The sequence below is a fragment of the uncultured Campylobacter sp. genome (assembly GCF_944323605.1).
Lineage (GTDB): Bacteria > Campylobacterota > Campylobacteria > Campylobacterales > Campylobacteraceae > Campylobacter_D.
This window is the reverse complement of record NZ_CALUTC010000001.1, coordinates 172,472-230,142: the sequence shown is the minus strand read 5'-3', so window position 1 is coordinate 230,142 and position 57,671 is coordinate 172,472. Positions and strand designations below refer to the sequence as shown.

The following is a 57,671-nucleotide window of genomic DNA, read 5'->3' as shown; positions in this document are numbered from 1 at the left end:
TATTAAGGCAGAAGATATAAAAAATGGTTCTGATTTAGATGAATATCTTATGTTTAAATATATAGGGGAATTGGGTCATGAAAGAGGTACTGGTGTGTGGTTTTTAAGTATGGTATCAGCTATTCAAGTGGCTATTGATAAATATGGATCAGGTGATAATGATGTGTGGCCTTCTATAGAAAAAAGTAGGGAAAATTATAAAAGCACTGATGACTTAAAACAAGATATTATCAATAGAATTTCAATCATTCAAAGTGATCGTTATGATTATACTCCGCCCAATAAAAGCAAGGCAGAACATGAAATGCAAAAGCAAGATACTATAAACGCCCTAACACAAATATACAAAGAACTTTTCAACGAAGAACCTACAGTGCCTAAATTTAGCGAATTTAACACAAAAGAAAGTAGTATTGATATAAGTGCGGCTATAAAAGAATTCTTAAGTAAGCCTTATGAAAAAGAAGAAGATGTTCTTAAATTTATCAAAGATCTTGATAAACAAAATCAAGAAGAGCCAAGTGTAGAAATTTTAGGTATTAAAGAAAGAATTTATAAGCAAAATGAAAAGCTTAAAAGTGAAAATTTAAATCTTTTGCTTCAAAATATCTAAAGCAAGGTTCAACCTTGCTTTTAGTCCCAACACTCTGCATTTTTAATGCCGAGTTTTTTAGCACAAAATTTTGGATCAAGCCCATCTTTTCTTTGTTTTTCAAAGTCCTCTAAAACCTTTGAAACTATCTTACCTAGTAAAAGCAAGGATATAATGTTTGTAGTAGCCATAAAAGCCATAGTTAAATCCGCCAAATTCCAAGCTAATTTAAGATCTATCAAAGAGCCTATAAGCACGGCTAAAACAGCACTTATCCTAAAAAGATTAAAAGCTAGTTTTGAGTTTGTTAAGTATTTTACATTTGCCTGTGCGTAGTAGTAGTTACCTATCAAAGAAGTTATCGCAAAAAGCACAATGGCAATGCTTATAAAATGAATTCCAAATTCTCCATAATACTCCCTCATAGCTTCTTGAACCAAAGGCATAGCTGTTAGCAGTGGTTTGCCATCGCTTCCTAAGTCTAAATAAGCCATAGAAAAAAGCACTAGAAAAGCTGAACTAGTGCAGATGATTAAGTCAAGCAAAACAGCAAAGCTTTGTATGATGCCTTGTTTTGCTGGGTGGCTAGTGATAGCTGAAGCAGCAGCATTTGGGGCAGAACCCATACCAGCTTCATTTGAGAAAAGTCCTCTTTTTATACCTATAACCAAAACAGAACCTGCAAATCCTGAAAATATAGCCTTAAAATCAAAAGCGCTTTCAAAGACCATTTTTAAAACAGAGGGAATTTTTTCATAATTTATCAAAACAGCATAAACAGCTAAAATTACATAAGCTAAAGCCATATAAGGCACAATCAAAGAGCTAAATTTACCTATCTTTGTATGATGAGAAAAAACATATATAAAGAAAAGATAGCTAAAATAAGTCCTATATAAAGCGGATAATTGCTTTGTGAAAAGCTAAGTTCGCTTGTATTATACATATCATAATAAACATTAAAAGCAGAAGTCATAGTATAGCTTTGAAGTCCATTAAAGCCGTAAGCATAGGTTATGATAAGAATGAAGGCAAAAAAAGCACCAAGCCATTCAAGTCATAAAGCTTTTTTAATATAATAAGCTGGACCTCCTCTAAAACCTTTACCATCTTTTGATTTATAAACCTGTGCTAGAGTGCTTTCAGCAAAGGCTGAAGCCCCGCCAAAAAAAGCCATAAGCCACATCCAAAATAAAGCTCCCGCACCGCCGCTTGCTAGAGCAAAAGAAATCCCTGCTATATTTCCTATACCAACCCTTGAAGCAGTGCTTATCATAAGTGCTTGAAAGGGCGATATGTGTTCTTTTTTGTCTATTTCATTTTTTTCTTTTAAGATAGAAAAAACAGAACCAAGTAATCTAAACTGCACAAAACGAGTTAAAAAGGTATAATAAAAACCGCAAATGATGAGCAAAACGACCATTATGGCATCAGTATATGGGACTATATTATTGGAAATAAAATTAGATAAAAAATATAAAATGCATTATCTTGCATAGCCCTATCCTTTTATAAATAAAACTTTCTATGAATTAAAACAAATTTAAATTATTTATATAAATCAGTTTTCATACTAAGACCGTGTTGCCAAAATTCTCTTTCCAAGCGAACTACTGTGTGAAAAATTTCACTTAATTTTTTAAATTTATTATCATCTACCTCATAAGAATTTAAAAAGTCCTCAAATTCTCTTATCTCTGCTTGAAAAATATCTCCTGCATAAGTTAAAATCCAATCCTTATAAGGATGATTGTCTAGTTTATCTTTATCTATCCTTTTATAAATTTCAGCACCTATATAACCGTATCCTATAGCACAAGCACTAAGAGCTACAAGCATATCTAAAAAATCTCCACTTTGACCTACGCTTAACATATATCTTGTATAAGCTATATTTACTATACTTTCATCTTTTACGCAAAGCTTATCAGCATCAATGCCTAGCTTTAAAATACTCTTATGAAGCTCAAGCTCTCCTTCAACAATATAATTTTGAAATTTCATCGCAAAACGAAGTTCTTTAGCATTATCAGCGTTAAGTGCCAAAAGTGCATAACATTTTGCATAATTTATAAGATAAATATAATCTTGCTTTAAGTAAAACAAGAAATTTTCTTCTTTCAAAGTGCCTTCTTCCAAAGCATTTACAAAGTCGTGATGCAGATATTCGTCCCAAATTTTTTCATTATCTTTTAATAATCTTTCAAAAAGTTTCATTTTATCTCCTTAAATTCTACCTATATCATAAAGCTGTATGATACCTACTATTTTACCTTTGCTTGAAACTGGAATTTCTTTTATATTGTGTTTTAACATAAGCTCTTCAGCATCAACAGCCATAGCTTCAGCTTCTATTACTTTTGGATTTTTACTCATTATTTCACTTGCTAAAAAATCAAATCTTATCTTACTTGTATTTTGTAAGGCTCTCCTTAAATCACCATCTGTGATAATGCCTTTTAAATTATCTTTGTCAAAAACAAGACAAAGACCTAATTTACCGCTTGTCATTGTATTTATAACATCATTAAATTTGGTATCTAAATTAACAGATGGCACCCTTTTTATCATAAGATCTTGCACCTTAGTAAGAAGTTTTTTGCCAAGAGAACCGCCCGGATGAAAAAGAGCAAAATCATCTGGCTTAAAATGTCTAAGCTTCATTAAAGCAGCAGCTATAGCATCACCCATAGCAAGAGTGGCAGTGGTTGATGACATAGGAGCAAGTTGCAAAGGACAAGCTTCTTTTTTGACAGCTATATTTAAAAAAGCGTCTGCTTGTTTTACTAAGGTTGATTTTGCATTTGATGAAAGTGCTATTATAGGTATGCCTCTCTTTTTTATGGCTGGAACAATTTTTAAAATTTCATCACTTTCTCCAGAGTTTGATATAGCTACAAGCACATCTAAAGAAGTTAGCATACCTAAATCCCCGTGCAAAGCCTCAGCTGGATGCATAAAAAAACTTGGTGTGCCTGTGCTTGCCAATGTAGCAGCTATTTTAGCCCCTATATGACCTGATTTTCCCATACCGCTTATAACGCATCTTCCCTTGCTATTAAACATAAGTTCTATGGCTTTTGTGAAATTATCATCAAGATTTAATGCTAAGTCTCTAACGCTATTTGCCTCTATTTCAAACACTTCTTTTGCTATATTCAAAACATTTATCTTCATAACAAAACCCTATCTATTTATATTTAAAACAACATTTGTAGCTATTGCCACTTGATATAAGATATTTACTATCATACTTGTTATTTGTAAGCCTTGAGAATCAACCTTTGGCAATACTAGTATATTATCCCCTGCTTTTACTTCAGGCGATATGGAGAAAAATCCTTGATTATACTTTGTAGCTTTTCCATTTGAGTTTATAACAAGAACTTTTGATGTATCAGCCCTATCACTATAATCCCCAGCTAAGTCTATATAATAATCAAGCTTTTTAGATGGCATATACACAAAAGATCCCGGAAGAGATACTTCGCCTTGGACTATTATCAAGTTATTTTTGCTAGGCACCACTATAGTATCACCCTCTTCTAAAATAACGGTTCTATAAACACTTGGATTGTCTATAATGATTTGTCCCTTTGGTTCTACTTGCTTTGCTATTTGTATAAAATCAAGTATGGTTTTAGCTTGATTTACCCTTATAGCAGCACCTTCTGAATTTACTGATGGTGCAGTAAGTGCTAATGTTTCAAGTTCTTTTAACTGTGCATCTATAAGTCTTTTTTGAGTTTGTGCCACACTTTTTCTAAATACCTGCACCGATTTTATATCAGACTGCGAATTTGTAACTATCCTGCGAACAACATCATCTAAATTTGTGCCTTTTTTTACAACCATAAAATGCTGACCGCTATGCTCTCCTTCTATACGGATATTTATATTGTTAGCATTATAATCGGGGCGGAATTCAACCTCATCTGCACTTTTTAACATAACATTTGCAAAATCTTTCTTTGCATAGGACTTAATATCCTCTATGTGATTGTTTGAGTAGGATTTTACTATCGCATTTGTAACTATAGGTTTTGCACCAGCTAAGATAGCTAAATCCTGTAAAGATAAATTTTCATCTTTCAACTCGAATCTGTAAGGCTTTTGCACATCTCCACTTGCACTAACATAACTCTTAAGAGATGAAACAAGTATAACATCTCCAGTCCTAAAAGCTAATAATTTTAACTGACCTTTTAATAAAAAATCATACAAATCTATATTTTGCAAAATCTTATTATCTCTTAAAATCTGTATATACCTAAAAGATCCGTAATCAAGATTTATACCTCCTGCTTTGTCTATGTATTGCACAACAGAATCAGAGCTTAAACCCTTATAAAGACCCGGAGAATTTACGCTTCCAGTTACAAAAACTGAAACATTTTGATAAGCATTCATATCGGCATAAACATAAACATTATCTTTGTAAATTTTAGATACATTTGCTTGTATGACCGATAAGAGTTCTGAATTTTTAACCCCTAAAACTCTTATAGCACCGACTTGTGGAACAAAAATATTACCTTGAGAATCCACTACCAAATTGCTTTCATAATTAACAGCACCCCAAATTTTAAGGCTTATCACATCTGCAACAGCTATCTTGTAATCTGGATTATATATATGTTGAGTGCTTTGTGTGAAATTTCCACTAAAAAGATGAGAGCCAAATACTTGTATTTTTGAACTTAAATTTGAATCGCTTTGTGTAACGGTTTGCCCTGTTTGATTTGAGTAGTTTGATGAATTATCATCTTCTAACAAAACAGTGCTGCTAGTGCCTCCTGCTATATTGGAAACATCTACTCCAAAGACAAAAAATGGAAATAAAAAGGGCAAGATAATCTTTTTTATCATTAGTATTTATGCTCCTCTATTATAGTTTTTATAAGTTTTAATACACCAAAAGCTAAGCTTAGTATAACAAATATAGTGATTATATTATAAGTCTTTCTAGGATAAGTAGCACTTTGTGGATAAGTTGGACTTTGCAACACTACAAGATTTTTTATCTTTCTAATAGCATCTACACGAGTAGTTTCAAAAGACGTTAAAGCCGTAGTATATGCTTTTTCTGCAAAAGAAGCTTCTATGCTAAGTTTTTGAAAATCAGATGCTAGATTATTTAATTTTCCAATCGTAGAACTAGAAACAACCTTTTGCTTTTCCTTTTCTAACTGCTCTTTTAAAGCTACTATCTCTGCTCTTAAGGTAACAAGCTGTGGAGCGTCATCATTTATATAGCTTCTCATAGCTAAAAGCTGTGCTTCTTTTTTAGCTATATCAGCCTCCATTTGAGAAGTAAAACTAGCTCTTCGTTCAGCTTCTTGAAGCGGGTCAAATACTCCGTGTTCGTTTTGAAATTTAATAAGCTTGTCTCTTGAGTTTTGATAATCATCTCTGTATTTTATGAGCTCTGTCTCGGCAAATTTAAGCTGTTCTCTAGCACTTTTATGAGAAACCTCATTTACAAATTTTTCGCTTTCATCTAAGATAGCAGTAGATATTTTATAGGCTTGTTCTGGACTAAAACCTTCAACTTCAAGCTTTAACATGCCCGTTTCTTCTATAACCTTAACCCTATCTTGATAAAATTTTAAAAAATTCTCTTGACTATCATCTTCGTATAATCTAAAAAACAAATCAAGCTTTTGTTCTTCATATAATTTTCTTATGCCTATCCTCTCATCTAAAATTTTAAGCATATCTAAAGATGTTATGTAGGTTTTTAAATAAAGCAAATCCTCATTAGAATTTACAGTTCCAGGGCTTATCAAAGCACCAAGACCTCCTAAAGAGGAGCTTGAATCTTGACTGGATGATGAACGGACACTTATATAGCTTTCACTTACATATCTATCAGCGGCAATGAAAGCATAGTAAAAAAGCACAAAAAACATTAATAAAATTACAGATTTGTATGTATTAAGAGCTAATATATCTCTTAAGCTTTGCCAAAAATTTTTCTTGTTTATAGTTTTAAATGTCCTAGTATCTTTAAGAGATTTAAATTTAGCTATGATTTTTTCTTTGTCTATCTTTTTTAGGACATTTTTGCCATTCATTTAGCAACCCCTATACTGTTGGCATTTTTTAATTCTAGCTTACCTTGATAAGCCGCTATTCCTTCATCTACATCATCATAAACATCAACTGTGCCATCATGAAGAAGGACTATTTTATCGCACCATTTTCTTATTTCAGAGACTATATGAGATACCATTATAACATTTGAATTTGCAAGTCTTTGCTCGTAAAGCTTTCTTGATTTTTTTATAAATGAAGGATCCCCAACTGCACCAGCCTCATCTATAAGATAATAATCAAAGTCAAAAGCCATAGAGAGTCCAAAACCTATACGAGAACGCATACCAGCAGAGTAATTTCCCATAGGCTCATCAAAAAATTTGCCTATCTCTGCAAAATCCTCTACAAATTTTATCTTTTCTTTTAATGCCCTACCCTTGTATCCATAAACTCTAGCCACAAAAGCTACATTATCCCTTGCTGTTAGGGAATTTTGAAAACCTCCAGCAAGTCCAAGAGGCCAAGAAATCCTTTTATTTGTAATAATTCTGCCTTTATTTGGGACTTCAGCACCACTTAAAAGACGCATAAGGGTTGATTTGCCAGCACCGTTTTTTCCCATAAGACCTATACTACAATTTTCAGGAAATTCAAAAGTAAAATCCTTAAATATATAATGCCTCTTGCCAGAGCTTAATGTATAGAATTTAGTTATATTATCAAGCTTTATCATAACGGATCCGCCGCCAAAGCTTGTCTTTTGTAGTAATAAAACCAAAGCCCTACAAACAAAAGCATAAGGTTAAATAATATAGGATAAGAAATGTCTATCCCCTCTGTTACAGGATAGTTTTCAAAATAATTAATTTTTAAGGTTTCTGTTATATGTATCATAGGATTATAAAGTAAGATATTAAGCAAATTATCAGGCACTATCCATATAGGATATACAATAGCAGAAGCCAAATAAAGCAAAATTCCAGTGTATGGTAAAATTTTTCTACTAGGCTCAACCAAATGATTTAATATCGTAAGACAAAGACCTATACTAAAACCACTCACTGCCAATAAAACAAAACACAAATACACTTCTAAGAAATTATTTGGTATAGCATATATGCCAAATAGCCACTGTGCCAAAAATAAGACTATAAGAATAATGAAAAAGAATATAAAAGATTCAAGTAGAGTTCTTGTTATAAAAACATGTATAGGTTTTACAGGCTTATATGCAAAAAGACCTAAATTTGCTTGTATTCCACCCATAAGCTGCGAAAGGATATTTCTAAACATAAAAAAAGGAATTATGCCTACAGCTAAAAACATAAAAATAGAAACGTCTTGCGGCATTATCATATGATGAGAATATTCTCTAATAGCCGTTATAATACTTGTTATCACAACAACTTGTATCATAGGTTCAGCTATGACCAAAGCATAGCCAATACGTCTATTTTTACCAAATCTAGTCTTTAACTCCCTAAAAAAAAGAGCATAAATGACATTTACCATAATTTCCTCTTAAAAATATTTAATCTAAAATATTAACCTAAAAAGCTTAATTAAAGGCAAAGTATAGTTTAAATTTAAATTAAAATGTTAATTCTATTTTTTTGTTTAGAGCATTATCGCTAAATTTTAGGTATTTTATTTTAAGAGAGAATATATTTGCATCTGAAAACCTAGCAAAAGCAAATCTTTTATAATATATATTTTCTTGTTCTTTTGTAGCTACAGCGAACAAAGCCTTTATTTGAAGTCCTTTTAAAAATGCTATTTTGTCAAGTTTTGCTATATTTAAAGCTATGTTTGGATTTGCAAAGGCTAATTTTATATGCTTTGTATATGTATGAGAAGCTATAATAAAGCTCAAAGAACTCTCATCAAAAGCATAAAAAGCATTTGCTATATAAACGCCTTCCTCATCTTGCATAGCCCAAGATAAAAGTTTATTTTTTTTGATATACTTTAAGATACGTTCATCTAGCATATCACTCCAAAATTCTTGGTATATTAGAATTTAATTTTACTAAAATCTCGTATTCTATCGTGTTAAAAAATTTAGCCCAAGGGCTAACATCATCAAATACGCAAATTTCATCTCCCATATCCTCGCAAGAAAAACTATCCATAGACATTTTTCCTAATATAGGCTTTTTATTTGCTAAGGCTAAAACTCCTTTGCCATCGTATCTAAATAAACCATCAGCATAACCTACATCATAAGTAGCTATACTAATATCATCATTTGCAGCAAAACTTAAACCATATCCTAAAGCTTCGTTTTTTCTTAGAATTCTATGACTAAGTTTGTTTGCATAAAGACTTAAAACTTTTTGTAAAGATTTTTCAAACTCACAGTATCCAAACTGCACAATGCCTACTCTACAAAGCTCATCATCATCAAGCTTAAAACATCTAAATAATGCAGAAGAATTGTGCGAATGAAAGCATAATTTATTTTGACTTAATTTCTTTGCAAGATCTTTAGCTTTTTTAAAATTTTGTCTTTGAACAAAAAAAGAAGGATCGTATTCATCAGAGCAGGCAAAATGCGTGAAAATTCCAAGTATGTTAAGCCCTCTTTTTTTTGCCTCATCAAATACAAAGATCATATCATCTAATGAAATTCCATTCCTATGCATACCTGTATCTATGGCAATATGAAGCTTTGTTCCCTTTTTATATCTATGTAAATGCTCTTTTGAATTTAAAGCATATATGAAATCATTTTTTTCATCGCCATTTGGTATATGCGATAAGATAAGTATATTATCAAATAAATTTTTAAAATTTTGAGCCTCTTTTTCATTTTTAAAAGCTACAAAATTTACTCCCAATTCCTTAGCAATCGGTGCTAAAATTTTATCTCCGTGTCCGTAAGCATTGTCCTTAAAAACACAGATTATTTTATCAAAACCTCCAGCTTTTGAGGCTATTAGTTTTAAATTATGCTCGTAAGCTTTCTTTTTAAGCTTAATTATAGCCATTATCTTTCTGCAATTATTTTCATTTTTCCATTTTCATCAAGCTTTACATAAAGAAGCTTATTTCCTCTAAAGCGGTGATTTGTGGCTTGATAATCTTGATAAAAAGTTATTCTAAACATTTTTTGATTAGCTAAATTTGGATAAGGACTTATATTTATATTAGAAAATTTTATTGTCTTATCTTCATTTCTTGAAAAAATAATCCTCTTCATATTGGCAAATTCTTTAAAACCGCTCTTATCAAATCTTTTAAAATCTTTCTCATCATAAAAACTTAAATACCTATCTATATCGCTAACAGTCCAGCTGTCTTTCCAAGCAAATAAAGAAGCCATAATGCTTGCTATATCTTCCTTATTTGTCCTAAAAGCTTCTTTGTTCTCTGTCATAGCATACACGTTTTTTTCTTTATCTATAATCTTTGAAAAATCTACCAAAATATGATTATGCAAAGCTATACAGCCTCTAGTTTTGTATTCATCTAATCTAGTCCCATCCATTGGATATCCGTGTATCCAAATTCCACCACCTGTTTTGTCATTTACCCTATCTAGTAGATTAGGATAATCTGTAGCGAATGCAAAAGGACCATAATATGTATTTTTAGGATCAAATTTAGCCCCTAAATCATAAAAACCCACAGGAGTTATCAAATCGCCCTCTTTTTGCTTATCCCCCATAAGACCTGTTAAAACATTACTTTGCTCGAAAACTTGATTCAAACTGCCATTGTTATACAAGAATACCTTAAGTGTTTTATCAGTCTTGTTTGTAAGCACGATAGCAGTTCTTTCACTGTAATATCCCAAGGAAAGATCCTTGCCTTCTAGCTCTGTAAGCCAAAAGTTCTTGTTAGCAAGCTCTTTTTCAAGCTCTCTTCCAACAGCCTCTAAACCCTCGTTAAGATAAATTCTAGCAAGATCAGAAGCAAAAATCGAAGTGCCAAAACTTAACAAAAATAAAAAAAATATTTTTTTAAACATAAAAAATTTACCTCTACATTAACGCAAAAAAGCTAAAATAAAAACTGCTATTATACCAAAGATTTTTTAATAAAATTTAAAAATAAAAGGAATTTATTATGATAAAAAAAACTGTGTTTATACTTGGGCTTTTATCCTCTTTTCTTCTTGCAAATGATATAAGAATTAGCGATGCTTTTGCCTTTGAAAGCCCTACAAATTCAAAACATGGAGCTGTTTTTCTAAAAATAGAAAATGTGGGGGATAAAGATATAAATTTGATAAAAGCCAGTAGCAACATAAGTGACAATGTAGAATTGCATACACACAGCGATGAAAACGGTGTGATACGTATGGTAAAAGTAGATAAAATGACTATAAAAGCAAAATCAAGCCTTGAATTAAAGCCAAAGCACGAGCATATAATGCTATTAAATTTAAAAAGACCCATTACAAAAAGCACTAAGATACAGCTACAATTAGCTTTTGATAATAAAAGTATAGTTACGGTAAGAAACATAGCCATAAAAAGCAGATAAATTGCTTTCTAAAAAAATTTATCTTTTAATCTTGCTTATACTGATAGGCTTTGGATTGTTTTTTTATAATAAGCAAAGCAGTATCAAAGAAGAAGCCTTAGCGTTTTATTGCGACTTAAGTAATAAAGACTGTGAATTTTTGCTAAACGGTGAAAAAATATTTATAAAAAGCTCTGAAAAGCCTATAATACCAATGGATGAATTTGAACTCTTTATAGAAAATTTGGGAGAATACAAAAATTTAAGAGCTAAAATTTTTGGATTAAATATGTATATGGGAGATATTTTTGTTGATTTTGATAAAATAGACAAAAATTCATACAAAGCAAACATACTCTTAAGTTCGTGTCCCTTAGATGTTATGATATACAGGATTTTACTATTTAATGGAGATAAAAAACTAGATATAGCATTTGATTTTGAGGTGAAAAAATGAAAAAAGTATTATTTTTTTTGCTTTTAGTAATATTGGTGCTTTTTTTATATTTAACAAAGACAGATAAATATGATTTTACATTGCTTGGAGAAGATAATAAAACTTACAGTCTTAAAGACTTTGAAAATGAAAAAATAATTATATATTTTGGTTACACAAGTTGCCCCGATGTGTGTCCGGCGACTCTTTCTATGCTTAGCAAAGAGCTTAAAAAGATACAAAAACAAGCAAAAATAGTCTTTATTTCTCTTGACTTAGAAAATGACAATGATATAAATTTATCCACACAATGGTTGAAATATTTTTATGAAAATTCAATATTCTTATTAGCAAAAAATGAAGAATATTTGAAAAATTTAAGCAAAAGATATGGTGTAATATATGAAAAAATACCCCAAAAAGATAGTGCATTAAAATACACAGTAGCACACAGCTCTTATTTATTTTTATTTGACAATGCAAAATTTATAGAAAGAATAGATAATTTTTCACAAAAAAATCTAAGCCAAAGGCTTAGAGAATTTTTAGAGTAAATCTGCAAAAAGATCGGTTGATATGTATCTTTCAGCCGTATCATTTAACATAGTAAGCACTATCTTATCCGGATTTTGCTTGGCTATTTCACTTGCGATAAAAACATTTGCTCCGCTTGAAATACCTACCATAACTCCACTTTTAGCAAGCTTTTTTGCGGTGTTTATCGCATCTTCATTGCTAACTGTTCTTATTTCGTCTATTACATCTTTATTTAAGATAGCAGGTAAAAAATTTGCACCAATGCCTTGAATTTTATGTGGTCCAGCCTTATTTTGAGAAAGCAATGGAGAGGCTTGAGGCTCTACTGCTACTATCTTTACAGATTTTAGCTTTTCCTTTAAAACTTCAGAAACGCCACTTATAGTGCCTCCTGTTCCAAAACCAGCTACAAAAATATCTAATTTATTGTCTAAATCCCTTAAAATTTCAATAGCCGTGCCACTTCTGTGTGCATTTTTATTTGCTATGTTTTCAAATTGCGATGGTATAAAAGAATTTGCTGTGTTCTCTTTAAGCTCTAAAGCTCTGTTATAAGCTCCTTTCATACCTTCACTAGCTGGTGTAAGTTCTAAGCTAGCACCAAACAAAGCTATCATTTTTCTTCTTTCTATACTCATAGATTCTGGCATTACAGCTATGAATTTTAAACCAAAACAAGCACAAATCATAGCTAAAGAAATTCCTGTATTTCCACTAGTGCTTTCTATTATAACGCTATTTTCATTGATGATTTTTTCATCAAGTGCTTTTTTTATCATAGCATAAGCAGCCCTATCTTTTATAGAATGACTAGGATTTAAAAATTCGCATTTTGCATATAAATTAGTAGCAAATGAACTTAAAGACAGTATAGGTGTATTGCCTATCATATCATTTATATTTGAATAAACATTCATATAAAATCCTTTAAAAAAAAAATAAAAACTTTGGCTGGAGCAAGAAAAGATATAGAAGAGCCGAATAATCGGCTCAATAAAACGAAAAAATTATTTCTTCTTTTTAACCTTGCCACCTGCAACGGCTTCTTTAAGGTTTTTGCCAACTTTAAATTTAGCAACTTTAGTAGCTGGAACTTGTATAGTTTTGCCAGTGCTTGGAACTCTAGCAGTTCTAGCTGCTCTTTTTGTTGTAGAGAAAGTTCCAAAACCTATAAAACTAATGCTATCACCTTTAGCTAAAACTTCAGTTATAGTAGCTATAGCAGCATCAACTGCCGAAGTGGCATCTTTTTTTGTAAGCCCTGAAGTTTGGGCAACTTTTGAAATAAAATCTGCTTTAGTCATAAAAGCTCCTCTATAGAATTTTAAAATGTGCCTAATTCTACCATATATTTTAGGCTTTTGCAAGATTTTTATACAATTTTTTGCAAAAATATAGCTTTTTGCTAGTTTTTTTGTATAAAAAAGAGCTATATTTAGATAATTAATGCTATTTTAAACTTAAGACAATATAATTAAATCCACAATTTATTAAGAGGAATTATTTATGAAAAATCTTAAATTGCTTACTTTTTTACTTTCTTTGTTTTTATTATCAAAACTATCCGCTATAAGTATGGATGTAGAATATGAAAATCTTAATTCGCATTTAAAAAATGAGTCAAATACAGTAATAGAAGTTTTTTCTTTTACTTGTATTCACTGCTACAACCATCATAAATTAAATACTTTAGCTAAGGTAAAAGAAAAAATTCCTAATTTAGAATACAAAATATACCCAGTAACACAATTTACCTTTGGAGACGAATTCGCACAACTCTACGCATACGCACAAGCTAAAGATGAAAAAATGAAAATAAATTTCACAGATGAAAAATCCCTTACTCATAAGCTTGCTTCACTTTATTTTACGGCTTACTTTGAAAGAAATCAAAGATGGAATACCTCTTCTGAATTTTTAAAGCTTGGCTTATCTTTTTTAAAAATCGATAAAAAAACATTAGATAATTTTCTAAATAGTGCTGAAGGAAAACGAATCTACAGCTCTTACAATGAAGCCAGTAGCATAGTCAAACAATACGGCGGCACACCAGCTTTTGCTGTAAATGGAAAATACCTAATAAAAATGCAAAATATCAAGTCTTTAGAACATTTAATAGACACAATAAAAGCTTTAAGCTCTAAATGAGAGTTTGCAATCATCTATCTTGGATTATAGCTATTATACTGTCTATAATACTACTTTTATTCGTGCATTATTTTTTGCAAGAATACCTCTTTATGAAGCCTTGTGCGAATTGTATTTATATAAGATTTGCACTTTGTTTATTCATACTTGCAGCCTTTATTATGATGTTTGATATTAAAATCGCAAAAAGTATAGCGTTTGCAATTTTAATATTAAGCCTTTATATAGGATTTAAATACTCTTATATATTAAATGAAAATTACAAAGCTATAAAAGAATCTAATCCCTTTGGCATAGGGTTTTGTCCTAGCGGTGTTGTTTTTTTTAATATACCTTTAGAGAAAATTTTTCCTACTTTCTTTTATCCAAGCGGCACTTGCGGACTAGATAAACCTATAGTAGATAAAAATATTAGTGACAATGTCTTTAGAGAATTTTTTATAGGCAAAAAAGAGGATAATTTCACAAGTGGCTTATACAGCAAAGGCTGGTTTTTACTGCCTAAATACGAGTTTATAAATATGGCACAAGGTGCATTTTTAGTTTTTTTAACTATATTTATACTTAGCTTAAAAGAATTTATAGGCTTTATAAAAAATAAAATTTATGCTTTTTTAAGCCTTATATTAGGATTTGTTCTGATACACCTTTCTACCTTGTAGCAAACCTCAACACATCATTATATGTTGCAAAAATCATCAAACAAACCAATAATACCAAGCCAAGATAGCTTAAATTCTCAAAAACCTTAATAGGCACTTGTCTTTTAAATATCATCTCGTATAGATTAAAAACTATATGCCCTCCGTCTAACATAGGTATTGGCAAAAGATTAAAGACGCCTAAATTTATAGATATTAAAGCAGAGATTAAAAGAACTACGGCAAGACCTGAATTTGCAGCCTTTGAAGTTATGTCCGCCATAGTTATAACTCCACCTATATTTCGCGGGTCTATTCCCCCTGTTATAAGCTCTACTATAGCTTGCATAACTAATTTTGTTGAATTTACACTTTCTTCAAAAGCAAACACAAAAGAATCAAAACCGCTTCTAAAAACTGTTACCAACTCCTTGCTAGATTGTATGCCAAGAACAGGTTTTTGAACTTCTTGCAAAAATTCATTATAAGCTTTTGATAAATTTGCATCTATTTTTAAATTTAAAATTTCTTCATTTCTTTGAATTTTAAAATTCATAGTTTCTAATCTTAAGTGCTTTGAAATTTCATCAAAGCTTCTTATATTTTTTTCATCTATGCTTAATATCAAATCGCCTTTTTGTAAGCCATAAAACTCAGCAGCTGAACCTTTAAGGACATCGCCTACAACGGCTGCTTGTTTAATAAGACCCAAATTTCCTATGGCTATGTAAAGCAAAAAAGCAAGAAATATATTAAAAAAAGGACCAGCAAACAATATATAAATTCTTTTTAAAGGAGTTAATGTATTATAGCTATCAGCTTCGTAATTTCTCTTTGAAGGATCAAAGTCATCTTGACCTTTTAATTTTACATATCCTCCAAGCGGTAAGGCACAAATTTTATATATAGTTCCTTTAAATTCTGCTTCAAACAAAGATTTTCCAAAACCTATGGAAAAAACTTCCACACAAACCCCCATATGCTTCGCGGCTAAGAAGTGCCCAAGCTCGTGAAAAAATATCAAAAAAGATATACAAAGTATAGTAACTATAAAATTTAAAGAGAAAAAATAAAAACCTGCTAACAATATAAGCAACAAAAATAAAATAGATTTCAAGCTTTTACCTTTAATCTATAATATTTAAATATATACTCAAAACCAGAATAAAGCGTCAAAAACAATGCTAAATAAAGTAAAATTTCGTCAAAATGCCATTGCATAAGCAAAAATACAATAGCTATAACCTGTGATAATGTTTTTATTTTACCAGCAAAAGAAGCTGATATATCTAGATTTTCACTAAGCATAACTATCCTAAAACCAGTTATAAAAAATTCTCTAATTAATATCAAATAAATAACCCAAGCATTAGCCCTATCAAGCAATAAAAGACCTAAAAAAGCTGCTAAAATAAGCATTTTATCAGCCAAAGGATCTAAAATTTCCCCAAGAGTTGTAACTTGTTTCCAACTTCTTGCTATATAACCATCGAAAAAATCACTCATAGCGGCTATAGCAAAAACAACAGTAGCAAAATAATTTACCCAACTTTGATGAACATCTTCAAAATCGTAAGTAAGTATAAAAAATAAAAGCGGTGCTAAGAAAATTCTTAATAAAGCCAAAGCATTTGGCAAATTCATAAAAACCTCAAAACATTTATATTTAGCTAAAAGCACCGATTAAATCGGTGCAAAAAATTTATTTTGTAGAGCAAGCACAAGAACAACCGCAAGAAGAACTCATAAACGATTTTAAAGCTTCTTCATTTGGCATTTCTGTTATTTCTTTTACTATTTCTTTGTAAGCTACTTTTCCATCTTTTAAAACGAAAACTGATCTAGCTAATAGACCTTTTAAAGCACCATCAGCTATCAAAACGCCATATTTTTTACCTAATTCTTTAGAAACAAAATCACTAGCAACTTTTAAATTTTCTATGCCTTCAGTAGAGCAAAATCTACCCATAGCAAAAGGTAAATCTTGGCTAACAACTATAACTTCAGCACCAGCACCGGCTGCTTTTTTGTTAAATTCTCTTGCTTCAGTAGCACAAACAGGAGTATCAAGGCTTGGCACAGTCAAAATAACTTGAACTTTATTCTTATCGCCTATAACAATATCGCTTAAATCTTGTGCCTTAAGCGTAACAACAGGTGCATCACTACCAACATCTAAACTATTCCCATCAAGTTTTACAGGATTTCCCTTAAAAGTAACTGAACTCATACTTTTCCTTTCATTTTTTTGGAAATTATAATGCTTTATTGTTAATAAAGATAACGATTTTTTAAAAAATCATAATTGTTATATCTTTGAAATCTAAATTTATTTCTTTTTAACTGTTTTCTTAAGCTCTGATTATAAAATATATTAAAGTTAAACAATATGCTAGTGCTAGACTGTAGTGCTTCTGCGGCATTTGTATATCTTTGCCTAACCAAACTTATATTAAAGATTGGGTATGGGTTATAGTTTAAAGACTGTGTTATTTTTGTATTATCTTTAATCAGGTCTATGTTTAAATAAGAATAAAAAGGAATAGTAAAATTTAAACCAAATTCTAAATCATCTTGCAAAAATTCATCTTTAAAATTATAATAATTTGTAAAAAATTTAAAATAATTTCCATAAGCAAATTCGCTACCTAAAGTATATAAATTATTTTCTTGATAATTATTTACAAAGCCATTAAAGCCCAATGTAAAGTCCTTATAAGAAAATCTATTAATCAAGCCATTATAGTAATTTACAAAATTAGTATCTGCAAAAAATTCTCTTTGAAAAAGCAAGGTTGAATATTCATTTGAATAAAGTAAATTTATATTTTTTATATTAATGCTTTGATTGTTAAAATCTATAAAATTAACAGTATTATCAGCTCCCGTCCCTCTTTCTAGTATGCTTGATAAAAAAATATTAGTATTATTACTAATATCAAAGGTATTTGCTTCATTGCTTTTAACAGGGGAAAAAATGCTCGTATTTAAATCATACGTGTGATATTCAGTAGCATAAGATAAAAACACACTTATAAACATTATATACAACAAACGCATATTAGGCATTATAGCAATAGTATGTAAATAAGATAACTAATTGTTATTATTTGCAATGTTTAATTTATTTTTTTTAAATTAAAACAAAATATCACATAAATTACTTAATAATAGCCTATCTTAAGTAATCTTGCATTATAATTTCAAAAAATAATTAAAGTGAGAATATCTATGAATCAAGTCCAAATTTTAGTCCTAGATTTTGGGAGTCAATACACACAGCTTATCGCTAGGCGACTGCGTGAATTTGGCGTTTATACCGAAATCGTGCCGTATTTTGAAAAAATAGAATCAATAAAAGCAAAAAATCCTAAGGGCATAATATTAAGCGGAGGTCCTGCTTCTGTGTATGAAAAGGATTCTTATAAGCCAGATTCTAAGATCTTTGATTTAAAAGTGCCAGTGCTTGGAATCTGCTACGGTATGCAATACATCGCTTATCACTTCGGCGGTAAGGTAATAAGGGCAAAGGAGCAGGAATTTGGCAAGGCAAGGTTAGAAATTTTAGCTAAAGATTCAACGCCCTTATTTGCCAATGTCAAGCAAGATTCTATCGTATGGATGAGCCACGCTGATAAAGTCGAGCAAATCCCGTCTGGCTTTAACGAGCTGGCAAAGTCTGGCAACACGCATTATTGCGTTATGGCTGATTTTAATCGCCAAATTTATGCTCTACAGTTTCACCCAGAAGTCGTGCATAGCGAGTGTGGAGGAGAAATACTCAAAAATTTCGCAGTAAAAATTTGTAAAAGCGATACTAACTGGAATATGAAAAATTTTATTCACTATGAGATAGAAAAAATTCGCAAAATTACGGGATTTACAAGTGAAAAATAGCATAAGGCAACAAAATTTTGTTGCAATATTTACTCTTACAAAAATTTCTTATACAAGAGTAAATATGCATACAAAAACTAGAATTCACTTAAACATCTTGTGATAGCCAGCCTTATACCGTCTACCTCTGTATCACCAACGCCTTCAGCAGAACAGGTAAATAAAGTATTTTTGGTCTTTGCATCTATCATTTGTATAGAAACTTCCAATGTGTAACCGTACCAAGTATCCCTTCTACCACTTTCGCCGTATCTTACTATAAAAGTTTCTAAGTCATTTGATACAGAGTTTACTAAAACAAATCCCTTTTTCATCAAAATCCCAGCAATGGCATCAGATGGATTTAGGCTTTTTTGCATAGAAACCGAATTAGCATAAAAATTCCCACCAAAATTAGAACCCCCACTTCCAACACCAACACCTAATCCACCAGAAAGAGTTTGAGTTTGCTCAACAAAAGCATATTTATACTTGCTCATATCGCTTAATTTATTCGTTTGAACAGGCAGCAAAGAATAAGAACAAGCACCAAAAAATAAAACTACAAAAATATACAAATATTTCATATTTATCCTTTCTATTTTAATTTGTTTTGTGATTATAATTCAAAAAAAAAAAAACAAGTCAAAAACACTGTATTTTTATATTTTTTATCTTTAAAAAAGTCAGATAAATAATTATTATGTTATTTAAGTATGGATTTAAAATTTTTCAAATGTCTAAGCAAAATAGATATTTTCAAGCATAATAAAACTTCGCTATAATACCTCATTAAAATTAAGGATTATTATGGCATACAAAGTCATAGAAGCAAAAGAGCTAGAGGAGACATCGCGTTGTGATTGGATATACCAAGGCTACAATACTTCTGATAAAGCTACGCAAAAGCTCTATCAAGACTACCACGATTTTGAATGGGGAGTGCCGCAGCACGATGAAAAGCGACTTTTTGAGCAGCTTGTGCTAGAGGGTATGCAAGCGGGGCTTTCGTGGATTACGATACTAAAAAAGCGAGAAGCTTTTAGGGAGGCATTTGATGATTTTGACCCTGCTATAGTGGCAAAATACGGTGAGATAAAGATAGAATCTCTTATGACAAATGCTAAGGTTATCCGCAACCGTGCCAAGATAGAATCCGCGATTAACAATGCCAAGCGGTTTTTGGAAGTGCAAGAGGAGTTTGGGAGCTTTGATAGGTTTATTTGGAGTTATGTGGGAGGTGAGCCTATCGTGAATGCCTTTAAGAATCTAGCTCAGATTCCCACCCGCACGCCTCTTTCAGACAGAGTAGCAAAGGATTTAAAAAAGCTTGGCTTTAGCTTTGTGGGAAGTGTGGGAATGTATGCGTATATGCAATCTATCGGGCTAGTGTGTGATCACTTGGTAACTTGTGCGTTTCATAGTAATAATGCCCAACGCAATACTTCCAAAAAAGATGAGCGAATCACGCAAAATAGTGCAAAAACTCCCTATATCTTGGAGACTAACCGCTTGAAGTTGCGAGAATACACGCTAGAGGATTTGCCTGCCTTGCATACGATTCTAAGCGATAAAGAGACAATGTATGCTTGGGGGCATGGCTTTAGCATTGATGAAAGCAAAGAATGGCTAGAGAAGCAATTAAAGAGCTACAAAGAAAATGGCTTTGGGATTTGGGCTATCATTGATAAGGCTAGTGGGACAATCATTGGCAATGCAGGGCTAGATAGAGCGAGCATTAATCTCACAAATCAAAAGAGCATAGCAAAACAAGAAGTTGTCGAGATAGGCTATATCGTGGCAAAAAGATTTTGGGGACAAGGGCTAGGCACAGAGGCAGCAAGGGCTGTGCAAGAGTATGCCTTTAAGGTTTTGGACTTAGAGCGAGTGTATTGCCTCATAAAGGAGGATAATTTTGCTTCTATGCGTGTGGCTAGAAAGCTTGGCGGACGTATAATTGGCGAAAATATCAAAAACTATAAGGGCAAAGATTTAATGCATTATATCTTTGAATGCAAAGCCACAGAGTTTGTTGAGAATAGAGAATCTACAAACAATGCGTACTTAATGTATAAACCTTATAAAATCCCACAAACAAGACAAGATAGAAGTAGGTAACTCAAGATAAAGAAGCGATGATACAAAGATTCACAAGTTATTAAAGGAGCAGTTATGAAAGCATATAAAACTATGCAAACAATCAGTAAAACGGTACAATATCAAATTTCATTTAAGGACCAATAATGCAAGAAATACTATCAAATTCAAAAAAGACAACACCCTCTAAAGTGCTTTGTGCCGTGAGTGGTGGGGTGGATTCTAGTGTAGTGGCGACCTTGCTTTACCGAGCTATCGGGGAGAATCTTATCCCGATTTTCGTGGATACGGGGCTTTTGCGTAAGGGCGAGAGAGAGGCGGTGGAGAAGATGTTTAGAGACAATCTCAAAGTGCCTTTGATAACAATAGATGCAAGTGAGGAGTTTTTGGGGCTACTCAAAGGCGTAAAAGACCCAGAGCAAAAACGCAAAATCATCGGCGAGACCTTTATCAAGGTTTTTGAAAGGGAAGCAAAAAAGCACAACACAAATGGCGAGATAAAATTCCTAGCACAAGGCACACTCTATCCTGATGTGATAGAATCTGTAAGCGTCAAAGGTCCCAGCAAGACGATAAAATCTCATCACAATGTAGGCGGACTACCAGAATGGATGAAGTTTGAGCTTATCGAGCCGCTAAGAGAGCTTTTCAAAGATGAAGTGAGGGCATTGGGGCGAGAACTAGGAATGCCAGAATCTATGCTTATGCGACACCCATTTCCTGGACCCGGACTTGCCATACGCATAATGGGCGAGGTTACAAGAGAGGATTTAAACCTTTTACGCGAGGCAGATTCTATCTTTATAGAGGAATTACACAAGCACGGGCTATACGATAAAGTGTGGCAGGCATTTTGTGTGCTGCTTAATGTCAAAAGCGTAGGCGTAATGGGCGATAACCGCACCTATGATAATACGATTTGTGTGCGAGCGGTGGAAGCACTAGATGGTATGACAGCGACTTTTTCGCATTTGCCCCACGAGTTTTTAGAATCTGTGAGTAATCGCATTATCAATGAAGTTGAGGGCATAAACCGCGTAGTTTATGACATCACCTCAAAGCCGCCCGGAACGATTGAGTGGGAGTGAAAAATATGAATAAAATCTTACATAGCAACCATAATGCTATAGAAAATCAACCCTTTCTTACTCCCAAAGAAGTAGCCTTGTGGGCGAGTAGCTATCTAGGCAAAAAGGTTACAAGCTCAAATATTGCTTATCTTATCAATTATGGCAAAATAGCCAATCACGCCAAAAATACGAAAGAAAGCCTTGTGTGCAAAGAGGAATTACAAAATTACTATGATGTGCTTTTGCAAGATAAAGAGCTATCTCACCCCCTTTCTTTTTCACAATTTAAAGAAGCACAAACCACAAAGCACATACACAGACTCCACCCCTACAAAGGCAAGTTTATACCGCAGCTTGTGGAGTATTTTTTAGATTCTCATACTGATAGCTTAAAGCAAGAGATTTTTTTCCAAAAAGGCGATATAGTGCTTGATATATTTTGTGGTTCTGGCACGAGTTTATGCGTAGCAAATGAGCTAGGAATGCACGCCTCAAGCTTTAATACAATGCTTTCAAATGCCAAAATAAAAGATTATGATTTGCAAATTTTAGAGCTAGAGTTACAAAGATTAAGCAAACTTTTAGAATCTAATCCCACTACAAAACACATAAAAAATTTTGAAAATGCTTTAAATGAAGCTTTAAGCACCTTTAATGCCAAGCATTTTCCAAGAGATTTTAAAAGAAAAGTTGCCTTAAAAGAAATCGATGAGAAAGCTTATGGTAAGGAAAAGGAAAAAGAATTTTTAACAAGATATAAAAATATCTTGCAAGAATTTCACATCGACACACGGCTCAACACACAAAAGGGCTTTATTGAAAAATGGTATATGCCCTCTATAAAAGAGGAGATTATGTTAATAAAAAATGAGATTAAAAAAGCACCAAAACACCTACAAGACATACTACAAATCATACTAAGTCGCACAGCTAGAAGTTGTAGAGCGACTACGCATAGTGATTTAGCCACCTTGCAAGAGCCTATCACTCAAAGCTATTATTGCAAGAAGCATGGCAGAATCTGTAAGCCCCTCTTTAGTATAGAAAAATGGTTTAATAGCTATGCAAAAGATACCCTAAAAAGATTGAGTGAATTTGCCACTCTTAAAACAAACACGAAACAAATATGCCTTAATGCTGATTCTAAAAATGCTGATATTGTGGCATTATTGCAAAAGCAAGATAGTGATTTTGCTACTTTGATAAAAACTCAAAAAATTAGAGGGATTTTTAGCTCACCGCCTTATGTGGGGCTGATTGATTATCACGAGCAACACGCCTATGCTTATGAGATATTTGATTTAAAAAGGCAAGATTTCAGCGAAATAGGAAGTCTTGCAAGAGGACAAAGCAAAGCCGCACAAGAGCACTATGTAAAGGATATAGCACGGGCTTTGCTTAATGCAAAGCGATTTTTACAAAAAGATTATGTAATCTTTTTGGTAGCAAATGATAAATTTAATCTCTATCCTAAGATAGCAGAATTAGCACAAATGCAAATTGTAAAAAGATATGAACGACCAGTGCTTAATCGCAGCGAAAAGGATTCAAAAAGCTATGGCGAGAGTATCTTTTGCCTAAAAGAAGGATAAGATATGATAAAAGAAAAAGGCTCTGTGCGTAAATTGTATTGTTCTTTTAAGCTTTATTTTACTAAAATATTCACATTATAAATAGTAGCAAAGGTGGTAAAATAGCATCAAATACAGAGCCTGAAATAGTCAAACAACTTTTTAGTGCTTTAAGCGATGATGATAAAAAAATCCTTGTATCTAAATAATTATTTTGTTTATTATAACTTTGTTAATTTTGCAAAAGAAAGTAGAGAAGATAGAAAGCGAATTTTATTAAACCATATATAAAATACTGATTGTATAAGCAAGATTGAGAATCTAAGAGATAGAGCAAGTGTGCCATTGTTTGTAGCATAAAATGAAAAAAAGGACACATATGAATAAGATAGAAAAAATTCAAGATTATATTACAGGAATAGAAATAAAAGATACGCCAGAGGAGCGTGAAGCAGTTCAACCGTTTTTAAAAATACTTCATCAAGACTATGAGTATCCAAAAGAAATGCTTCAATCACACCCGCAGTATCGTGTAAAATCACACCCATCAGATAAGAAAGGCTTTCCTATTGATATTGCCGTTTTTGAAAATATTAAAGGTAAAAAACAACTAAAAATTGTTGTTGAGTGCAAGAAAAAGGACAGAAAAGACGGACTAGAGCAACTAAAAACATATCTTAAATTTTGCGAAGCCAAAATAGGAATTTGGTTTAATGGAGATGAACTTGTTTGTATTAAGAAAAACGAGCAGTCAGGAAACATAACTTTTGATGAAATACCAAGTTTTCCAAAATATAATGAAAAATTAGAAGAAATAGGTCTTTATAAACGTAAAGATTTAAGACCAACACATAACCTAAAAGATATTTTTAGACAAGTTAGAGGTTATATAGTTGCAAATAGCTCAGGCGTAAATAGAGATGAGATGATTGCAAAAGAGATGATACACTTAATTCTTTGTAAAATTTACGATGAGCGTTTTACTGCTGAAAACGATATGGTAACATTTAGAGCCTCTATTATTGACGAAAAAGATGAAGTCAAGGTAAGAATAACAACGCTATTTAATGAAGTTAAAGAAAAATATAAAGATGTATTAACAAGTTCTGACGAAATAGAGTTTGATGGCAATACACTAAAATATATAATTGGACTAATGCAAAATATATGTATTATTGATACAGATAGAGATACTATTGCGGACGCATTTGAAGTATTTATTGGCTATTCGTTAAAAGGAAGTCAAGGACAATTCTTTACACCAAAAAATATTGTAAAACTTATGGTTGAGATAGTTAATCCACAAAGAAATCAAATTGTTATTGACCCATCGTGTGGTAGTTGTGGTTTTTTAGTAGAAAGCCTAAAACATATTTGGAGGCAAATTGAATTAACTATTAAAAACCCAAAATCACAATGGGAGGAGCAAAAAGAAGTCGGTATTAAAAATATAAGGGGCATTGAAAAAGATAGTTTTTTAACAAAAGTTGGTAAGTCATATATGGCTATTTTAGGAGATGGCAAAGGTGGTATTTTTTGCGAGGATAGCCTAGAAATTCCGACAGAATGGAACATAGTAACTCAACAGCATATACATTTAGAGAGTTTTGATATATCATTTTCTAATCCGCCATTTGGAAAAGATATTAAAATTATTGGCAAAGCCAAATTATCACAATATGAACTAAATGATAATAAAAGTGAAGGTAATGTTTCAACATTATTTTTGGAAAGAAATTTACAGCTCCTAAAAGACGGAGGAATTTTAGCAATAATTCTACCTGAAACATATTTTCACGCACCAAGTATGAAAAATGTGAGAAATTTCATTTATAGACACAACATAAAATGGATTATAGATATACCACACAACACTTTTAGACCTCACAATAATGCAAAATGTATCATTATTATCCTGCAAAAGAACAAACCTCAAAATGAAAAAATCAATATGGCTGTCGCTCAATATATAGGACACGACCATAATGGCAAAGCTATCTATGATGAAAATGGTCTTATAAATGACGATACTTTAAAAATTCTTGACGAAATATCCAATCAAATAAAAAATGGGGGGGGGGAATATACATTTGAAGTTAATGCTAATGAAGTAATCCAAAGAGATATACTAATACCAAGATACTATTGGAAAGTGAAAGAAAAAAACCTAATGACAGAAGCCAAAAAAGAGGGTATAGAGTTTATTAAACTAACAACCTTAATAGATGAGGAGATACTAAAATTCTTTGACGGAAATGGTTCGCCAAAAGCAGAATTTAAAGGTATTGGCGATATTCCGTATATTAGAGTTAAAGATATTGTTAATTGGCAAATTTATAAAGACCCAACAGCATTGATACCACAATACGAATATGATAGACTTTATAAGGCTGATAAGCAACTACAAGTAAATGATATATTGTTTGTTCGCAGGGGAAGTTACCGTATAGGTAGTGTGGCTATGGTTTCGCCTTATGATTTAGAATGCATATTGACAAGGGAGATACTTGTTTTAAGAATTAGTGATGAAAATAAATACGGATTAACACCATACTATTTACTATATGCCTTATCACACAAATATACATACGAACAGGAATTAAATAAAATATTTATTGACACTACATTGCCAAATATTGCAAACAGGTGGAAAGAAATCAGTATTCCTATTTATCAAGATAAAAATAAACAAAATGAAATTTCAAATAGAGTTAAAACACTTATAAAAAGCCAATGGAGGTCTTTGGAAGAGATATATAAATTAAAAGAGCAAGACGGAGTTTATTATACCTAAAATAAAAGTGCTAATCTAGGCACTTTTATTTTTTCTTTATCTAGCAATACAATTAGCACACAGCCAAGAAAAAATCAAAGAAAAACTAAGAAATGCTTTGAGGCAAAAATTTGCAAACTATAAACCTGAAAGTTCTTTTATGCCATTTCATACAAGGCTTTTAGGTAAGGATAGAATGGCACTTTATAGCTTTATTCAAAGTCTTAATACAAATTTTGGCACGAGCATTTTTGAGCCTGTGGCATAGATTTTAGCACTGCAACATTTTGATGTGGTAAAAAGGCAGGTTGAAGCAGGAAACATCATCACAAAAGAGGCTCAAAGGGTGATACAAGACATTATGGATTCTTTAGAAAGAGCAGATTCTAAGCCTTGCAAAGATTTAGAAATACAAAGGATTTTACAAGTAGCAAGAAATGGTGAAATAAGCAAGATTAAGCCCACAAAAATAGATTTATTTTTACAAAAGGACGATGAGGTCTATCTCATAGACATAAAAACTGCCAAGCCAAACAAAGGCGGCTTTAAAGAATTCAAACGCACACTTTTAACTTGGGTGGCAAGCCTTGCTTACAATGAGCCAAAGCTTAATATTCATAGCCTTATAGCTATCCCCTACAATCCTTACGAGCCAAAACCATATGAGAGATGGACTATGGCAGGGATGCTGGATTTAGATTCTGAACTCAAAGTAGCAAGTGAATTCTGGAATTTTTTAGGTGGAAATTCCAGCTATGAAGTCTTGCTTGAAGCCTTTGAAGAAGTAGGCTGTGAAATGAGGGGCGAGATTGATGAGTATTTTAAGAAGTTTAGATTGTCTTATTAAAAATTAAGAATAAAAATTTGAGTAAAATAAATGAAAAATATTTTGATTATGCTTGCTATAGTATCTCTAAACTTTCTAATGGATATGGTGAGTTTTTTATTATAATCATAAACGAGGTAGAGGGGATAAATCGCGTAGTTTATGACATTACCTCAAAACCACCGGGCACGATAGAATGGGAGTGAAAATTTAAGATATAATTCAATAAAAAAAATAATAAGGCAAAATAATGCAAGAAACACATCAAAACCTCATCAGTCAAAATGATTTTAGCACCGTAGTAGCCCACTATGAAGCCAAAAGAAGCAAAGATAGAGGCTATCAAAGTGAAGAGGCTTTAGAAAAAGCTTTTATACAAGACTTGCAACTTCAAGGCTATGAATACGCCTCACACATCAAAGACTATCCAAGCCTTAAAGAAAATCTAAAAACCCAGTTAGAAAGGCTTAACAATGTAACTTTTAGCAATAAAGAATGGGAAAGATTTTATAAAACTTCTTTAGCAAATACACAAAAAGACTTTAAACAAAAAACAAAAATGATACAAGAAAAAGGACATACCGAGCTTTTAGAGCGAGATGATGGCAGCGAGAAAAATATCAAATTGCTTGATACGCACAATCTTCATAATAATCACTTACAAATAATAAACCAATTTCACAACGACGAAGGAAGCTATAAAAATCGCTATGATGTAAGCATACTTGTAAATGGTCTGCCTTTAGTGCATATTGAATTAAAAAAGCGAGGCGTGCAACTCAAAGAAGCATTTAATCAAATCAAACGATACGCAAGAGAGAGCTTTAGCAAAGGTGATGCCTTGTTTGAATATGTGCAAATTTTTGTTATCAGTAATGGCACTCAAACAAAATATTATAGCAATTCCACACAATACAGCCAAGATAAATCCAAAAGTAAGCAAAATGCAAGTTTTAGCTTTACTATGTTTTGGTCTGATAGTAAAAACAACATCATTTTAGATTTAGAGGATTTTACCAAAACATTTTTTAGCAAACGCACGCTTTTAGCTATTTTGACGCGTTTTTGCGTGTTTAATACTGATGATATTTTGCTTATTATGCGACCTTATCAAATCGCAGCAAGTGAGAGAATTTTAGAAAAAATCACTATAGCACATAATCACAAGCTTTATGGCAGTAAAGAATCTGGTGGCTACATCTGGCATTCCACAGGAAGCGGCAAAACACTTACAAGCTTTAAAACCGCACAACTTGCTTGTGAATTACCATTTATCAAAAAAGTGCTTTTTGTCGTAGATAGAAAAGACCTAGATTATCAAACGATGAAAGAATACGACAAATTTCAAAAAGGTGCAGCAAATAGCACAAAAAATACAAACGAACTTCAAAAAGCACTAGAAAATTCACAAAGTAAAATCATCATAACCACCATTCAAAAACTTTCAATCTTTGTAAATAAATACAAAAAGCACAGTATTTTTGATGAGGAAGTAGTGATTATCTTTGATGAATGCCATAGAAGTCAGTTTGGAGATATGCACCGCCTTATCACAAAGGCTTTTAAAAAATACTATCTTTTTGGCTTTAGTGGCACACCCATAATGAAAGAAAATGCCCCAAGTGGCAAATACAGCACCATAAAAGATAAAGATACATTAGGCAATGAAACACAAAAAGCTTTAGTCCAAACGACCGAAACAACTTTTGGAATCTGTTTGCACACTTATACCATAGTCAATGCAATCAAAGATGAAAATGTCCTACCTTTTAGAGTGGAATACATAAACACCATAAAAGAAAAAGAAATCCAAGAACTAGAATCAAAAGAGCAAGTAAATAGCATAGATACAAAATCCGCCCTAAATAATCCAGAGCGTATAGCTACCATCGTAGAATACATACTTACGCATTTTGATTCTAAAACCTTGCGTAATAAACACTATTCTTTAGAAGAAAAAAGATTAAAAGGATTTAATTCTATCTTTGCCACACAAGAAGTAGAAGCAGCAAAAGCCTATTATGCAGAATTTAAAAAGCAACAAGAGCATAAACCTAAACAAGAAAGGCTAAAAATAGGCATTATTTACAGCTATATAGCTAATGAAAATTTAGATGAGTTAGATTCTGGTGCAGATACAAAAAGCTCTAAAGAATTTTTAGAATCTGCCATAAAAGATTATAATGCTATCTTTGGCACGAGCTTTGATACATCAGTATTTGAAAACTACTATAAAGATATTTCAAAAAGACTTAAGGATAAAGAGTTAGATATTTTAATAGTTGTAAATATGTTTCTCACAGGCTTTGATGCTAAAACCTTAAATACTCTATGGGTAGATAAAAATCTCAAATACCACTCCCTTATGCAAGCTTTTTCACGGACAAATAGAATCTACAATGAAGTCAAAAATTTTGGCAATGTCGTATGCTTTAGAAACCTAGAACAAGCCACTAATGACAGCCTAAAACTCTATGGCGATAAAAAAACTCAAAGCATAGCTTTGCTTAGAAGTTTTAAAGACTATTTAGAGGGCTACACTGATGAAAATCAAACCTACCACAAAGGTTATAAAGAGCTTACAAAAGAGCTTAAAGAAAATTTTTCCCTTTCAAGTTTTCCACTTAGCACAGATACAGAGGAAAAAGACTTTATAAAGCTTTTTAACCGTATCTTAAAGTTAGAAAATATTTTGCGCGTATTTGATGAATTTAGCCAAATTTCCACACTTACCCACGCAGACAAGCAAGACTATCAAAGCCATTATGTAGATATTTGGGAGAGGATTCGCCCTGCTAAAGCAACCCCCACACGAATTGATGATGACATAGTTTTTGAAATAGAGCTTATAAAGCAAGTAGAAGTCAATGTCGAGTATATAATGTTTCTCTTGCAAACATACAGCAACAAACAAGACAGTAAGATAAAGCAAGAGATTCTAAAAAGCCTTGAATCAAGTCCTAGTTTGAGAAACAAAAAAGAATTATTACGGGAGTTTTTAGAGCTTTTATCAGGTAGCAAGAGTGAGGATTTTGATTCACTCTTTAAAAGCTTTATAAAAGACAAATACAAAGAACACTTACAAAAACTTATAGAATCTGAAAACTTACAAAAAGAAAAAGCTAAAGACTTTTTATACAACGCTATCAAAATAGGCGAATTTCAAGAGCTTGGCGTAGAGATTAGCGAGGTTTTGCCTAAGATGTCGATTTTTGCAGGAGGTAAGCAAAAAGAAGAAAATGAAGCTAAACGCAAAAATGTTATCGCACAAATGCGAGAATTTTTTGATAGATTCAAAGAATTTGCCTATATTTTAGTGGAGGAAACTAAATGAATAGCATAGAAGAATTACTAAAAACGCATTGTCCTAATGGGGTGGAGTATAAAGCATTGGGGGAAGTTGCAAACTTTAGGCGTGGTTCTTTTCCACAACCCTACACCAAAACTGAATGGTATGGCGGTGAAGATTCTGCCCCATTCGTGCAAGTGGCTGATGTGGGCGATAATATGAAACTTACCGAAACTACAAAACAAACTATTTCAAAAATAGCACAATTAAAAAGCGTTTTTGTTCCTAAAAATACGGTTATTGTTACATTACAAGGCTCAATCGGTCGTGTTGCAATTACGCAATATGATTCTTATGTAGATAGAACTTTGGCTATTTTTCAAAGTTATAAAATACCAATAAATATTAAATTTTTTGCTTATGTGCTTTTTATGAAATTTGATGAAGAAAAGAAAAAGGCAAGAGGCGGAATCATTAAAACAATTACAGTAGAAGAATTTAAAAAATTCCAAATCCCAATTCCGCCTCTAATAGTGCAAGAGAAAATAGTAACTATTCTCGATACCTTTACAGAGCTAGAAGCAGAGCTAGAAGCTAGAAAGAAGCAATACGCCTATTATAGAGAAAAATTACTAAGCTTTGATTACCTAGATTCTATCACGGGGGGGGGGCATTAGTTATATGGCTTTGGGAGATCTTTTTATTATTAGGAACGGATACACACCAAGCAAGGCTAAAAAAGAATATTGGGAAAATGGCACTATCCCTTGGTTTAGAATGGACGACATTCGGACAAATGGCAGAATTTTAGCAGATTCTATCCAGCATATCACACCAGAGGCGGTAAAAGGCGGCAAATTATTCCCTGCAAATTCTATTATCATTTCTACGACTGCTACTATTGGCGAACACGCACTGATAATCGTTGATTCGCTTGCGAATCAACGATTCACTTGCTTGAGTCCGCAGGTGAATTGTTGTGAGATTCTCAATATGAAATACTTTTATTACTATTGCTTTATTTTAGGGGAGTGGTGTAGGAATAATGTCAATGTATCAGGCTTTGCTTCTGTGGATATGAAAAAGTTTAAACAATTTAAAATCCCCCTCCCGCCCCTAGAAATACAAGAAAAAATCGTAAGTATTTTAGATAAATTTGAATCTTTAGCTAATGACTTAAGCCAGGGACTCCCTGCTGAGATAAAGGCGAGGAAAAAGCAATATGAGTATTACAGAGAAAAGCTTTTAAGCTTTTAGAATTTTAAAAAGGATAAAAAATGATAAACACAAAACAAAGAGCAGAACTACACAAAGGCATTTGGAAAATCGCTAATGAATTACGAGGTAGCGTAGATGGCTGGGATTTTAAGAGTTATGTTTTGGGATTTTTGTTTTACCGCTTTTTATGCGAAAATCTCAAAAACTATGTGAAGAGTATGGGAGAGGATAATTATGAAAGCTTAGATGATGAGATAGCGAAAAATGCCAAGGCTATAATCACCAAAGCAAAAGGCTTTTTTATCCTGCCAAGTGAGCTTTTTGAAAATGTTTTAAAATCTGCTGAAAAAAATGAATATCTGGAAAATCTTAACGAGCACTTAAATTCCGTTTTTGCTAATATCCAAAAATCAAGCGAGGATTTACCTACAGACAAAGCACAGCAAAATTTTAAAGGGCTTTTTGATGATATGGATTTGAAATCCGATAAGCTTGGAAAAAGCACGGTAGAAAGAAACAAAAAACTAGCAAGAATAATGCAAGCCATTAGCGAGATAAATTTTGATTATGCAGATAGTAAAATCGATGCCTTTGGTGATGCTTATGAGTATTTGATGGGTATGTATGCAAGTAGTGCAGGCAAAAGCGGGGGAGAATTTTTTACTCCGCAAGAAGTGAGTGAGATTTTAGCACGTCTTACTTTGCACACGGTAAAAGAACCAAACAAAGTTTATGACCCTGCTTGTGGCTCTGGCTCTTTGCTTTTACAATATAAAAAGATTTTAGATAAAGAACCTGCACTTGGTTATTTTGGACAAGAGATAAATATCACAAGCTACAACCTAGCACGTATGAATATGCTTTTGCATAATGTGAATTTTACAAAATTTAGCATAGCGCACGATGATACACTTATAAAGCCTTATCATTATGATGATGAGCCATTTGACGTAATAGTAAGCAATCCCCCATATAGCACCAAATGGGAGGGCGATTCTAATACTGTGCTTATCAATGACCCTCGCTACTCTCCTGCTGGTGTGCTAGCTCCTAAGTCTAAGTCTGATTTTGCCTTTATTATGCACTCCTTAGCGTGGCTATCAAACAAAGGAGCGGCGGCTATTGTCATCTTTCCGGGAATTTTATATAGAGAGGGTGCGGAGAAAAAAATCCGCGAATACTTAATCAAGCAAAATTTTATAGATTCTATCATCGCTCTTCCTGATAATCTTTTCTTTGGCACGGGCATTGCCACTTGCATAATGGTGCTTAAGAAAAACAAGCAAGATTCTAAGGTGTTTTTTATCGATGCAAGTAAAGAATACAAAAAAGTTACAAAGAAAAATGTCCTTACAGAACAAAACCGTGATACTATCCTAAAAATCTATACAGAACGAAAAGACATAGAGCATATCGCAAGGTCTGTAAGTATGGAGGAAATAGAGGCAAATGGGTATAATTTAAGCGTATCAAGCTATATAGAGCCAGAGGATACAAGGGAAAAGATAGATATAAAAGCTTTAAATGCAGAAATCACGCAAATCGTGGCAAGACAAAGTAAGCTACGTTTGCAAATAGATGCTATCATCGCAGAGCTTGAAGGAGTGTAAAGAAAAAATGCTATTTTTAGTGATTGCAAAAATTCTCAAGTGGAATTAGGTTTTTCTGTGTAAAAGCAAAATCATCAAAAGGCACTCTTGTTTTTAGAGTAGCCAATCTCTCATACAAAACCACCCATTTTCAAATGTAAAACGCAGAATATGAGAGACATATTCGCTTTTTTGTTAGCCCGTAAGCTTTTTTTTAAACGAGCAAATACCTCATCAAATTTCTCATTCTCTTTAGCAATACGCACCGCATAGCTCTTATAAATTTAAATAATATTATGGTGTCCCCGGCAGGATTCGAACCTGCGACCTCAAAATTAGGAATTTTGCGCTCTATCCTGCTGAGCTACGAGGACAAATAATAAAAAGCGGGGAAGGAAGGGGTGGAAAATTCCACCCAAATTTAACCGTTTCTTTTTTTAATTATCTCTTCAGAAACATTTTTTGGAACCTCATCATAATGATCAAATTCCATAGTATAAGTAGCTCTACCTTGTGTTTGACTTCTAAGATCAGTTGAATAGCCAAACATTTCAGCCATAGGACAAAAAGCGGTGATAACCTTATTTCCGCCTCTTTCGTCCATAGAATTTACTTGTCCTCTTCTTTTATTTAAGTCGCCTATAACATCGCCCATATATTCTTCTGGGGTTTCAACCTCAACTTTCATCATAGGCTCAAGTATAACGGCACCAGCTTTTTTAGCACCCTCTTTAAAACCCATAGAAGCAGCTAGTTTGAAAGCCATTTCAGAGGAATCCACTTCGTGGTAGCTTCCATCATAAACAGTAACCTTTACATCCTCAACAGGATAACCGGCTAAAACACCATTTTGCAAAGCTTCTTGTATGCCTTTATCTACAGCTGGGATATATTCTTTAGGTATAACACCGCCTTTTATATCATTTACAAATTCATAGCCACTTCCAGCTTCCATAGGCTCGATACGTAAAAATACATGACCGTATTGACCTCTACCTCCTGATTGCTTGGCGTATTTGTATTCTTGTTCAACTGTTTTTCTTATTGTTTCTCTGTAAGCAACCTGAGGTTGTCCGACTTCAGCTTCAACCTTAAATTCTCTAAGCATTCTATCTACTATTATTTCAAGATGAAGCTCTCCCATGCCAGCGATGATAGTTTGTCCGCTTTCTTCATCAGTGCTAACCCTAAAGCTAGGATCTTCTTGTGCTAGTTTATTAAGAGCTATAGACATTTTTTCTTGATCAGCTTTAGTTTTAGGTTCAACTGCAACAGATATAACAGGATCTGGAAAATCCATCCTTTCAAGTATAACCTTATCTTTTTCACTTGCTAAAGTATCGCCTGTTAAAGTATCTTTTAATCCTACGACAGCCCCTATTTCTCCAGCATAAAGAATTTTAATTTCTTCTCTTTTATTAGAGTGCATTTTTAAAAGACGTCCAATTCTTTCTTTCTTATCTTTAGTGGAGTTATAAGCATAAGAACCACTTTCTAAACTACCTCTATAAACCCTTATAAAAGTAAGCTGTCCCACAAATGGATCGGTCATTATCTTGAAAGCAAGTGCTGCAAATTCGCCGTCATCAGTTGATTTTACAGATGTTTCTGTGCCGTCTTCATATTCTCCTTTTATATTTGCAACCTCATCAGGAGCTGGCAAATAGGCTATTACAGCATCTAGCAAGGGTTGAACTCCTTTATTTTTAAAGGCAGTTCCACAAAGCATAGGAACCATACTTAAATTTAAACAACCTGCCTTAAGTCCAGCTCTTATCTCATCTATGCTTAGCTCTTCTCCTCCAAGATATTTTTCCATAAGCTCATCAGAAGTTTCGGATACCGCTTCTATCATCTTTGTGCGGTATTCCTCAGCCTTTTCTTTAAGCTCTGCTGGAATTTCTTTTTCTACATAATCTGTAGGCTTTGTATCATCTTCCCAAACCAAGGCTTTCATAGTAACCAAGTCTATAACGCCCTTAAAATCATCTTCTGAACCAATAGGAATTTGTATAGGCACAGGATTTGCTTTAAGTCTAGTTTTTATTTGCTCTTCTACGTTATAGAAATTTGCACCTATTCTGTCCATTTTATTAACGAAAATTATTCTAGGAACGCCGTATTTGTTAGCTTGTCTCCAAACAGTTTCGCTTTGAGGCTGAACTCCTCCAACAGAACAAAACACAGCTACAGCACCGTCTAAAACACGCATAGATCTTTCAACTTCTATGGTGAAATCAACGTGTCCTGGGGTGTCTATAAGATTTATTTGAAAATCTTTCCAAAAACAAGTAGTAGCAGCAGAGGTTATAGTTATACCTCTTTCTTTTTCTTGTTCCATCCAGTCCATTGTAGCAGCACCGTCATGAACTTCGCCTATCTTATGGCTCATACCTGTAAAAAATAAAATTCTTTCGCTAGTGGTAGTTTTTCCAGCATCTATATGAGCTGCTATACCTATATTTCTAACCCTTTTTAATGGAGTGCTTCTTGACATACAAATCCTTTCTTACCATCGATAGTGAGCAAAGGCTTTATTAGCTTCTGCCATTTTATAAGTATCTTCTTTTTTCTTAAATGAAGCACCTTTGCTATTTGCAGCATCTAAAAGTTCTGCGGACAATCTTTCTATCATAGTTCTTTCGCTTCTTTTTCTAGCAAAAGATATTATCCAACGAATAGCCAAAGCTTGTTGTCTAGCAGGACGCACCTCAACAGGCACTTGATAAGTTGCCCCACCAACGCGACGAGATTTAACTTCTAATATAGGTTTTATATTTTCAATAGCCTCATTAAAAACATCTATACCTTTTTTTTCTCCACCTTTTTTATCTATGTTTTCTAAGGCACCGTATAAGATCGAAGTAGCAACACTCTTTTTGCCATCATACATAAGAGCATTTATAAATTTTGTAATTACTTTGCTTGCATAAATCGGATCGGGCAATACTTCCCTAACGGGAGCTTTTCTTCTTCTCATTTATCTTCCTTCAAATTTAAAAATTTTACTCAAACAAAATCAAATCAAGGATTTGTCTGTAATTTTATATTATTTAGCCGCACCTGCTTTAGGTTTTTTGGCACCATACTTAGAACGAGATACAGTTCTTTTTGCAACACCAGCAGTATCAAGCGCACCACGCACTATGTGATATTTAACACCCGGTAAGTCCTTTACCCTACCCCCACGTACTAAAACTATACTATGTTCTTGTAGGTTATGACCTTCACCACCGATGTAGCTAATAACTTCAAAGCCTGAAGTAAGTCTTACTTTGGCAACTTTTCTAAGAGCTGAGTTTGGTTTTTTAGGTGTTGTTGTATAAACCCTAGTGCAAACTCCTCTTCTTTGCGGACAATTCTTAAGCGCTGGAGATTTAGATTTTACTAAAACTTTCTTACGCTCTTTTCTAACCAATTGATTTATGGTTGGCACAGTAATTCCTTTCTTACAAAATTAAAAGCTAGATACTAGCTAAATTTAGCTTAATTTTACTTAAATATTTACGAACATTTGGATATAATGAGATTTTTATAACATAAAAAAGGCTTCATTGTGTTTAATTTAAAAAAAGCTATTATAAAAAAAGAGCTTGAAACTCTGTATTTAAAAGAGTTTATAAGCAAAGATAATTTTGAGAAGATAGTAAAGTATTATGATTTAAAACAAAATAACCACTCCATATATTTAGCCGTAATTGTAGGATTTTTATTTTTAGGCTTATCACTACTTTGCTTAGTAGCTTACAACTGGGAAGATTTATCAAGAGTCTTTCAAACTATATTTTTACTATGCCTTTTGCTTGGAGCTCAAATTTTAAGCTTTGTTTTTAAAAATGAAAATTTAAAGATAGCCTTTGCCTTTTTTAGCTCCTTTGCATTATTGGCAAATATGGCACTACTTTCTCAAATTTATCATCTAGGAGACAATAGCCCTTTAGCTCTTTTACTAACAGCTTTTTGTGCCCTACTTTTAGCCTCACATTTTAACTCTTTTTGGCTTTTTATACAAAGCTACTGTTTTGCTTGTTTATCTTTTACCTTAGCAATTGATAGCCAAGACAGTTTTGTGGCGAATTTTTTTGTTATATTTTTAATCTTGGGCTTTTTAATACAGTTTTTAATGGCTTCAAAAATTCTAGTTTTTATTAATTTTATATTCTTATTTATGTATGCAAATTTTTTATTTTTTGGAGTAAGGCTTTATGATTATGATTTTATGCTAGGTTTTCTTACTTGGTATATTCCATTATTTTTAATAGCCATAAGAGCTAAAAATTATTACAATATATCATATATTACACTAATATTCACCTTGCTTTTTTATAGTTTTAATGTAAAAGATACATTTCTTATTACGCCTTTATTTTCTTTAAATGTGGTTAATATATTGCTAATCTTGCTTTTTTTATTAAATATATATTTTAAAAGATTTTTTATAGCTTTTTTTATATTTGCTATCTTTATTGCAAACTATGTAACATCTGCTCTTTACACATCATACGAGCTTGATATAGTGTATTTTTATTTTTCAGTTTTAGTTCTAAGTCTTGGACTTTATCTGATAAAAATAGATAAAATTTACCTAGGACTCTTTGCTGTGTTTGCTGTGGCTTGTATGAATTTTGTAATTGCAGAAGATTTGTTTAGATCTTTTGTATATCTTGCTATATTTGGCATTTTAACGTTTGTAGTAGCATTTTTTGCAACTTTGTTAAGGAAAAAGAATGAAAAATAAAGGCTTGATTTTACCGTTTGCTTTGCAATTTTTTTTAATAGCTCTTATGTTTATATTGGCTTTTTTACCTGTTTATTTTGGAAAAGAAGTAAAACTTTTAGCAAGTGGATATGATCCTAGAGATTTGTTATCAGGACACTATGTAAGACTTAACTATAATTTAAATTTAAAAGCAGATAGGTATATGGATGGTAAAGAAAAATTTTATGTTAGCTTAAAGCAAGGTGAGAATGGAATTTATACTTTTGACAAACTTTATGAAAACGAAAAACCAAAAGAAGGACTTTTCATAGAAGCAAAAAGGACTTATGGCTTAAATTTAGAATTAAAATACATAAATAAATACTTTGCCACAAAAGAAAGGGCCTTAGAGCTTGAAAGAAAACTTACAGGCACAGAAGTAGTGGTTACTGCAAAAGTATTAGATGGAAAGGCAAGGATAATTAATATAGAATCGCAAATCGGTAATGATAAAGAAGGAGGATTTTCATTAGAATCTAATTAATAAGCCGATCAAATCATATAGCTTTCTACCAATTTTTGCACAAGTAAATTCCACCCATCTACCAAAACAAAAATCAAAAGCTTAAATGGTAAAGAAATCATAACCGGGGGCAGCATCATCATACCCATAGACATTAGCACAGATGATATAACCATATCTATAACCAAAAAAGGTAGGTATATAAGAAAACCTATCTCAAAAGCGGTTTTTAACTCTGAAATTATAAAAGCTGGAACTATTATAGTAAGTGGCACTTCCTCTACCGTTTTTGGATTTGGCAAGTCTCTTATGCGATAAAAAAGAGCTAAATCTTTTTCTCTAGTGTTTTTAAGCATAAAATCCTTAAAAGGACGTGATGCTAAATTAAAAGCCTCCTCATAGCCTATTTGCTCTGCTAAATAAGGCTTTACACCTTCATTGTAAGCTTTTGTGGCAGTTGGCTCCATTATAAAAAAGGTTAATATCAAAGCAAAAGTTACTATTATAGTATTTGGTGGCATAGTAGTTGTGCCAAGAGCTTGTCTTAAAAAAGAAAAAACTATGACTAATCTTAAAAATGATGTCGCAACAAATACTATAGTAGGAGCTAAAGCTAATATAGTCAAAACTATAACTACATTTAAAACTGTAACTAACTGTTGCGGAGTATCTGGAGCACTAAGACTTAAATTTACAGTTGGCACTGTAACTTCTGGTGCGGCAAATAAAAAAGATGATAAAAATAATAATAAAAATAAAATTCTCAAAATAAGTCCATTCTAGCGTTGTTAGGATATGGATTTTAGCAAATTTACACTGAATTTTTGTTAAAACAAAGCAAGTGCTTTTTCATAATCCTCTTTCGTATCTATGCCAATACTTTTTGTTTCTATTTTTAGCATTTTTATTTTTTTACCATTCTCTAAAGCTCTTAACTGCTCCAATTTTTCAGCCTGCTCTAAGGCAGAAGGTAAAAAAGAGCAAAATTCTCTAAGAGATTTAACAGTATAAGCATATATACCCAAATGCCCCTTGAATTTATCCTTAAATTCATCTCTTTCAAATGGAATTTTTGATCTTGAAAAATACAAGGCAAAGGAAGAAGTATCGGTAACTAATTTTACTAAATTAAAATCATCGCACTGCTTACTGGAAATTTCTTTGTAACAAGATGCCATAAAAGCTTCATTAGCAAGGCACTGTTTTGCAAAGTCCTTAAATTTAGCTATATTTTCCTTTTCTATAAAAGGTTCGTCAGCTTGGACATTTATTATTATTTCATCATCATTTAAGCCCAAAATTTCACAAGCTTCGTTTATCCTATCTGTGCCACTTTCGTGTTTTTTAGAGGTCATAACAGCTTTTAATCCGTGTTTTTTAGCTATATTTAAAACTTCTTCATCATCTAAAGCTATGCAAACATCATCTACTTCTTGCATATTTTTAGCAGTTAGCACAAACATAGGAAGACCCTTTAATTCGCACAAAATTTTATTTTCAAATCTTGTAGATTGTAACCTTGCTGGTATTATTATCATTTTTTAATCCATTCTAAAATATTATCTTTCAAGTCTTTGCTTTCATAAATTTTTAATTCATTTTTCTTTTTATCAAAAAGATCCAAAATATCTACTTTTATGCCAATCTCATATCTTTCTGCTATATCTATCATAGCTTCCATTTCACTATGACAAGACGTTCCAAACAATGCCTCATACATACTAGGAGTAAATTTAGTCCATTCAGCAGTAGAACATATAACTTGTGTTTTGTTCTTATCTATAAGTTTAAAACAAGTAGCAGTATGAGGATCTATTATGCTGGTTATAGAAAATTTTTTAATATACTCTTTACACTCTATATCGCTACAAAAGTCTGCTTCAAAATCTTCCTTTAAAGCTTGAAGTTCATCTTCTTTTAGTTGAAAAAAAGAATACTCTTTTAAAGAATCAAAAAGTTCTTTACATCTTTTGTCTCCAAATTTATCAAATATAAGTCTTTCTATATTTGATGATATAAGTATATCCATAGCCGGAGAAATAGTCTTTATAAGCATTCTGCCTCTTAAATCATATTCGCCTTTTGTAAAAAAATCACTTAATATATTATTAGAATTTGAGGCTATTTTTATCTTGTCTATATTAGCTCCCATTTTTTTAGCATAATACGCTGCTAAAGCATTTCCAAAATTACCGCTTGGAACGATAATATCTATAGTTTTATTAAGCTTTAAACTTACATAATAATGATAAATTGTTTGAAATAAAATTCTAGCAAAATTAACAGAATTTGCCACTGATAAACAGTAACCCAATTTAGACAAGCTATCAGAAAAATTTTTATCATTTAAAAGAGTTTTCAAAATATTTTGTGCAGTATCAAAATCTCCACTTATAGGCATAACCTTTAAATTTTTTGCTTGCATAGTATTCATTTGCAATGCCTGAATCTCGCTAGTTCCAAGATGCGGATAGATACAAACAACCTTTATATTATCTTTGTTTTCAAAGGCTTTTAATGTAGCTGGTCCAGTATCGCCGCTAGTTGCACAAAGTATCAAAAATTTTTTGTCTTTACTAAGCTCATCTAACAACACCCCAAAAGGCTGCAAAGCCATATCTTTAAATGCTCTAGTTGGTCCGTGGTAAAGTTCATTTATATAAAGATTCTCACTCGCCTTAAATATATATATAGGACAGTCTTTATCATCAAAATTTTCATAAGAATCCAAAGCTTTTTTAAATACCTCATAATCTACATCAAATTCAAAACTTTGTATAAGCTTTAATGCAAACTGTTTGTAGGATAAATTTTTAAGATCTTTAAGGTTAAATTTAGGCAATGTTTTTGGTGCATATAAAGAATTATCATCTGTGCTAGGGTTTAAAACCGCTTCTTTAAAATCAACCTCTATTTCAGAATTTCTAGTTCTTACAAGCTTCATCAAAATCCTTTAAATATCTTTTTATTTCTTGCTTAAAAGAATCTTTAAGCTCTATGTTAAGCTCTATAATTTGGGTTTTAAAGCCCATATCTTTTACTTTTACAAAATCCTTAACTGTTAGCATAAGTGTATCGCATTTGTGTTTCTCAAGCAAGTTTTTAAGCTCTTCTTTTTTAAATTCATAATGATCTTTAAAAAAATAACAAGCTTTAGCCTTTGCAAAATGTTCGTATAATCTAAATGGTTTAGCAATAGCTGTGATCAAAATGGCTTTTCTATTTTCTTTCGTATAAGAATAAACTATAAAATCTTCATTTTCTTTAGCTATAAAATCAGCTCTTTTCCTAAAAGCTTTAGGGAGTCTGTAAGCTCCACTAGGAAGAACAAAATTAAAATAAGGTTTTATATTATTCTCAAGCAAAATATCAAATTTTTTTATGTAAAATTTAGAAAATGCATCATCAAGCAAGATACAATCTGCCCCTAAATTTTGGGCTTTTAAAATAGCTTTTACTCTATCTTCGCTTACTATCACGGAATTTATATCATCATAAAAAGCATATTCCATAGCCTCATCTGCACTTTCCTTAACAGTGCATTTTATATCATTTTGAATTTTTACTAAAAGTAAGCCTTTGCTTTTTCTTTTGTATCCTCTTAAAATTATAAATACATTTTTAAAACCGCATTCTTTTTTTAAAAAACTAGCTAAGGCTTTGCAAGTAGGTGTTTTTCCGGAACCTCCAACAGTTAAATTTCCAATGCTAATTATGGGAAGTTTAAAATTTTGTTTCTTTATAAAAAATGTATTTAATAAGGCTACACAAAGATACAAAAAAGACAAAGGCAATAAAAGAAAAGATAGAATTTTTTGAAACAAACTAGGATTATAAAAATAGCTATCAAGCCAAGTAGTTTTAAATCTCATTTATATCCGCTATCCTAGGCATTTTTAGCTTAAAAGCATTTTTTTTCATACGAGCTTTAACCATATCAACTAAATTTTTATCAAAATAGCTTAATTCCTTGTTGTTTTCTATAGCCATTAAAACCTCGTCTATCTCTTCATATGAAAAACCTAAATCAAGCTCATCACTCTGCCCATCGTATAAATCCGCACTAGGTGCTTTTTTTATAAAAATATCTGGCACACCCACAAAAGAAGCAAAGGAAAAAATTTCACTTTTATAAAGCTGTGCTATCGGATTAAAAGCGTGAGCTAAATCCCCATATATAGTCCCATATCCTAGTTGTAATTCGCTTTTATTGCTAGTGCCAATTACAAGATAAGACAATAAAGCAGAATAATCATAAAGTAAGCACATTCTAATCCTAGCAGCTAAATTTCCCATACGAATTCTATCTACATCATCGCAAGAAAGAATAAAGCTATCTAAAATACTTTGTATATTTATAAGCTTATGCTTTAAATTTAAGTCTTTACACAGAGATAAAGCATCTTTTAAATTTGCTTCATTTGAACTATTTGTCGGCATTAAAAGTGCAAAAACATTGTCTTTTAAAGCTTTTTTACAAAGACAAGCAACTAATGCAGAATCAAGACCACCGCTAAGTCCTAAAATCACGCCATTTGCACCACTTTCTTTACAATATTTTTCTATGAAATCACAAAGAAAATTTTCTAATTTTTTATAATCTCTCATTTTTTAAGCTTTGATATAATACTTTAATTTTAATATTTTAGTATTTGAGGTTAAACAAATGCAAATAAAAAAACAAGCTTGCGGTGCTTATGCAACAAACTGCTATATATTAAACATAGATGATAAGGATTATATAATCGATCCGGGAGAAAATGCCCTTTCTTTCATAAAAAAAGAAGCTAAAAATCCGGTAGCCATACTCAATACCCACGGGCATTTTGACCACGTTTGGGATAATGAATCTGTAAAACAAGAATTTAAAATACCAATCTACATACACGAAAAAGATGAATTTATGCTAAAAGATCCCTTTAACACAGGGCATAAAAAAAGTCAAGCCGATATTTTAATAAAAGATGAAAATGAGATAGATATACAAGGAATCAAATTTAAATTTTTATTTTTTCCGGGTCATACTCCTGGTTGTTGTATGATAGAACTTGTCGGAGAAAATTTAGCATTTAGTGGGGATTTTTTATTTAGATCTAGTATAGGTAGATACGATTTTGCATATTCTGACGCATCGCTTATGAAAGATAGTTTAGAAAGGGTATTAGAATACGAAAAAAATTTAAGATTACTTCCAGGACACGGAGATGAAACATCTCTTTTTAACGAACATAGAACTATAAAATATTATTTAAGAGCTATATGATGCTAGAAAATTTATACAAATACATAATTTATTATTTAATTGTGCTTTGTATTTTCTCTTTTCTTGGTATGAAATTCGCAAAAAAACACAAGGAAGCACAAGAAGGAAAACAACTAAGACTCAAAAAGCTTTATAAAAATTGTCCTTGTAGAAAAAGTGCTGATAGTGGAATTTTAAGTGTGATATGTATATATAGTGCAGCAGGTGCTTTTATGTTAGCTTTTATAAATATAGGCTTTGTATTTAATTATTCAAAAGATATTTTGCTTATGATAGTTTTAAGTATTTTTTGCTTTTATTTAGGCTGGATACTTAAAAAATAAATTATAAAAAGATCCACCAATACCAAATACCAAATAAACTAACAGTTACAATTCCAACAATGCTAAGCAAAAATCCAAATTTTATCATATCAAAAGCTTTTATGCCTCCTTGGTTGAAAACTATGGCATTAGGAGGGGTGGATATTGGTATCATAAAAGAAAATGAAGCACAAATCGTAAGCAAAAGCATAGTAAGCATTCTATAAGTATCGTCTAAATAATTTGTAGTTGCGACATTGATTATAGGAAGTATTATAGCAATTAGTGCTGTTGTGGAAAGCAAACTAGTAGCTATTATAGCACAAACACTAGCTATAAATGCAAAAAATACAAAAGGCAAATCCGAAAAAAGTGCAAAAAATTTAGCAAAAGCTCCGCCAAGTTCAGCTTGAGAAAAAGCCATAGCTATACAAAAAGACGCTCCAAATAAAAATATCAATTCATAAGGAATGCTTCTTGAATCATTCCAATTTAAAAAACCTATCTTAGGCACAAACATAAGCAAGCCAAATGCTAAAAGTATTAAATTTTCATTAAAACCCAAACCATCGTAAAATGGCTTTATAGGTGAATTTAAAAAAAGAATCAAAAGCAAGGCTGATAAGAAAAATAACAACCTTTTATGCTCCTGCGTTATATTAACTTCTTCAAAAAAAGACAAATCAAGCTCTTTTTTTTCTAAACCTATGCTTAAAATTTTAACCATAGCAAAAAGCATAATAAAAACTAAAGGTAACATCATAAAAATCCAAGTTGTAAAGCTTATACTTGGCATATTTATGCTTTCTAAAAATCCTAAATAAATCAAATTCGCAGGTGAGCTAATCGGGGTAGTAATTCCGCCTATACTGGCTGAAAAAGCAAGAGCTAATAAAAATCTAGTTTTTAAAATTTTATCATCACTTATACTCATAGCAACAGGCAAAAGCAAAAGAGCTACTGTGGAATTAGATAAAGCACTTCCAAGCAAGATGCTAGCAAAGCCTAGAGCATATAAAATCCCTTGCGGTGTCTTTGGAAATTTTGATAAAAAAACCTTTGCTATCAATCTGTGAAGTCCCGTTTTTTCAGTGGCTGCTGCTATCATAAAACCACCCAAAAATAAAAATACTATGGGATTTGCATAGTTTGAAGTAGCTTCTTTTGTGTCAAGTATGCCAAAACTAGGAAATAATATAATCGGTAAAAGCGATACAACGCCTATTGGCAAAGCTTTATTTGTCCAAAGAGTAATTAATATAGCAATAAGTGCTATCAAAATAGATACTTTAACAGAAGCTTCTAGATAAAAAAATACGAAAGAAAAGCCAAAAAAACCAAGAAAAACAGCCATTAAAATACCGAGCAAGGTTTTTACGAAATCACTTCGTTTTCTAGCTCTAGACCTAGCCTTTGCTCTGATTCTTTTTATACTAAATCTTATCAAAATAATTATCCCAAATGATGTTTAAAAAATTATAACTAAACAATGCTTTATACTTCTTAAAAATATTAAGACATTGTAAGCTAAAATTTAATATAATCATAAAGTTAAAAAGGAAATGTTATGAAAAATACAATTATTAAACCAAGAACTTCTTTAGAAAAGATAAATGAATTTAGCAAATCTTTAGGACTTTCAAAAGAGCAACAAACCATTTTGGAAGTTGTTTCTAGTTCTGATAATCAAAAAATTTTAAGCCTTAAAAACGGTAGCTATAACAATCCTGAACCGTGGTTCATCATAGACGAAAATGACGAAGTGCATACTGCTGTATCTATAGCTAGTATAAAGGATATGTTGGAAAATTTAAGGAAACTTAGAAAAGAAAATTTTGAATTACGGCTTGAAAGAGCTATTTTTCAGCAAGTTCCTATAGATTTTAATGATGTGTGGGTAGTCGCAATGGATGAAATAAAAACGCAGATGATGAATGGTGCTAACGATTTTAGCATAGATTTAGACAGTCTGGTCGCAAATATAAAAAAAGAGCACCCAAATTTATTTGTTGATGTGCAAGCTTTTTTAGAACAAAAGAATCAATAATGAAAGACTACAAAGCATTAACTCGATTTAGCAAAGCAGGTCCTAGATATACCTCTTACCCAACCGCTGTTGAATTTAGTTCTAATTTTACTTATGAGGATTACATAAAATCTTTAGCATCTCAAAAAAACGATCTATCTTTGTATGTGCATCTACCTTTTTGTAGGTCTGCTTGTTATTTTTGTGGTTGTAATGTAATTTACACAGCAAAAGAGGAAAGTAAAACTAGGTATTTGGACTTTTTGTTTAAAGAGCTTGAACTTTTACAAAATTTTACAGATACTAAAAGAAAAGTGATTCAGCTACATTTTGGAGGTGGAACTCCAACCTTTTTTTCAGCCAAGCAGCTTGACTCAATAATTAAAAAAATAAAATCCATATTCGTAAATTTCGACGAGAAAGCAGAGCTTAGCTGTGAGATAGACCCTAGATTCTTAAACGAAGAACAAGCAGACATTTTAAGCAAAGAGGGATTTAAAAGAATAAGCTTTGGCGTGCAAGATTTTGATGAAAAGGTGCAAAAAGAAATTCATAGAATACAGTCTTTTGAGCTTACAAAAAAAGCTGTTGAACTTGTAAGGTCAAAAGGTGTTGAATCCGTTAATATAGATTTGATATACGGACTACCTTTTCAAAATTTTGAAAGTTTTTCTAAAACACTTGATAAGGCTTTGCTTTTAAATCCGGATAGACTGGCTATATTTAACTATGCTCATGTTCCGTGGCTTAAGAAAAATATGAGGAAATTTGATGAAAATACTTTGCCAAATGCCTCTGTGAAATTGCAGATTTTAGAGTATTGTGAGAAGTTTTTACTTAAAAATTCTTATGAAATGATAGGAATGGATCATTTCGCAAAAAAAGATGATGAGCTATTTAAAGCCTTAAAAGATGGTTCTTTGCATAGAAATTTTCAAGGATACACGACAAAAGGCGGTGCAAATTTATTAGGCATTGGTCTTACCAGCATAGGAGGAGGAAAAAGATACTACGCACAAAACTACAAGGATATGAAAAGTTATGAAGAAGCTATATCAAATTCTCGTTTGCCATTTGAAAAAGGAATTTATCTAAGTGATGATGATATGCTTAGAAAGGAAGTTATAATGTCTTTAATGTCAAATTTTGCACTTGATATACAAAGCATAGAAGAAAAATTTAATATAGACTTTTTTGAATATTTTGCTGAAAGTTTGAAAGAATTAAAAGAATACAAAGACTTTTACAATATAAGCGATAAAAAAATTATAGTAAATGAAACTGGGGTTTTATTGATAAGAAATATAGCTATGTGCTTTGATGCTTATATGAAAAATATAAGCGATGATAAAAAAGTATTTTCAAAGACTGTATGATGAATTTGCTAGATATAAGTTCAGCCTGTGTTAAGTGTGGCAAGTGCATACCTTCTTGCACTATATATGGTATAAGTAAAGATGAAACACATTCTCCAAGAGGTTTTTTAGACTTAATAGCAGCTCACAAAAATGGTGATTTAAAGCTAAATAAAGATCTAAAAAAAATTTTTGAATCGTGTTTTTTATGCACAAACTGTGTTGAAGCGTGTCCTAGCTCTTTGCGTGTAGATTCTGCAATAGAACAAATTCGCTTTGATATAAATAAAAAAATCGGTATAGCTTGGTATAAAAAACTTGCCTTTTTCCTACTTTCAAATAGAAAGATTATGGATATAGTGGCTAAATTTGGATACATATTTCAAAGTTGTGCCTTTCACATACAAGATAGCGAAAGTAAAAATGAAGGTATGAGAGCTAAATTTTCCTTACCTATGATAAAAAAGGATAGACTTTTAATTTCTCTTTCTAAAAAGAGTTTTTTAAACTCAAACAAAGATTTCATCGATAATGGCGGAGATGAAAGCATAGGTTTTTTTGTGGGTTGCTTAGCAAATTACTCTTATACAAATACCGCACAAAGTGTTTTAGATATAGCTAAAGAGTTGAAAATAAATGTTGATTTGATGAAAGCACAGTCTTGTTGTGGAGCACCGCAATATTTTACAGGAGACTTTAAAAGGGTAGAAGTATTAGCAAAAAAAAATATAGAATATTTTGAAAAAAAACTTGAAAGCTTAAAAGCTATAATAATACCAGAAGCTACTTGCTCTGCAATGATAAGAATCGATTATGAGCACTTTTTTAACAGCATAAACGAAAATGAATGGGCAAAAAGAGCTAAAAAAATTTCATCTAAAATTTTCATAGCTACAAAGTATTTTTATGATTTTACTCCACTAAAAGAATATTTACTAAAAAAATCCAAAAAATCCCTATTAGTAACATATCACGATCCTTGCCACGCAAAAAAAATGCAAGCTTATTACAAGGAAGCAAGAGAGCTTTTAAACACAAGCTATACATTTAAAGAATTATCAGATACTAATTCTTGTTGTGGTTTTGGTGGAGTGAGTATGCAAAGCGAATACTATGATAAATCTCTACAAGTTGGATTAAAAAGAGCTAAACAAATAGATGAAAGTATGGCTGATATAGTGAGTTCAGAATGCTCTGCTTGCAGAATGCAACTTAGCAATTCCTTGCACCAAATAAGTTCCAAAGTTATTTTCAAAAACCCTTTAGAGCTTATTGCTAAGGCTTTAACTTCCTAGCTTTAGCTAGTTTTATAGCCATTTTTACAGCTTGTATATAGCTTTTTGTGCTTGGATTTTTATTTTTATAAGCTATATCAAAAGCGGTGCCGTGATCTACGCTTGTCCTTATTATCGGTAAATTAAGGCTTATATTAACACTTTCATCAAAATAAAGAGCCTTTAAAGGTGCTAAAGCTAAATCGTGATACATGCTTACTAAGCGGTTTGTTTTCTTTAAAGCTTTTGGAGTAAAAGCTGTATCAGCTACTAAAGGTTCGTTTTGATAAAAATTTTGTATATCAAATTTTTTCTCACAGTGATGTAAAAAATCCTCGTTTATAATGAGCTCATCCAGTAAATTCTTTACCTGCGAAAGCTTTTTTTCTTTAAGTAAGATTTTTTCATCACTTATACTTAAATACACATTGCTTATTCTTATGGCTTTTTTTATCTCTTTTTCTTCTCTTCCTCCTATGGTGTTAAAATCGGAGGCGTGGGGATTAAAAGCCAAAACTCCTATATTTTTAAAATGACTTTCCTTGTAAAAATTTATAAAAAAATCACAAAGCTTTTTTACAGTGATTTCTTTGCTTACATCAGCAAGTGCTATGTGTTCGGTAAATAAAGCTACAAAGAGTTTTTCATTTCCAAGCATCATTATGACCTCTTTCTTGAAAAAATCCCGCAAAGCCTGCGTATGACCCTTATAGCTTATATTTGCATCTGCCCAAGCCTTTTTATGTATAGGCATAGTTACTAAAGCAGAAGCTTTTTTTTCTTTTACAAAAAAAGTAGCAGCTTTAAATGAGGCAAAAGAATAAGCTCCGCTGATAGAATTTATGTCGCCTGGTTTTATTTTAAAATTTGTGCTAAATTTTACATTCAAGCTACTTTTAAAAATCGATTTATTAGTTTGTTTTTTAAAAACAACTTTGGCATTATCAGAGAATTCTACTAGATTAAATTTATCTGGAAATTTTAAAGAAAGCTTTTTGCAAGCTTGTTTTAAAAGCTCTTTGTGTATAAAATAATAAGGCTTACAAAGCTTAGATATTTTCTTATGTTCTCTTAATGCTATCTCTACACCTATGCCATTTAAATCCCCTATGCTAATAGCGATTTTTTCTTTCATAAAAGCTCTTTCATTTCTAATATAGCAGCCTTAAAGCCGACAAAAACAGATCTTGCAACTATACTTTGACCTATATTTAACTCAACAATTTCCTTTATCTTTGCTATCTCCTTTACATTCTTATAATTTAGCCCATGTCCAGCTGCCACTTTTAAGCCAATATTATCAGCTTCTTTTGTGGCTATTTTTATCTTTTCAATTTCATCATTTAATAAAAACAAAAGATCTTTTTTTGATAATTTGAATTCTTTTAAAGCGTATGGAGTTTTTAATATATTTGTAAAAATAGCATTATATAAATTTGAAAATTTCCCTGTATGAAGCTCTACAAAATCAGCACCTAAGTCTTTAGCTTGTCTAACATCGTCTAAATTTGGCTCTATAAAAAGGGATAATTCTATATCATTTTCTTTTAAAATTTTTATATTTTCTTTTAAATTTGGTATTTTTAAATTCAAACCGCCTTCAGTTGTAAGCTCTTGTCGTTTTTCTGGAACAAAAGTAAGCCTGAATGGCTTAAATTTTAAAGCTATATCCATCATTTCTTTAGAATTTGCACATTCTAAATTTACAATACTCTTGCAATGTTTTAATATATGTTCTAAATCTTTTTCATTTGTATGTCTTCTGTCTTCTCTTATATGTAAGGTTATTTGATCAGCATATCTTGCCGCTATCATAGCAGCTTCTAGCAAATCTGGATCATCTACCATTCTAGCTTCCCTTAAAACAGCTATGTGGTCTATATTCACTCCTAAAAGCATTTACAAGTCCTTAAAATTTTTAAGTAAAATTATACTCTATTTTAAAAGGAAAAAAAATGATTTTAGGTATGGATTTAGGCTCAAATACACTTAGAGTTGCACTAATGAATGAAAAATTAGACTTGCTTAAAGAATACGAGTATATAATAGGTGCTGCTAAAAATCTATCCAAAAGCAAGAAAATTTCAAAAGAGGCTATATCTCTTTTAAAAAACGCTTTATATGATTTGAAAAATCAAGAAATTGATATGAAAAATGTCAATGCAGTGGCAACCGCAGCTTTTAGAAAAGCTATAAATACGAAAGAAATTTTTGATGAAATATACAGTGAATTCAATATAAAATTTAAAACAATTGACGCAAAAGAAGAAGCTAGGCTTTCTGTATTGGGTATGAAACACGGGCTTTCAAAGCTAGGACTTTATGCTAACAACTTGGCTTACTGCGATTTAGGCGGTGCATCTTGCGAAGTATCATTTAAAAATTTTAGCAAAAGTTTTGATTTTGGAATCATCAGTTTTTATGAAAGAAGCCTTAAATACATATCTAAAAAATATAATGATTTTAATCTAAATACCAAAACAAGAGATAAAAAATTTAAGCTTTATGGACTAATTAAAGATGATAGGCTAAGGGCTATGGCTATATTAGCATTTAAAGAAAGCGCTAATGCAAAAAGTTTTTTAAAAAAATACAAATGCAAAACAGTTATCTTAAATTCAGGCGTTCCAACTGCGATAGTAGCCTTAAAACAAGGGCTTGAATACAGTGAATATCAATCAAGCTTAATAAATGGAAAAGAGTTGTATGCAGGTGATTTTTTGCATTTTGCAATAAAACTTTATAATATGAGTGAAGAAAAAGCTGCCTTATTGCTTGGCAAAAAACGCAAAAATTATATAGTTGCTGGTTGCTTTTTGCTTTATGCTTTATTTGAAAAACAAAAATTAATAGTAATAGATGAAGGCATAAGAGAAGGTCTTTGTATAGATTTTTACAATAAACATAAATAATGCTAAGCCTTATTTTGCTAATCATTTACCATAAAAGCTTAAAAGTAAATAAAAAATACAGTGTTTTTCACAATATTTTCACTATGTGAAAATATTGTGAAAAAATTAATTTTTTTTATACGTTCTTAAGATTCTTTTTCTTCTCTTTCTTCTTAGTTTTAATAAAAACTTGTCTAAAAAGCTAAGCCTTTTTTGTATCTTTTTAAGTCTAAATTTAAGATCCTTTAAGTCCTGCATTTGAATAAAAAGCAAAAGTTTAGAAAAAGCCGTCCTATCTTTTTTGCTATTTTTTTTAAAAATATCCAAAACCTTTGCTTTGTGTTTTATGTTTTCATTCAAAATACTCTCGTCATTGCTATTAAACACTCCATTTTCATTAAAACAGTAAGTGTAAATCACTTCTTTAGAACAAAAAATTTTATTAGCACAGATTAAATTTAAATAATAAAAAAGCAAATCCTCTGCGTAATTTAAATTTTCATTCATATTTACACAGCTAAGTGCCTTTAAAACGTTCTTTTTTCTAAAAAGTTTTGCCCAAACACTGTGATAAAAATGCTTTTGCCTACTTAAAAAATTTAGAAATTCATCTCTTTCATAAATTTTATCTTGCTTTATCTTATAAAATAACTTCTTTTTAGACCTTTGCACAAAAGCTTCAAAACAAAATAAATCAACATCGCTAAATTCTAAAGCCACGTTAAAACAAATTTCACAAGCTTTCTCGCATAAAATATCATCTGCATCAACAAACATAACAAGTTCTGATCTTGCTGATAAAAGCCCTAAATTTCTACTGGCAAATATACCTAATCTTTCGGTATTGTTTATAAATACAAGTCGAGAATCTAAACTAGCTAACTCCTTGACTATACAAGCACCATCATCATCGCTACAGTCATTAAGCACTATAAGTTCTATATCTTTTAAGCTTTGATTTAAACAGCTTGAGATGCTTTTTCTTAAGGTTTTAGCACAGTTTCTAAAAGGCATTATTATAGATATTTTTGGTTTATAACAGTGTTTTATCATAAAATTTAATTTAAATCAAAAGATTAAATGATAAAATAACACATCATAAATAAAGGTTAAATAATGCAAACTTCACCTAAACTTTTTTTAAATAGAGAGCTTTCTTGGCTAAAATTTAATACTCGTGTGTTAGATCAGTGCAGCAATGATATACCACTACTTGAAAAGCTCAAATTTATAGCTATTTATTGCACAAATTTAGATGAGTTTTATATGATAAGGGTTGCTGGGCTTAAAAAATTATTTGCAGCCGGTGTAAATACTAGCGGAGATGATGAGCTTTCGCCTTTAACGCAACTCAAAGAAATAAGAAAATATATAAGAGAAGAGCAACCTCTACTAGAAAAATACTTTAACGAAATTTTAGAAGATTTAAAAAAAGAAAATTGCCATATAAAAGCCTATGAAGAATTAAGTGAAGATTTGCAAAAAAAATGTGATGATTTTTTCTTTTCTAATATACTTGCTTTAATAGTCCCAATAGCTGTTGATGCTACGCACCCATTTCCGCATTTAAACAATCTTTCTTTCGCACTCGCAGTTAAGCTTTGCGATAGTTTAAATGAAGATGTTATTAAATTTGGAATGATTAGAATTCCAAGACTATTGCCTAGATTTTATGCGGTAAGCTCAAATGTCTATGTAACAATAGAAAGTATAGTAAAAAAACACGCAGAAGATATATTTCCCGGATATAAACTGCTTTCATCAGCAGCTTTTAGAGTAACTAGAAATGCTGATATAGATATAGAAGAGGAAGAAGCGGATGATTTTATGTTGCTTTTAGAGCAAGGTTTAAAGCTTAGAAGAAAAGGTGCTTTTGTCCGTCTTCAAATTCAAAAAGATGCAGATGAACAAATAAAAGAATTTTTATCAAATAATATGAAAATTTTTCCAAAAGATATATATGAATACTCTATTTTGCTAAATTTATCAACGCTATGGCAAATAGTTTCTAATAAAGACTTTGCACACTTGTTACTGCCTCACTACACACCAAAAACACTACACCCTTTCAATGAAAATTTATCCGCATTTGAGGTGATAGATAAAGAAGATGTGCTAATTTTCCAACCTTACGAAAGTTTTGATCCTGTTTATAAACTTATAAAAGAAGCTTGTAAAGATAATGATGTAATCTCCATAAGAATGACACTTTACAGAGTGGAAAAAAATTCAAAAATCGTTCAAGCCTTAATAGACGCAGCAAATGACGGCAAGCAAGTAACTGTAATGGTTGAACTTAAAGCTAGATTTGATGAAGAAAACAATCTTCACTGGGCAAAAGCCTTAGAAGATGCTGGGGCACATGTTATCTACGGGATAGCCGGCTTTAAAGTGCATGCAAAAATTTGTCAAATCATAAAAAGGGAAAATGATAAATTAAAATTTTATATGCATCTAAGCACGGGAAATTACAATGCTAGCACTGCTAGAATTTACACAGATGTTAGCTATTTTACAAGTAGAATAGACTTTGCACAAGATAGCACGATATTTTTTCACATACTATCTGGATTTAGCAAAACAAAAAGACTATCCACGCTTTCTATGAGTCCTGGACAAATAAAAGAAAATATCATAAAAATGATAAGGGTAGAAGCTAGCAAAGGCAAAGAAGGTGCAATAATAGCAAAGATGAATTCGTTAGTTGATAGCGATGTTATAAAAGCCCTTTATGAAGCGTCTAAAGCTGGGGTAAAAATAGATTTAATAATAAGAGGAATTTGCTGCTTAAAACCAAATTTATCATTTAGTAAAAACATAAAGGTAAGAAGCATAATAGGAAAATACCTAGAACACGCTAGAATTTTTTATTTCAAACATAGTGAGCCAAATTATTTTATATCAAGTGCTGATTGGATGCCTAGAAACTTAGATAGAAGGCTTGAGCTAATGACTCCTATTTTTGATGAAAAATCAAGAGCTAAGTTGGCTCAAATTTTAAAACTTCAGCTTGAAGATAATGAACTAGCTTACGAGCTTGATAGCGAAGGAAATTATCATAAAGTAAAAAAACAAAGTCAAGCAAAAGGTCTAAACAGTCAATACAAATTAGAAGAATACATAAATAAAATTTACAAAGTTATGACAAAGACGCCGGGGCAAAACAGAGCGGATTATCTAAGCTCAAAACTTTTTAAAGAAAACTAATACCTTAAGTAAGGCTTAAGTTGTCTTAGATTAAAATCTTGGACTTGATTATAAAGGTATATAGCTTATGCAAAAGTATGTTTTTACGTTTATTTTTGGAATTTTAGTTGGAATTTGTATTTCTTCTGTGCCAGCATTCAAAGAAGAAAGCACTATACTATCTCACGTATTTTACGGACTTTTAGCAGCCTTTGCATTTTATTACATTAGTTTTAGAAAAATAGATTTTGATGACTTAAGACTTTATGTAAGCTGTTTTTTGTATTTCATAGCAAGTATAGGAATATATGATGTTTTAAATTCTAATAATGCAAATTTGCTTATATATATAGCTATATATCTTCTAGGTTCTATTCCTTTTGGTTTGCTTATAGCAAAAATGTTTGCAAATGTTGATATACAGAAAGTAGGTAGCAATAGCATAGGTGCTACAAATGTTTTAAGAACCATAAAACAACAAGATGAAAAACTTGCGAAAAAGCTCGCTTTGGCTACTTTGATATTAGACTTTTTAAAAGCTTTTTTACCTATAATCATAGCTAAATTATTAGGATGCAATGATTCTTTTCTTTGGAGTATAGGTTTTTTTGCTGTGCTTGGGCATTGTTTTTCTTTTTATTTAGCACTTGACGGTGGAAAAGGAGTGGCTACAGGTGCTGGAGTTATGGCAGCACTTTTACCTATAGAGCTATTAGTATCTTTTTGTGTTTGGTTTATAGTTTTAAAAATTTCTAAAATTTCGTCTTTATCATCGCTGTGTGCGGCTTTATGTTTTATAATCTTATCATTTATAATCCACAAAGATATGAGTATCAACACACACGCACCAGTGATTTTGATTTGTCTTATAGTGTTTTATAAGCATATACCTAACATAAAAAGGCTCGTATTTAAAGAAGAGAAAAAAGTTTTATAAGTAATTATTAAATTTTTTTTAAACTTTTTTGAATATTTACTTAAACTGTGATATTATAGTGATAAATTAATTATTTAAATTATGAGGCTTAAGATGAGAATTTTAGTTATAGAAGAAGACTTATCTCTTAACAAAGCGATAGTAAGTAATCTAAATGAGTTAGGATACCAAACAGATTCTTCTGAAAATTTCAAAGATGGAGAATATTACATAGGTATAAGACACTATGATTTAGTTATAGTTAGCTGGAATTTACCGGATGGAGATGGGTCTGATATAATAAATACAATAAAACAAAAATCTCCAAGAACAGTCGTTATAATCACTTCCTCAAAAAATGAAGTTGAAGATGAAATAAAAGCTTTAAAATGCGGTGCTGATGATTATGTAAAAAAGAATGCGAATTTCGACGTGCTTTTAACAAGAATAGAAATAAGACTTCGTATGGGTGGCTCTAATGTCATAAAAATAAATGAGCTAACCATAAATCCAGATGAAGAAAAAATAACATATAAGGGGCAAGATATAGAGTTAAAGGGAAAGCCATTTGAGGTATTAGCCCATTTAGCAAGGCATTCTGATCAAATAGTATCTAAAGAACAACTATTAGACGCTATATGGGAAGAACCTGAACTAGTTACACCAAATGTAATAGAAGTAGCAATTAATCAAATCAGACAAAAGATGGACAAACCTCTTAATATCTCCACAATAGAAACCGTACGCAGAAGGGGATACCGTTTTTGCTATCCTAAAAAATAAAAGATAAAATATGGCAAAGAGGACTGCTATAGTAGATTTGGGTTCCAATTCTGTTAGATTGGTCATCTTTGAAAAAACCTCTCGTTTTGCCTTTCATATATTTGCTGAATATAAAAGAAAGGTAAGACTTGGCGAAAATGCATACAACAATGGCAAAGTATTACAAGAAGAAGCTATGCAAAGAACGGAAAACACCCTTGCATACTTTAAAGAAATGGCTTTCAAACATAAATGTAAAAAAATTATAATAATAGGCACATCTGCCCTAAGAGATGCCCCAAATTCTAAAGATTTCATAAAAAGAATCAAAGATAAGCTAAATTTAAATATAAAATGCATAGACGGTAAAACGGAATCTTATCTTGGAGGCTTGGCTGCTCTAAATTTAATAAGCAATGTAAAAGACGCCGTTACACTTGACATAGGGGGTGGCTCAAGCGAACTTTGTCTTATAAAAAATGGAGAAATAAATGACTGCATATCACTTGATATAGGCACTGTTAGACTAAAAGAACTTTTTTATGATTCAAATAAACTAAAAGAATTAGATGAATTTTTAGAAAAATCGCTAAAATCTATACCGCAGCATTTTAAAAATGAAAATCTAATAGCCATAGGCGGTAGCTTAAGAGCTATATCTAGCTCTATAATGCAAAAAAATTCCTACCCGATAAAAACACTACACGAATTTAAATACAAACTAGATGATGAAAAAAAACATATACAAAAAATAATAGACACAGAATTTGAAAATCTATCAAATTATGGCATAAAAAAAGAAAGGTTTGATACTATAAAAGAAGGTGCTTTAATTTTTTTAAAAATAGCACAAAAAATAGGTATAAAAGAAGTTATAACAAGTGGGGTTGGCGTTAGAGAGGGTGCTTTTTTAAATGATATTTTACCAGCAAATAAAAAATTTCCATCAAATTTTAATCCTAGCGTTCGTTCTTTGCAAGATAGATTTTTAAATAAAGATGATAGAAATTTAATGCATATTTATTGTATAAAGCTTTTTGATAAATTACAACTTTCACACAAGCTCGATAAAAAATACAAAATAATACTAATAAATGCTGCAAAATTATGCAATATAGGCTCTTATCTCAATTTTTATTTCGCTAATGAACATAGCACTTATTTTATACTAAATGCCCTAAATTACAACTTTTCTCACGAGGATAAAACTTTAATAGCAATGCTTATAAAATTTTCTGGCAAAAAAATAAATCCATTTTTTCTAGAAAACTACAAAGAGTTGCTGCCAGATATTCAGACAAT

General features: G+C 31.6%; 54 protein-coding genes, 1 tRNA gene and 6 pseudogenes (2 of these 61 running past the window's edge). 30 read left to right on the top strand and 31 right to left on the bottom strand.

Annotation, left to right across the window (positions count from 1 at the left end; all coding sequences use genetic code 11):
• On the top strand, positions 1 to 613 hold the 3' portion of the coding sequence (locus Q0J35_RS01245) for a hypothetical protein (RefSeq protein WP_297192242.1). It extends 122 nt beyond the left edge of the window; only the last 613 of its 735 coding nucleotides appear in the window; its start codon lies off the left edge, out of view; it ends in the stop codon at positions 611 to 613.
• A 20-nt stretch (positions 614 to 633) separates the two neighbouring features.
• On the opposite strand, the pseudogene Q0J35_RS01240 reads toward Q0J35_RS01245, so the two are convergent.
• The 10 genes and pseudogenes from Q0J35_RS01240 to Q0J35_RS01195 form a co-directional block, all read right to left on the bottom strand.
• Positions 634 to 2,015 (bottom strand): annotated as a pseudogene (locus tag Q0J35_RS01240) (alanine/glycine:cation symporter family protein).
• Positions 2,016 to 2,140: 125 nt separating this feature from the next.
• Positions 2,141 to 2,809, bottom strand: coding sequence for a TenA family protein (locus tag Q0J35_RS01235; RefSeq protein ID WP_297192239.1), 669 nt, complete (start codon positions 2,807 to 2,809; stop codon positions 2,141 to 2,143).
• Between the two features lie 9 nt (positions 2,810 to 2,818).
• Positions 2,819 to 3,769 (bottom strand): KpsF/GutQ family sugar-phosphate isomerase, encoded by a 951-nt coding sequence (locus Q0J35_RS01230; protein ID WP_297192237.1) that lies wholly within the window; start codon positions 3,767 to 3,769, stop codon positions 2,819 to 2,821.
• A 9-nt stretch (positions 3,770 to 3,778) separates the two neighbouring features.
• Positions 3,779 to 5,458, bottom strand: a complete 1,680-nt coding sequence (locus Q0J35_RS01225; RefSeq protein WP_297192821.1) for a polysaccharide biosynthesis/export family protein — start codon at positions 5,456 to 5,458, stop codon at positions 3,779 to 3,781.
• A gap of 2 nt (positions 5,459 to 5,460) precedes the next feature.
• Complete coding sequence (locus Q0J35_RS01220; RefSeq protein ID WP_297192820.1) at positions 5,461 to 6,579, bottom strand: capsule biosynthesis protein; 1,119 nt, start codon at positions 6,577 to 6,579, stop codon at positions 5,461 to 5,463.
• An 86-nt stretch (positions 6,580 to 6,665) separates the two neighbouring features.
• Positions 6,666 to 7,364: an ABC transporter ATP-binding protein gene (locus Q0J35_RS01215; protein ID WP_297192235.1), complete on the bottom strand. Its 699-nt coding sequence runs from the start codon at positions 7,362 to 7,364 to the stop codon at positions 6,666 to 6,668.
• A complete protein-coding gene (locus tag Q0J35_RS01210; RefSeq protein WP_297192233.1) occupies positions 7,361 to 8,143 on the bottom strand; it encodes an ABC transporter permease in 783 nt (260 codons plus the stop codon). Before Q0J35_RS01210 ends, Q0J35_RS01215 begins: the two co-directional genes overlap by 4 nt.
• A 79-nt stretch (positions 8,144 to 8,222) precedes the next feature.
• The gene (locus Q0J35_RS01205) at positions 8,223 to 8,621 is read right to left on the bottom strand and encodes a hypothetical protein (protein ID WP_297192231.1); all 399 of its coding nucleotides are present in this window, start codon (positions 8,619 to 8,621) and stop codon (positions 8,223 to 8,225) included.
• Position 8,622: 1 nt separating this feature from the next.
• Positions 8,623 to 9,621: an alanine racemase gene (locus Q0J35_RS01200; RefSeq protein ID WP_297192229.1), complete on the bottom strand. Its 999-nt coding sequence runs from the start codon at positions 9,619 to 9,621 to the stop codon at positions 8,623 to 8,625.
• Positions 9,621 to 10,604 carry a murein L,D-transpeptidase family protein gene (locus Q0J35_RS01195; protein WP_297192227.1) on the bottom strand — a complete coding sequence of 328 codons (984 nt, stop codon included), beginning with the start codon at positions 10,602 to 10,604 and terminating at the stop codon, positions 9,621 to 9,623. Before Q0J35_RS01195 ends, Q0J35_RS01200 begins: the two co-directional genes overlap by 1 nt.
• Positions 10,605 to 10,702: 98 nt before the next feature.
• On the opposite strand from Q0J35_RS01195, the gene Q0J35_RS01190 reads away from it, so the two are divergent.
• The 3 genes from Q0J35_RS01190 to Q0J35_RS01180 are packed head-to-tail and all read left to right on the top strand — an operon-like array spanning position 10,703 to position 12,091.
• Entirely contained in the window at positions 10,703 to 11,122 is a 420-nt protein-coding gene (locus tag Q0J35_RS01190; protein ID WP_297192225.1) for a copper chaperone PCu(A)C, read from the top strand.
• Between the two features lies 1 nt (position 11,123).
• On the top strand, positions 11,124 to 11,558 hold the full coding sequence (locus Q0J35_RS01185; protein WP_297192224.1) for a hypothetical protein: 435 nt from the start codon (positions 11,124 to 11,126) through the stop codon (positions 11,556 to 11,558).
• Positions 11,555 to 12,091 carry an SCO family protein gene (locus tag Q0J35_RS01180; protein ID WP_297192222.1) on the top strand — a complete coding sequence of 179 codons (537 nt, stop codon included), beginning with the start codon at positions 11,555 to 11,557 and terminating at the stop codon, positions 12,089 to 12,091. Before Q0J35_RS01185 ends, Q0J35_RS01180 begins: the two co-directional genes overlap by 4 nt.
• Here the strand turns inward: Q0J35_RS01180 and cysK are convergent.
• Positions 12,083 to 12,991, bottom strand: coding sequence for a cysteine synthase A (gene cysK, locus Q0J35_RS01175; protein ID WP_297192220.1), 909 nt, complete (start codon positions 12,989 to 12,991; stop codon positions 12,083 to 12,085). The genes Q0J35_RS01180 and cysK overlap by 9 nt on opposite strands.
• 90 nt (positions 12,992 to 13,081) lie before the next feature.
• Positions 13,082 to 13,378 carry an HU family DNA-binding protein gene (locus Q0J35_RS01170; RefSeq protein ID WP_297192218.1) on the bottom strand — a complete coding sequence of 99 codons (297 nt, stop codon included), beginning with the start codon at positions 13,376 to 13,378 and terminating at the stop codon, positions 13,082 to 13,084.
• Between the two features lie 202 nt (positions 13,379 to 13,580).
• Between Q0J35_RS01170 and Q0J35_RS01165 the strand changes: the two genes are divergently transcribed.
• Positions 13,581 to 14,222 carry a thiol:disulfide interchange protein DsbA/DsbL gene (locus tag Q0J35_RS01165; protein WP_297192216.1) on the top strand — a complete coding sequence of 214 codons (642 nt, stop codon included), beginning with the start codon at positions 13,581 to 13,583 and terminating at the stop codon, positions 14,220 to 14,222.
• Complete coding sequence (locus Q0J35_RS01160) at positions 14,219 to 14,884, top strand: disulfide bond formation protein B (RefSeq protein ID WP_297192214.1); 666 nt, start codon at positions 14,219 to 14,221, stop codon at positions 14,882 to 14,884. The genes Q0J35_RS01165 and Q0J35_RS01160 overlap by 4 nt, the downstream gene beginning before the upstream one ends.
• Here the strand turns inward: Q0J35_RS01160 and rseP are convergent.
• From rseP to Q0J35_RS01140, 4 genes are read right to left on the bottom strand one after another with little or no spacing between them, the layout of a single operon-like run.
• Positions 14,874 to 15,980: an RIP metalloprotease RseP gene (gene rseP, locus Q0J35_RS01155; protein WP_297192212.1), complete on the bottom strand. Its 1,107-nt coding sequence runs from the start codon at positions 15,978 to 15,980 to the stop codon at positions 14,874 to 14,876. The two genes, Q0J35_RS01160 and rseP, sit on opposite strands and share 11 nt — an antisense overlap.
• Entirely contained in the window at positions 15,977 to 16,507 is a 531-nt protein-coding gene (gene pgsA, locus Q0J35_RS01150; RefSeq protein WP_297192819.1) for a CDP-diacylglycerol--glycerol-3-phosphate 3-phosphatidyltransferase, read from the bottom strand. The genes rseP and pgsA overlap by 4 nt, the downstream gene beginning before the upstream one ends.
• Before the next feature lie 58 nt (positions 16,508 to 16,565).
• Entirely contained in the window at positions 16,566 to 17,093 is a 528-nt protein-coding gene (tpx, locus tag Q0J35_RS01145; RefSeq protein ID WP_297192210.1) for a thiol peroxidase, read from the bottom strand.
• A 41-nt stretch (positions 17,094 to 17,134) separates the two neighbouring features.
• Entirely contained in the window at positions 17,135 to 17,923 is a 789-nt protein-coding gene (locus Q0J35_RS01140; RefSeq protein ID WP_297192208.1) for a hypothetical protein, read from the bottom strand.
• Between the two features lie 171 nt (positions 17,924 to 18,094).
• Between Q0J35_RS01140 and guaA (Q0J35_RS01135) the strand changes: the two are divergent.
• A pseudogene (gene guaA, locus Q0J35_RS01135) lies at positions 18,095 to 18,733 on the top strand (glutamine-hydrolyzing GMP synthase); the annotation flags it as partial.
• Between the two features lie 104 nt (positions 18,734 to 18,837).
• Here the strand turns inward: guaA (Q0J35_RS01135) and Q0J35_RS01130 are convergent.
• Complete coding sequence (locus Q0J35_RS01130) at positions 18,838 to 19,326, bottom strand: DUF4136 domain-containing protein (protein WP_297192206.1); 489 nt, start codon at positions 19,324 to 19,326, stop codon at positions 18,838 to 18,840.
• Positions 19,327 to 19,549: 223 nt separating this feature from the next.
• Here Q0J35_RS01130 and Q0J35_RS01125 point away from each other — a divergent pair, with 223 nt between their 5' ends.
• The 11 genes and pseudogenes from Q0J35_RS01125 to Q0J35_RS01080 all read left to right on the top strand — a co-directional run bounded on the left by Q0J35_RS01125 (position 19,550) and on the right by Q0J35_RS01080 (position 33,193).
• Positions 19,550 to 20,857, top strand: coding sequence for a GNAT family N-acetyltransferase (locus Q0J35_RS01125; RefSeq protein WP_297192204.1), 1,308 nt, complete (start codon positions 19,550 to 19,552; stop codon positions 20,855 to 20,857).
• 143 nt (positions 20,858 to 21,000) lie between these two features.
• Positions 21,001 to 21,924, top strand: a pseudogene (gene guaA / locus Q0J35_RS01120) (glutamine-hydrolyzing GMP synthase); the annotation flags it as partial.
• Between the two features lie 5 nt (positions 21,925 to 21,929).
• Positions 21,930 to 23,498, top strand: a complete 1,569-nt coding sequence (locus Q0J35_RS01115; protein WP_297192203.1) for a DNA methyltransferase — start codon at positions 21,930 to 21,932, stop codon at positions 23,496 to 23,498.
• Between the two features lie 177 nt (positions 23,499 to 23,675).
• Positions 23,676 to 23,837 (top strand): annotated as a pseudogene (locus Q0J35_RS01110) (IS1595 family transposase); the annotation flags it as partial.
• 19 nt (positions 23,838 to 23,856) lie between these two features.
• Positions 23,857 to 26,271, top strand: coding sequence for an N-6 DNA methylase (locus Q0J35_RS01105; RefSeq protein WP_297192201.1), 2,415 nt, complete (start codon positions 23,857 to 23,859; stop codon positions 26,269 to 26,271).
• Positions 26,272 to 26,317: 46 nt separating this feature from the next.
• Positions 26,318 to 27,097 (top strand): annotated as a pseudogene (locus Q0J35_RS01100) (TdeIII family type II restriction endonuclease).
• A 104-nt stretch (positions 27,098 to 27,201) separates the two neighbouring features.
• Positions 27,202 to 27,282, top strand: a pseudogene (locus Q0J35_RS09000) (hypothetical protein); the annotation flags it as partial.
• A gap of 44 nt (positions 27,283 to 27,326) precedes the next feature.
• On the top strand, positions 27,327 to 30,410 hold the full coding sequence (locus Q0J35_RS01090) for a type I restriction endonuclease subunit R (protein ID WP_297192200.1): 3,084 nt from the start codon (positions 27,327 to 27,329) through the stop codon (positions 30,408 to 30,410).
• Positions 30,407 to 31,042 carry a restriction endonuclease subunit S gene (locus Q0J35_RS08995; RefSeq protein WP_363315691.1) on the top strand — a complete coding sequence of 212 codons (636 nt, stop codon included), beginning with the start codon at positions 30,407 to 30,409 and terminating at the stop codon, positions 31,040 to 31,042. Before Q0J35_RS01090 ends, Q0J35_RS08995 begins: the two co-directional genes overlap by 4 nt.
• A gap of 4 nt (positions 31,043 to 31,046) precedes the next feature.
• Complete coding sequence (locus Q0J35_RS08990) at positions 31,047 to 31,622, top strand: restriction endonuclease subunit S (RefSeq protein WP_363315690.1); 576 nt, start codon at positions 31,047 to 31,049, stop codon at positions 31,620 to 31,622.
• Positions 31,623 to 31,642: 20 nt separating this feature from the next.
• Positions 31,643 to 33,193 carry a type I restriction-modification system subunit M gene (locus tag Q0J35_RS01080; protein ID WP_297192199.1) on the top strand — a complete coding sequence of 517 codons (1,551 nt, stop codon included), beginning with the start codon at positions 31,643 to 31,645 and terminating at the stop codon, positions 33,191 to 33,193.
• Between the two features lie 110 nt (positions 33,194 to 33,303).
• Here the strand turns inward: Q0J35_RS01080 and Q0J35_RS01075 are convergent, their stop codons facing one another.
• The 5 genes from Q0J35_RS01075 to rpsL form a co-directional block, all read right to left on the bottom strand.
• Positions 33,304 to 33,438 carry a hypothetical protein gene (locus tag Q0J35_RS01075; RefSeq protein ID WP_297192197.1) on the bottom strand — a complete coding sequence of 45 codons (135 nt, stop codon included), beginning with the start codon at positions 33,436 to 33,438 and terminating at the stop codon, positions 33,304 to 33,306.
• Between the two features lie 31 nt (positions 33,439 to 33,469).
• A tRNA-Arg gene (locus Q0J35_RS01070) sits at positions 33,470 to 33,546 on the bottom strand.
• Positions 33,547 to 33,593: 47 nt separating this feature from the next.
• Complete coding sequence (fusA, locus tag Q0J35_RS01065) at positions 33,594 to 35,669, bottom strand: elongation factor G (protein WP_297192195.1); 2,076 nt, start codon at positions 35,667 to 35,669, stop codon at positions 33,594 to 33,596.
• Between the two features lie 12 nt (positions 35,670 to 35,681).
• A complete protein-coding gene (rpsG, locus tag Q0J35_RS01060; RefSeq protein ID WP_297192193.1) occupies positions 35,682 to 36,152 on the bottom strand; it encodes a 30S ribosomal protein S7 in 471 nt (156 codons plus the stop codon).
• A gap of 69 nt (positions 36,153 to 36,221) precedes the next feature.
• On the bottom strand, positions 36,222 to 36,608 hold the full coding sequence (gene rpsL / locus Q0J35_RS01055) for a 30S ribosomal protein S12 (protein WP_094325235.1): 387 nt from the start codon (positions 36,606 to 36,608) through the stop codon (positions 36,222 to 36,224).
• 120 nt (positions 36,609 to 36,728) lie between these two features.
• Between rpsL and Q0J35_RS01050 the strand changes: the two genes are divergently transcribed.
• Together Q0J35_RS01050 and Q0J35_RS01045 are read left to right on the top strand one after the other, a co-directional pair.
• Complete coding sequence (locus Q0J35_RS01050; RefSeq protein ID WP_297192188.1) at positions 36,729 to 37,910, top strand: DUF2157 domain-containing protein; 1,182 nt, start codon at positions 36,729 to 36,731, stop codon at positions 37,908 to 37,910.
• On the top strand, positions 37,900 to 38,415 hold the full coding sequence (locus tag Q0J35_RS01045; protein WP_297192186.1) for a GDYXXLXY domain-containing protein: 516 nt from the start codon (positions 37,900 to 37,902) through the stop codon (positions 38,413 to 38,415). The genes Q0J35_RS01050 and Q0J35_RS01045 overlap by 11 nt, the downstream gene beginning before the upstream one ends.
• Before the next feature lie 8 nt (positions 38,416 to 38,423).
• Here the strand turns inward: Q0J35_RS01045 and fliP are convergent, their stop codons facing one another.
• The 5 genes from fliP to Q0J35_RS01020 are packed head-to-tail and all read right to left on the bottom strand — an operon-like array spanning position 38,424 to position 43,002.
• Positions 38,424 to 39,161 (bottom strand): flagellar type III secretion system pore protein FliP, encoded by a 738-nt coding sequence (gene fliP / locus Q0J35_RS01040; protein ID WP_297192184.1) that lies wholly within the window; start codon positions 39,159 to 39,161, stop codon positions 38,424 to 38,426.
• A gap of 60 nt (positions 39,162 to 39,221) precedes the next feature.
• Entirely contained in the window at positions 39,222 to 39,932 is a 711-nt protein-coding gene (kdsB, locus tag Q0J35_RS01035) for a 3-deoxy-manno-octulosonate cytidylyltransferase (protein ID WP_297192182.1), read from the bottom strand.
• On the bottom strand, positions 39,929 to 41,338 hold the full coding sequence (gene thrC / locus Q0J35_RS01030) for a threonine synthase (protein ID WP_297192181.1): 1,410 nt from the start codon (positions 41,336 to 41,338) through the stop codon (positions 39,929 to 39,931). The genes kdsB and thrC overlap by 4 nt, the downstream gene beginning before the upstream one ends.
• A complete protein-coding gene (locus Q0J35_RS01025) occupies positions 41,319 to 42,266 on the bottom strand; it encodes a tetraacyldisaccharide 4'-kinase (protein ID WP_297192179.1) in 948 nt (315 codons plus the stop codon). The genes thrC and Q0J35_RS01025 overlap by 20 nt, the downstream gene beginning before the upstream one ends.
• A complete protein-coding gene (locus Q0J35_RS01020; protein WP_297192178.1) occupies positions 42,256 to 43,002 on the bottom strand; it encodes an NAD+ synthase in 747 nt (248 codons plus the stop codon). Before Q0J35_RS01020 ends, Q0J35_RS01025 begins: the two co-directional genes overlap by 11 nt.
• Before the next feature lie 58 nt (positions 43,003 to 43,060).
• Between Q0J35_RS01020 and Q0J35_RS01015 the strand changes: the two genes are divergently transcribed.
• Positions 43,061 to 43,657: an MBL fold metallo-hydrolase gene (locus Q0J35_RS01015; protein WP_297192176.1), complete on the top strand. Its 597-nt coding sequence runs from the start codon at positions 43,061 to 43,063 to the stop codon at positions 43,655 to 43,657.
• On the top strand, positions 43,657 to 43,980 hold the full coding sequence (locus Q0J35_RS01010; RefSeq protein WP_297192174.1) for a hypothetical protein: 324 nt from the start codon (positions 43,657 to 43,659) through the stop codon (positions 43,978 to 43,980). The genes Q0J35_RS01015 and Q0J35_RS01010 overlap by 1 nt, the downstream gene beginning before the upstream one ends.
• A gap of 1 nt (position 43,981) precedes the next feature.
• Here the strand turns inward: Q0J35_RS01010 and Q0J35_RS01005 are convergent, their stop codons facing one another.
• Entirely contained in the window at positions 43,982 to 45,406 is a 1,425-nt protein-coding gene (locus Q0J35_RS01005) for an SLC13 family permease (protein WP_363315689.1), read from the bottom strand.
• Between the two features lie 120 nt (positions 45,407 to 45,526).
• Between Q0J35_RS01005 and Q0J35_RS01000 the strand changes: the two genes are divergently transcribed.
• Genes Q0J35_RS01000 through Q0J35_RS00990 form a run of 3 tightly spaced genes read left to right on the top strand, consistent with a single transcriptional unit; the run spans position 45,527 to position 48,635 of the window.
• Positions 45,527 to 46,006, top strand: coding sequence for a DUF2603 domain-containing protein (locus Q0J35_RS01000; protein ID WP_297192172.1), 480 nt, complete (start codon positions 45,527 to 45,529; stop codon positions 46,004 to 46,006).
• Positions 46,006 to 47,361 (top strand): oxygen-independent coproporphyrinogen III oxidase, encoded by a 1,356-nt coding sequence (gene hemN / locus Q0J35_RS00995; RefSeq protein WP_297192170.1) that lies wholly within the window; start codon positions 46,006 to 46,008, stop codon positions 47,359 to 47,361. The genes Q0J35_RS01000 and hemN overlap by 1 nt, the downstream gene beginning before the upstream one ends.
• Entirely contained in the window at positions 47,361 to 48,635 is a 1,275-nt protein-coding gene (locus Q0J35_RS00990; protein WP_297192817.1) for a (Fe-S)-binding protein, read from the top strand. Before hemN ends, Q0J35_RS00990 begins: the two co-directional genes overlap by 1 nt.
• Here the strand turns inward: Q0J35_RS00990 and pdxA are convergent.
• Together pdxA and Q0J35_RS00980 are read right to left on the bottom strand one after the other, a co-directional pair.
• Positions 48,616 to 49,749: a 4-hydroxythreonine-4-phosphate dehydrogenase gene (pdxA, locus tag Q0J35_RS00985; protein WP_297192168.1), complete on the bottom strand. Its 1,134-nt coding sequence runs from the start codon at positions 49,747 to 49,749 to the stop codon at positions 48,616 to 48,618. The genes Q0J35_RS00990 and pdxA overlap by 20 nt on opposite strands.
• Complete coding sequence (locus tag Q0J35_RS00980; protein WP_297192167.1) at positions 49,746 to 50,513, bottom strand: pyridoxine 5'-phosphate synthase; 768 nt, start codon at positions 50,511 to 50,513, stop codon at positions 49,746 to 49,748. The genes pdxA and Q0J35_RS00980 overlap by 4 nt, the downstream gene beginning before the upstream one ends.
• A gap of 59 nt (positions 50,514 to 50,572) precedes the next feature.
• Between Q0J35_RS00980 and Q0J35_RS00975 the strand changes: the two genes are divergently transcribed.
• On the top strand, positions 50,573 to 51,526 hold the full coding sequence (locus Q0J35_RS00975) for a Ppx/GppA family phosphatase (RefSeq protein WP_297192816.1): 954 nt from the start codon (positions 50,573 to 50,575) through the stop codon (positions 51,524 to 51,526).
• A 105-nt stretch (positions 51,527 to 51,631) separates the two neighbouring features.
• On the opposite strand, the gene Q0J35_RS00970 is transcribed toward Q0J35_RS00975, so the two are convergent.
• Entirely contained in the window at positions 51,632 to 52,558 is a 927-nt protein-coding gene (locus Q0J35_RS00970; protein WP_297192165.1) for a glycosyltransferase family A protein, read from the bottom strand.
• Positions 52,559 to 52,621: 63 nt separating this feature from the next.
• Here Q0J35_RS00970 and Q0J35_RS00965 point away from each other — a divergent pair, with 63 nt between their 5' ends.
• From Q0J35_RS00965 to Q0J35_RS00950, 4 genes are all read left to right on the top strand, one after another.
• Entirely contained in the window at positions 52,622 to 54,712 is a 2,091-nt protein-coding gene (locus tag Q0J35_RS00965) for an RNA degradosome polyphosphate kinase (protein WP_297192163.1), read from the top strand.
• A gap of 283 nt (positions 54,713 to 54,995) precedes the next feature.
• Complete coding sequence (gene plsY, locus Q0J35_RS00960; RefSeq protein WP_297192815.1) at positions 54,996 to 55,628, top strand: glycerol-3-phosphate 1-O-acyltransferase PlsY; 633 nt, start codon at positions 54,996 to 54,998, stop codon at positions 55,626 to 55,628.
• Between the two features lie 93 nt (positions 55,629 to 55,721).
• A complete protein-coding gene (gene hsrA / locus Q0J35_RS00955) occupies positions 55,722 to 56,390 on the top strand; it encodes a homeostatic response regulator transcription factor HsrA (protein ID WP_297192161.1) in 669 nt (222 codons plus the stop codon).
• A 10-nt stretch (positions 56,391 to 56,400) separates the two neighbouring features.
• On the top strand, positions 56,401 to 57,671 hold the 5' portion of the coding sequence (locus Q0J35_RS00950) for a Ppx/GppA phosphatase family protein (RefSeq protein ID WP_297192159.1). 205 nt of this gene lie beyond the right edge of the window; the window shows 1,271 of its 1,476 coding nt (coding positions 1-1,271); the start codon lies at positions 56,401 to 56,403; its stop codon lies off the right edge, out of view.

What these genes read in the sequence shown, in the direction of transcription:
- Q0J35_RS01235 (WP_297192239.1), bottom strand. Translation starts at nt 2,809, where the DNA reads ATGAAACTTTTTGAAAGATTATTAAAAGATAATGAAAAAATTTGGGAC.
- Q0J35_RS01230 (WP_297192237.1), bottom strand. Translation starts at nt 3,769, where the DNA reads ATGAAGATAAATGTTTTGAATATAGCAAAAGAAGTGTTTGAAATAGAG.
- Q0J35_RS01215 (WP_297192235.1), bottom strand. Translation starts at nt 7,364, where the DNA reads ATGATAAAGCTTGATAATATAACTAAATTCTATACATTAAGCTCTGGC.
- Q0J35_RS01210 (WP_297192233.1), bottom strand. Translation starts at nt 8,143, where the DNA reads ATGGTAAATGTCATTTATGCTCTTTTTTTTAGGGAGTTAAAGACTAGA.
- Q0J35_RS01205 (WP_297192231.1), bottom strand. Translation starts at nt 8,621, where the DNA reads ATGCTAGATGAACGTATCTTAAAGTATATCAAAAAAAATAAACTTTTA.
- Q0J35_RS01200 (WP_297192229.1), bottom strand. Translation starts at nt 9,621, where the DNA reads ATGGCTATAATTAAGCTTAAAAAGAAAGCTTACGAGCATAATTTAAAA.
- Q0J35_RS01195 (WP_297192227.1), bottom strand. Translation starts at nt 10,604, where the DNA reads ATGTTTAAAAAAATATTTTTTTTATTTTTGTTAAGTTTTGGCACTTCG.
- Q0J35_RS01190 (WP_297192225.1), top strand. Translation starts at nt 10,703, where the DNA reads ATGATAAAAAAAACTGTGTTTATACTTGGGCTTTTATCCTCTTTTCTT.
- Q0J35_RS01180 (WP_297192222.1), top strand. Translation starts at nt 11,555, where the DNA reads ATGAAAAAAGTATTATTTTTTTTGCTTTTAGTAATATTGGTGCTTTTT.
- cysK (WP_297192220.1), bottom strand. Translation starts at nt 12,991, where the DNA reads ATGAATGTTTATTCAAATATAAATGATATGATAGGCAATACACCTATA.
- Q0J35_RS01170 (WP_297192218.1), bottom strand. Translation starts at nt 13,378, where the DNA reads ATGACTAAAGCAGATTTTATTTCAAAAGTTGCCCAAACTTCAGGGCTT.
- Q0J35_RS01165 (WP_297192216.1), top strand. Translation starts at nt 13,581, where the DNA reads ATGAAAAATCTTAAATTGCTTACTTTTTTACTTTCTTTGTTTTTATTA.
- Q0J35_RS01160 (WP_297192214.1), top strand. Translation starts at nt 14,219, where the DNA reads ATGAGAGTTTGCAATCATCTATCTTGGATTATAGCTATTATACTGTCT.
- pgsA (WP_297192819.1), bottom strand. Translation starts at nt 16,507, where the DNA reads ATGAATTTGCCAAATGCTTTGGCTTTATTAAGAATTTTCTTAGCACCG.
- tpx (WP_297192210.1), bottom strand. Translation starts at nt 17,093, where the DNA reads ATGAGTTCAGTTACTTTTAAGGGAAATCCTGTAAAACTTGATGGGAAT.
- Q0J35_RS01140 (WP_297192208.1), bottom strand. Translation starts at nt 17,923, where the DNA reads ATGCGTTTGTTGTATATAATGTTTATAAGTGTGTTTTTATCTTATGCT.
- Q0J35_RS01130 (WP_297192206.1), bottom strand. Translation starts at nt 19,326, where the DNA reads ATGAAATATTTGTATATTTTTGTAGTTTTATTTTTTGGTGCTTGTTCT.
- Q0J35_RS01125 (WP_297192204.1), top strand. Translation starts at nt 19,550, where the DNA reads ATGGCATACAAAGTCATAGAAGCAAAAGAGCTAGAGGAGACATCGCGT.
- Q0J35_RS01115 (WP_297192203.1), top strand. Translation starts at nt 21,930, where the DNA reads ATGAATAAAATCTTACATAGCAACCATAATGCTATAGAAAATCAACCC.
- Q0J35_RS01105 (WP_297192201.1), top strand. Translation starts at nt 23,857, where the DNA reads ATGAATAAGATAGAAAAAATTCAAGATTATATTACAGGAATAGAAATA.
- Q0J35_RS01090 (WP_297192200.1), top strand. Translation starts at nt 27,327, where the DNA reads ATGCAAGAAACACATCAAAACCTCATCAGTCAAAATGATTTTAGCACC.
- Q0J35_RS08995 (WP_363315691.1), top strand. Translation starts at nt 30,407, where the DNA reads ATGAATAGCATAGAAGAATTACTAAAAACGCATTGTCCTAATGGGGTG.
- Q0J35_RS08990 (WP_363315690.1), top strand. Translation starts at nt 31,047, where the DNA reads ATGGCTTTGGGAGATCTTTTTATTATTAGGAACGGATACACACCAAGC.
- Q0J35_RS01080 (WP_297192199.1), top strand. Translation starts at nt 31,643, where the DNA reads ATGATAAACACAAAACAAAGAGCAGAACTACACAAAGGCATTTGGAAA.
- fusA (WP_297192195.1), bottom strand. Translation starts at nt 35,669, where the DNA reads ATGTCAAGAAGCACTCCATTAAAAAGGGTTAGAAATATAGGTATAGCA.
- rpsG (WP_297192193.1), bottom strand. Translation starts at nt 36,152, where the DNA reads ATGAGAAGAAGAAAAGCTCCCGTTAGGGAAGTATTGCCCGATCCGATT.
- Q0J35_RS01045 (WP_297192186.1), top strand. Translation starts at nt 37,900, where the DNA reads ATGAAAAATAAAGGCTTGATTTTACCGTTTGCTTTGCAATTTTTTTTA.
- kdsB (WP_297192182.1), bottom strand. Translation starts at nt 39,932, where the DNA reads ATGATAATAATACCAGCAAGGTTACAATCTACAAGATTTGAAAATAAA.
- thrC (WP_297192181.1), bottom strand. Translation starts at nt 41,338, where the DNA reads ATGAAGCTTGTAAGAACTAGAAATTCTGAAATAGAGGTTGATTTTAAA.
- Q0J35_RS01025 (WP_297192179.1), bottom strand. Translation starts at nt 42,266, where the DNA reads ATGAGATTTAAAACTACTTGGCTTGATAGCTATTTTTATAATCCTAGT.
- Q0J35_RS01020 (WP_297192178.1), bottom strand. Translation starts at nt 43,002, where the DNA reads ATGAGAGATTATAAAAAATTAGAAAATTTTCTTTGTGATTTCATAGAA.
- Q0J35_RS01015 (WP_297192176.1), top strand. Translation starts at nt 43,061, where the DNA reads ATGCAAATAAAAAAACAAGCTTGCGGTGCTTATGCAACAAACTGCTAT.
- Q0J35_RS01010 (WP_297192174.1), top strand. Translation starts at nt 43,657, where the DNA reads ATGCTAGAAAATTTATACAAATACATAATTTATTATTTAATTGTGCTT.
- Q0J35_RS01000 (WP_297192172.1), top strand. Translation starts at nt 45,527, where the DNA reads ATGAAAAATACAATTATTAAACCAAGAACTTCTTTAGAAAAGATAAAT.
- hemN (WP_297192170.1), top strand. Translation starts at nt 46,006, where the DNA reads ATGAAAGACTACAAAGCATTAACTCGATTTAGCAAAGCAGGTCCTAGA.
- Q0J35_RS00990 (WP_297192817.1), top strand. Translation starts at nt 47,361, where the DNA reads ATGAATTTGCTAGATATAAGTTCAGCCTGTGTTAAGTGTGGCAAGTGC.
- pdxA (WP_297192168.1), bottom strand. Translation starts at nt 49,749, where the DNA reads ATGAAAGAAAAAATCGCTATTAGCATAGGGGATTTAAATGGCATAGGT.
- Q0J35_RS00980 (WP_297192167.1), bottom strand. Translation starts at nt 50,513, where the DNA reads ATGCTTTTAGGAGTGAATATAGACCACATAGCTGTTTTAAGGGAAGCT.
- Q0J35_RS00970 (WP_297192165.1), bottom strand. Translation starts at nt 52,558, where the DNA reads ATGATAAAACACTGTTATAAACCAAAAATATCTATAATAATGCCTTTT.
- Q0J35_RS00965 (WP_297192163.1), top strand. Translation starts at nt 52,622, where the DNA reads ATGCAAACTTCACCTAAACTTTTTTTAAATAGAGAGCTTTCTTGGCTA.
- hsrA (WP_297192161.1), top strand. Translation starts at nt 55,722, where the DNA reads ATGAGAATTTTAGTTATAGAAGAAGACTTATCTCTTAACAAAGCGATA.